Here is a 57,671-nt window from a genome sequence, read left to right on the forward strand (position 1 = left end):
TGTCATTCCGGACTTTGTGCGGCAGTTGCGTTCGGTTGTCGGTGGGCAGGCGGCGACCAGTGTGCATGTCGGTGCAACCAGCCAGGACGTGATCGACACCAGCCTCATGCTGCGTCTAAAAGCGACAGCTGAAATCATCATGGCACGTCTGTCATCCTGTGTGTCTGGCCTGCAAAATATCGCCTTGCGTGACGGGTCGAACCCGCTGATGGGCTATACGCGCATGCAGGCGGCTATTTCCATGACGGTTGCTGATCGGGTCGCCAGTTGGAGGCAACCTCTGGTCCGTCACCACGAGAAGCTTGCCGTTATGACGCCGCGTGGCTTTGCGCTTCAATTCGGTGGTGCTGTCGGGACCCTCGATAAGTTTGGTGACAAAGGCGCTGCCGTCCGCGCCGAGCTTGCCAGACGTCTGGGCCTCGTCGATACGGCACAATGGCAGAGCCAGCGGGATTCCATCGTTGAGTTTGGGCATTGTATGGCTCTGATCACCGGTTCGCTTGGTAAGTTCGGACAGGACGTCGCTCTTCTAGCCGAAATGGGAAAAGAAATTCGCCTTGCCGGCGGTGGCGGATCCTCTGCGATGCCGCATAAACAAAATCCGGTGGTGGCTGAGACACTCGTGACGATTGCTCGTTTCAACGCGGTGCAAATGTCTGCCCTGCATCAGTCCATGGTGCATGAGCAGGAACGTTCAGGGGCGGCCTGGATGCTGGAATGGCTCGTTCTGCCACAAATGGTGATCGCGACCGGCAGCGCACTTTTGCTGGCTGAACGTCTGATAGAGCAGATCGAACATCTGGGCACCTGATATATTAGCGAAGATTTTTTTAGGAACTATTGCTTCCGGGCTACGTTCAATTGGCAAGAGAGCCGTCGTTTCAAGCGCACATGATTGTGCCGAAGGCCATCAGGATTTTTTCGTTTTCCGATGGCATTGAGACGGCAGCCGAGCTTCCCACCCACTCGGTGCTCTCCTTATCCCCGAACTCCCGACCGAAGGAGAAACAGATGGAAAAGACCGAAACACGCAAGCTTGCGGAAGAATATATGCTCCTCGGTGGCACGCGACGGGTCATGATTGACGACAACAAGACCTTTGTCCGTCAATATGAAAACGAGCCTGAGGAGGCGGAGCACTTCTGGCAAAACCGCATTGCGGTTCTCGAGCAGGCCCGCAGGGATGACGTGGAATTCTTTCTACCGTCCATCAATTCCGACGAAGCCGATTGAGCTTCATCAAACCCAAATTATATCCAAAGGAGAAGGCCATGACGGCTATCAACGCTGCAAAGATCGTGATTCTGGCAACAGATGGTTACGAGCGCTCCGAACTGCGTGTTCCCTATGAACAGCTCAAGCAAAAGGGCGCGGATGTCAAAATCGCGTCCATCGCGGAAGGCCAGATCAAGAGCTGGGATGACAAGAACTGGGGCGACAGCATCGAGGTCGATCTTCTCGCCAAATCTGTCCGCATCGAAGACTTCGATGCTCTCGTTCTGCCGGGCGGCCAGATCAACCCCGACATCCTGAGAGCGAACGAAGATGCGATGCGGGTCGTGCGTGACTTCGTCAAGTCCGGCAAGGTCGTCGCCGCCATCTGCCATGCGCCTTGGCTGCTGGTCGAAGCTGACGCCGTTAAGGGTCGTCACGTGACATCCTACGGCTCCATCAAGACAGACATCAAGAATGCTGGTGGTATCTGGAAGGACGAGGAAGTCGTAACGGATAAGGGGATCGTCACATCCCGTTCGCCTGACGACCTTGATGCTTTCGTTGCCAAGATTGTCGAAGAAATCGGAGAGGGCCGTCACGAACGACGTGCCGCATAAGAAGTGACCTCGCAATACAGCAAGGGCTGCCATCACAATGGCGGCCCTTTTTTTGTATGCTGGTCAAAAACGCCCGATGTGCTGGATATGGCTGGCGTTTGCGCTTAAAGAGAGTGAATGGTTGTTGTTTGCGGGCCTGTCGAGCACGTCTCTTGGCCCGGATTGTCCGATACAGGACGCGCCTATCGGAAACGTCGCCGGATTAATGTGCAGTTTCCAGAGCCGAGCTCTCATTTTTGCACGGCCTCAGTTTTCGGCGACGTCCCATAATACGGTCAGAATCGCTGCAATTTCAGAGTTGAAACGATTGAATGGTATCTATCAGAACTTGCTGACCATATTTGACAGCTATGCAAATCCGTATTGACACATTTACGCCTTATTTACGTCATGATTGCGTCCATTTTCGAAGTGTAAAGGCGTTGTTTTTGCGCCAAGATTAATTTTTCTTCATAAAAATCGAGACATTTGTTGTCTTTTTGAGTGTGCGTCGCCGCAATTTTATTGCGGTGCACAAAAGCTTCTTCTTCCTATTTTTTCTTTGTTTTCTCTGTGCGTGACTTCAAAAACCGCTTTTCCCAGAGAAAACTATAAGAAGATCACCAGTGACGTTAAGTGATTAATACATGACGTAACACAGGAAAAATCTATCCCTCCTGCCGAATGGCACTTTTCTTCTTTAAACCGTATAATGCGCTCTTTAACGTCTGCATGTGTGAGGATTTCTGCAGATACATTTCAAGAAGACTAAGGCGGCATGCCTCATAAAAAATTCAAATCCACCCAATTCTCGTCACAGCATTGCTGAATGATCAGTTACGAATTGACGCGCCCAACGGGTACCGACCATCGCAAAACATAAATGGAGTCCTCTCTATGAAGTCCGCGACAAGATCGGCTGTTTCGCCGCTTAGTAGCTCAACAGAATCTGATGTGAGCTTTCCGATCGGAGGAATCGCTAAACGCAGCTTTGACGTTTCGTCAGCACTGCTAGCAATCCTCATCCTCAGCCCGATCTTTCTCATGATCATGGCTTTGGTGAAGTTTTCAGACCGGGGCCCCGCATTTTACGGGCACCGCCGCGTTGGCCATAACGGACGCAGCTTTCATTGCCTGAAGTTCCGTACCATGGTCATGAACGGTGACGAGGTCCTGCGGCAGTATCTTGCCGCAAACCCTGATGCCGAAGAAGAGTGGAAGACCACACGCAAGCTCAAGAACGACCCTCGCGTCACAGCGATCGGGAGCGTGCTGCGTAAGCTCAGCCTTGACGAGTTGCCACAGTTGATCAACATCATCCGTGGTGAAATGAGCGTGGTCGGCCCGCGCCCTGTGGTGGATGAAGAGCTGAACTACTACGAGAACGCAGCCTCCTATTACCTCAGCACTCGCCCAGGCCTCACCGGGCTCTGGCAGATCAGCGGTCGCAACGACGTTTCCTATAAGGAACGCGTCGATTATGACACGCAGTATGTGCGCAACTGGTCGATGATGCAGGATGTTTTCATCATCGCGAAGACAATTCCCGCAGTGTGCATGTCACGCGGCAGCTATTGAACCAAATTCGACTTCCTACGTTTTGCACCAAAACTTATTGCGGCCACTGATGTGTGGCATATGCGGCCAGCCTTCGGGCTGGTCGTATTCCGACTGCGGTGTGCAGTTGTAACCATGGAGTGTAATATGGTTGGCAGTGCCACCGGATTTTCCTGGAATATTGCATGGCGCAAGGTTCCTGCGTTTCTCGTAGCCGCAACGATGCTGGCATCAGCCCCTCTCCACGCTTTTGCTCAGGACAACCAGTACCGTCTCGGGACGGCCGACAAGCTGCGAATTCGCGTTGCGGAGTGGCAACCCGCCGATGGAACGATCCGCAATTGGGAAGTCATCAACGGTGATTATTCCGTTGGCGCATCCGGTTCGCTGTCTCTCCCATTCATTGGTCAGCTGGATGTCTCCGGTAAAACCACGGGTGAGGTGGGCGAAGAGATCGGTGCTCAGTTACAAAGCAAGTTTGCATTGCGCAACCTGCCATCTGCTTCCGTCGAAGTATCCCAATTCCGTCCAGTCTTCCTGGCCGGTGATGTTCAGACACCCGGCGAATATCCTTATGCCCCCAATCTTACCGTTTTGAAGGCTGTCAGTCTTTCCGGCGGTTTGCGTCGTTCCGATGCTGGTCAGCGTTTTGCACGTGACTTCATCAACGCCCGTGGCGATGCTGCGGTTTATGATGACCAGCGCGGCCGCCTTCTGGCAAGGCAGGCCCGGCTTCAGGCGGAAGTGAGGGGCGATAAGGAAATAACCAAGACGCCTGTGCTTGAAAAAATCCTGAATATCGATGCTCTCCTGGAGAGTGAAAATGCTCTGATGAAGTCGCGCAGCGAACGATATACGCTTCAATTGAAGGCTCTGACCGATCTCAGGCAGCTTCTGGAAACGGAAGTTGAGTCCCTTCAAAAGAAATCCGAGACTCAGAATCGTCAGTTGCAACTGGCCAATGAGGACAAGGAGAAGGTAAACCGCCTGAACGAGCAGGGGCTGGCACTTGCCCAGCGGCGTATTTCTGCCGAAGAACGCGCTGCCGAGGTGGAATCGACTCTTCTCGATATCGATACGTCGTCGCTACGCGCCAAGCAGGATATCAACAAGGCCGTGCAGGATGAAATCAACCTGCGCAACGATTGGGTCGCCCAGCGTTCCAAGGAGCTTCAGGACACCGAGGCAGAATTGCAAAAGCTCAACCTGCAGCTCGGCACAAGCCGCGAGTTGATGTCCGAGGCGCTGGCACAGTCGGCAGAGGCCATCCGCTTCGATCCCACTGGCAAGTCCGCAACGATTACTTACGTCATCGTTCGCGAAGAGGACGGTAAACCCAAGGAAATCAAGGCTGACGAAACCACGACAATCCAGCCTGGCGATGTGATAAAGGTGTCATCAGACGTTCTGATGCAGTGAGGTCATCATGCGGATTGCCAAATCGGCCCTGATCGACCCGGACAAGAATAGTGTTTATGGAATGGCAGCGGTTGCGCTGTCATTCTTCATCTTCGCCTATTCCTCCAAGTTCGGCATGGTGTCCGTGCTTGCCTATTACGCCCTGTGGCTTCCACTTGTTATAGTGGATTACCGCCGCGTTCTGGGCAACTATACGCGCTACTTCTGGATTTTCGGCTTCGGTATTCTGACGGTTCTGTCCAGCTTCTGGTCGGAAGCCATGTCCACGACCATGCGGGCATCCATTCAATATATGACGCACATCGTGTGCGCGCTGATTGCCATGCGTGTCATATCGATCACGACGATGACGCGTGGTGCGATGATCGGCATTATTGTCGTTCTGCTGTATTCCATGCTGTTCGGTATTTATCTTTTCGATGCTCTGGATGGCACGTTCAGCTTCGTGGGGGCCTTCTCGTCAAAAAACCAGCTTGGTTTCTATGCATCCCTTGGCGTTATCTTTGCTGCGTGTTCTGTGCTGGTTCTGCGCCAACGGGATATCATATGGCTCGGCATCGCCGGTGTAACGGGGCTTGTTTCCGTCTATTGCCTGCTGGCCTCGCAGTCAGCCACGTCCGTTATCACAACGGCGGCCGTCGTGGCCCTCATCATCGGCTTTCTGCCCATGGGAATGCTCAATCCGGGCAATCGCAAGATGATCTTTCTGGCGCTCGTCGGTGCCGGTGGTCTGCTGGTTGTGGCGTCACTGCAGTTTGGTCTGCTCGATGCTATCCTCGGCATTTTCGGTAAGGATTCGACGCTCACAGGGCGCACCTATTTGTGGCAGCAGGGCATCGAAGCCGCAAAGGCGACCCCCATTTTCGGCGTTGGCTATCAGGGCTTCTGGGTGGTTGGTTTCTATGACGCGGAACGTCTCTGGGATGATTTCTTCATCACCTCGCGCAGCGGCTTTCACTTCCATAATACCTATATCGAAACGGTCGTCGAAAACGGCTTTGTCGGATTGGTGCTGCTGGCCATCGTGCTTTATGGCACGCTATTTGCCCACTTGCGCTCCATTCTGGTAAAAAAGAATGATCCGCAAGGTCTTATCCTGTTTGCCCTGTGCGCCCTTTTCGTCGTTCGATCCTTTGTGGAAATCGACATCATCTTTGCCTACCAGATCGGCTCGTTCCTGCTGTATTACGCGGCTGGAAAGCTGACATTGCCACAGCGGGCGGTAACATCAAATGACAGTGTTCTTTCCCGTGTCGCCATGCGCCCGATCGCCGGGCGCTGAGGGTTTCTACAGGAGCGGTGCTCTCCACTCCCTGCCTTGTCCACACATCAGGAAAGAGTCTTCTTGACTCTTTCCTGAAATAGGAACAAAAAGTGAACAGGTAATATTTAAGCGTAAAATGCTCTTGAAAAGTCTCGTGTTATGCATAAACGCGCCGAACAGCTTGTTGTGGAAGAATTGCGGGAGAGGCTGGAGCGGATCACTCAGGGTCAAGCCCGCCATCACGAAACTCTGCCTTTCGGCGTTCCTTCCATTGATGATCATCTGCCCGGTGGCGGGCTGAAGCTGGGTTGCCTGCATGAAGTCAGCGGCGGCGGCAACGGTGCGATGGATGGTGCCGCATCGGCCTTGTTTTCGGCAGGCATTGCAGCGCGTGTGAAAGGCAAGATCCTATGGTGCGTCACCCGTCCTGATCTTTTCATGCCAGCCTTGACGCAGGCGGGCCTGTCGCAAAACAGGCTGATCATCGTGGAATGTCGCGATGAAAAGGGCGTGCTGGACTGTTTCGAAGAAGGTCTGCGCTGCAACGGTTTCGGCGCTGTGGTGGGGGAGGTGTCGAAACTGCCGATGACCATCTCACGTCGCCTGCAATTGGCGGCGGAAGGGTCGGGTGTCGTCGGTCTTGCCATCCGCCGCTGGCGTCATCCTTCCGGCGTTCTCGAATTCGGACAGCCGACGGCTGCGGTCACGCGGTGGCGCGTCTCCGTGCGTCCTTCCACGCCGTTGCCTGTGCAGGGAGTGGGAAGGGCGCGCTGGTTTCTGGAGCTTTTGCGGTGTCGTGGTGGCGAATGTAGCAATTTTGAAGTGGAAGCCTGTGATGCAAAGGGTCGTCTCGCTCTACCTGCCGACATGGTCGACAGACCGATACCGCAGAGCACTTGGCAAACAGGCGCCACCGGTTGACCGCCCGGTGGTGATGATTGCCAGACAAGGAAGTCGCCGTGTCATCGCAGCGCAGGATGTGGCAGCATCTGTACTGGGCCTGCGGCTCGGAATGCCCGTCAGCAAGGCTCAAGCCATCATTCCCGGCCTCATCGTCGAGGAGTTGCAGGCGGCGGACGATGCAAAAGCGCTGCGCGATCTCGCTTTCTGGTTCCTGCGCATCTATGCACCCATCGTTGCGCCCGATCCGCCAGACGGTTTGGTGCTGGATACGACGGGCGCAGATCATTTGCATGGCAATGAGCTGTTAATGCTGAGCGGCATGATCAACCGGTTGCACGGGCTCGGGTTTACCGCACACGCCGCGATTGCCGATAGCTGGGGTGCAGCACACGCGCTTGCCCGCTTCGGAAAAGAGCCTCTCACCATCGTGCCGCAACATGCGTCGGCTGCAGTCCTTGGCCCTCTGCCCTTGGCCGCTCTGCGGCTTGAGCCACGCATGCTATCTGACCTGAAAGTGCTTGGGTTTCATACCATCGCAGACCTCATGGCTGCGGCTCGGGCGCCGCTGACCCTTCGCTTCGGTCCTGAAATCGGGCGCAGGCTGGACCAGGCCCATGGTCTGTTGTCGGAACCGATAGAGCCGATCCGTATCCCCGAACTGGTCGAGGCCTTTCGCTTTTTCGCTGAACCTATTTCTGCTGCCGATACCATTGCGCGTTACACCGAAAAGCTCGTTCGCCAGCTTTGTCTCGGGCTGGAAAAGCGCGGTCTTGGCGCGCGCCGGGTTGATCTGGTGCTGCACCGGGTCGATAGCGGTATTCAGGCGATCCGAGCTGGAACCTCCAGGCCGGTACGCGATGTCAAGCAACTGAGCCGCTTTTTGACGGATCGGATTGATACCATCAACCCCGGCTTCGGCATCGAGAAAATGATCCTGACTGCCAGCCACGCGGAAGCACTCGTGCCGGGGCAGGCTCGCTCCACCCTGCTAGACGAGGCAAAAGCCGATATCGGTGAAACGGTCGATGTGCTCATCAACCGTGGTCACAAGGTCTATCGTTACAGTGCCGTCGCCAGCGATGTGCCCGAACGCTCCGTCGAGATGGTGGCTGCACAGTCTGCCGACGATACGCTCGGCTGGCCGGACCACTGGCCCCGTCCGGTCCGCCTGCTTGCGCGGCCAGAGCCGATCCTGACCATGGCACTGCTGCCGGACCATCCCCCCAAAAGTTTCACCTGGCGCGGCATACGTCGTCTGGTGAAACGGGCTGATGGGCCGGAACGCGTCTTCGGCGAATGGTGGAAACGTGACCGCGAACAGGCGGCTGTCCGGGATTACTTCACCGTTGAAGATGAGAGCGGCGAGCGCTTCTGGATTTTCCGCTCCGGTGATGGCGAACACGCCAATACGGGTTCCCAAGGCTGGTTTCTCCATGGAATATTCGGATGAGCGCCCGCTATGCAGAGCTTCAGGTCACGTCGCATTTTTCGTTTCTGCGCGGTGTGAGCTCGTGCGAGGATCTGTTTGCGCAAGCCAAGGCTCTTGGCATCGAGGCTCTCGGCATCGTGGATCGCAACAGCCTGACGGGTATCCCCCGCGCCCATCGGGCTGCAGAAAAAACGGGGGTCCGGCTCGTCGTCGGGTGTAGACTTGATCTGGCAGATGATATTTCGGTGCTGGTATACCCCACAAATCGTGCCGCCTATGCTCGCCTTTGTCGTCTGCTGACCTTTGGTAAGAAAGACCCCGCCAATAAAAGTTGTGACCTCAAATGGCGTGATTTGGTCGCCTATGGTGAGGGCTTGCTGGTTATCCTGTTGCCAGACCGTTTAGATGAAACCCTTTCCATTCGGTTGCGGCGCTTGAAAGCGGATTTCGGTGATCGCGCCTATGTGGCCATGACCCTTCGCCGTCGTCCGAACGATCATATCAGGCTCTACGATCTCTCGCACATGGCGGAGCGGATAGGCGTTGCTACCGTCGTTACCAATGATGTGCTCTTTCACGAACCGGAACGGCGCATGTTGCAGGACGTCGTCACCTGCATTCGCCACAATTGCACGATCGACGATGCCGGCTTCCGGCGCGAACGGCATGCCGACCGATATCTGAAGCCACCACAGGAAATGCATCGGCTGTTTTCGGCCTATCCCGGTGCTCTGAAACGCACGCTGGAGATTATGCGGCGGTGCGAATTTTCGCTCAAGGAGCTGAAGTACCAATATCCTCAAGAGAACATCCTGCCCGGATTGAGTGCGCAGGAAGCTCTTGAGAAATACGTATGGGACGAGGTTCCGGGGAAATATCCAGAAGGCGTGCCTGAGAAGGTCGAAAATACCCTCAGACATGAGTTGAGGATCATCGCCAGAAAGCGATATGCGCCCTATTTTCTTACCGTCAATGCCATCGTTCGTCAGGCACGGAAAATGGAAATTCTTTGCCAGGGGCGCGGTTCTGCAGCCAATTCCGCCGTCTGTTTCGTACTCGGTATAACCGCCATCGATCCCAAGGAAAGCGACCTTCTCTTCGAACGGTTCGTTTCCGAGGACAGGGACGAGCCGCCCGACATTGATGTGGATTTCGAACATCAAAGACGCGAAGAGATCATCCAGTGGATTTATGGCCATTACGGTCATGACAAGGCGGCCCTGTGTTCCGTGATCAGTTGTTATCGCGGAAAGGGTGCCATTCGCGATGTGGGCAAAGTGCTTGGGCTGCCGGAAGACCTGACGAAGCTCATGTCCTCGCAAATCTGGTGGTGGACGCAGGATGCGGGTGAAAAGGAAGCCAAAGACCTCAACATCAACTTGAACGACCACCGCGTGAAGCTGGCCTTCGATCTCGCCCGACAACTTATCGGTACGCCGCGCCATCACAGCCAGCATCCGGGTGGCTTCGTGCTGACCCATGACCGGTTGGACGAACTTGTCCCCATTTTGCCTGCCGCCATGCATGACCGGCGCATTATCGAATGGGACAAGGACGATATCGAGGTTGTGGATTTCATGAAGATGGATTGCCTCGCGCTCGGCATGCTCTCCTGTATGCGCCGTGCATTCGACATGCTGACGGATCGTAAAGGCGAAAAATTCGAGCTGACGAGTATAAAAAATAACGACAGACCGACTTACGAAATGATCTGCAGGGCCGATACGATCGGCACGTTCCAGATCGAAAGTCGCGCCCAGATGTCGATGCTGCCAAGGCTGCGGCCGCAGGAACTGTACGACCTCGTCATTCAGGTGGCTATTGTTCGTCCCGGCCCCATTCAAGGCAATATGGTCCATCCCTATCTCAAGCGGCGTGCGGAAAAGGCGCAAGGAAAGACAATCGAATACGAGCATCCGATGCTCAAGAAAGTCCTTCACAAGACGCTGGGTGTCCCACTCTTTCAAGAACATGCCATGCGGCTCGCCATCGACTGTGCCGGTTTTACGCCGAATGAAGCTGACCAGTTGAGGCGGGCAATGGCGACATTCAAGAATGTTGGAACGATTGCCAATTTCGAAAGCAAACTGATTGGTGGGCTGATCGCCAACGGCTTTGCGCCGGAATTCGCAGAGCGGCTTTTCGCACAAATCAAGGGCTTCGGCAGTTACGGTTTCCCCGAAAGCCATGCCGCCTCCTTCGCGTTGATCGCCTATGCTTCCGCATGGGTGAAGTGCCACCACCCCGATATTTTCTGTACGGCACTTCTGAACTCCCAACCCATGGGCTTTTATGCTCCGGCCCAACTGGTCCGCGATGCGCAAAATCATGGTGTTGTTGTGCGCCCCGTCTGCATCAACACCAGCCGTTGGGATTGTACGCTGGAAGAGGAAGTCGGGCCGCAGCGAAAGGCCGTTCGCCTTGGCATGTGCTTGGTCAAGGGGCTGTCCAACAAGCGTGCAGGCGATATCATTGCGTGCCGTGAGGACCGCCCATTTGTATCCATTGATGATCTGTGGCGAAGGGCCGGTGTTCCGGTTGATGCTCTGGTCGCGCTTGCCGAAGCCGATGCCTTCTTGCCGTCGCTTGGGCTTTCTCGACGTCAAGCTCTCTGGGCCATCAAGGCCCTGCGCGATGAGCCGTTGCCTTTGTTTGCGTCGGCTGCCATGCGCCAGAACAGCGTCATCGCTGAGTTGGACGAGCCAGACGTTGTCCTGCGGCCCATGACGGCAGGCGGCGAGGTGGTGCAGGATTACGGCCATGTCGGACTGACCTTGCGTCAGCACCCCATGTCGTTTCTGCGTGATGATCTTTCCCGGCGGCGAATGATCACCTGTGCTCAGGCCGTTGCTGCAAAAGATGGCCGCTGGCTGGAAGCCGCTGGGCTTGTTCTGGTGCGTCAGCGGCCGGGTTCGGCCAAGGGTGTTGTCTTCATGACGCTGGAGGATGAAACGGGCATCGCCAATGCTGTCGTCTGGGTCAAAACCTTCGAAAAATATCGGCGTGTCATTCTATCGGCAGGAATGGTCGGGATTTACGGGAAAATCCAACGCGAAGGTGAGGTTGTGCATCTCGTCGCTCATCGCATCACTGATCTTTCAGATGTGTTGAAAAGCGTCGGCGAAAGGGAAGGGCCGTTTCCGTTACCGCATGGCCGAGGCGATGAATTTCATCATGGCATTCCACCTGAAGATCGACGTGGCCTGCCGAAGCGATCGGATATGCAGGACGATGGAGGGGATCAAATCATCGTCAGGGGCCGCAATTTTCATTGAGGTCTACGGCCATATCCCTGCGTGTTACTCGGCGATCGCTTTTTTGATCCGGTCCTTGCCCACCAGTATGACCTGCCCCATTGCCTTGATGGCAGCACCTTCATCCCGTGCCGCGATGGCATGCACGATGCGCAGATGGTTGGAAGCAATTTCCGAAATCGTCTCGGGCGATGATGCGGGCGAGGAGAGCTGGAAGGAGATGGCCAGTGCCGCCTCGATCAGGCCGCTGGCAGAGCGCATGAACGGGTTGCCGGAAATGCGCGCCACCGCCAGGTGAAATTCCAGATCGACCTTGGCGATGGTTTCGGGTGTGTGGTTCGCATTGTCGAACCGGGCGGCAATGGCATAGAGAGAAACAATGTCCTCGCTCGACGCATGGCGCGCGGCGGCTGCTGCGGCTGCGGGCTCCAGCGCCAGCCGGATGTCGGCGAGATGGTTGATGAATTCGGGGTCCAGACCCGCATCGCACCGCCAGCCCAGAACGTCGGGATCGAAGAAATTCCAGCTGGATTTTTCCAGAACGCGGGTGCCGACCTTGGCTTTGGGCTCCACCAAGCGCTTGGCAGCCAGCGTCTTCATCGTCTCGCGCAGCACGGTGCGGGAGACACCGAACCGCAGGGAAAGTTCGGCATCATTCGGCAGAAGAGAATTTTCAGGGATGCGTCCCGATACGATGGCGCTGCCGAGTTCAGCCACGACATGCGCATGGCTGCTGCGCCGCTTTCGTCCGGTAATCGTCGTTTCCAGCAGCCCCAATAAAATGCCTCCGTGGCTATCCTTATGCCGGATGCGCTCCAGCCAGCCTTCTGTTTGAATACCAGATGATTGTGCGTTGCAACACGATGAATATGAACAGCAGTATGCCGATGACGATTTTCGTCCACCAGGACGACAAGGTACCATCAAAAACGATGTAGGTCTGGATCAGCCCCTGTATCAAAAGACCAACCAAGGTTCCCGCCACAAGGCCTGTGCCACCCGTCAGCAAGGTGCCTCCGATGACGACGGCTGCGATGGCATCAAGCTCCATGCCAACCGTCGCCAGCGAATAACCCGACGATGTATAGAGTGTGTAGACAATACCAGCCAGGCCGGACAGAAAGCCCGAGAGCGCGTAGATGCCGATGATCGTCTTGCCGATGGGAACGCCCATCAGCTCCGCCGATTGCTGATTGCCACCCAGCGCGTAGACATTTGCGCCGAACCGCGTCCGGCTGGCGACGATGCCGCCCAGAACAAACACGATCAGCATCACCATGGCCAGTGCCGTCAGCCGCCCGCCGCCGGGCACGCGGAAGTAAAAGCCCTGGATGGCATCGATGACCGGATGCGAGATCGGCACGGATTGCGTCGATATCAGATAGGCGGCACCCCGCGCCAGAAACATGCCTGCCAGGGTTACCACGAATGGCGGTATCGACAGGAAACGGATCATCGCGCCCATCAGGCAGCCGAACACAGTGGAGATGACGAGCACGGCTGCAAAAGCCACCAGCGGATGAACGTTATAGGTTCCAACCAGTACCGCCACGAACACGCTGGCAAAGGCGATGACCGAACCGATGGAGAGGTCGATGCCACCCGAGAGGATGACGAAGGTCATGCCGACCGCGGCTATACCGAGAAATGCGTTGTCCGTCAGCAGATTGCCGACGACCCGGGTCGAGAACATCGCTGGATACTGAATGACGCAGAGGACATAGGCGACGATGAAGACCGCAAGTGTCGTCAGGAACGGAAGATTGCGGGTGTGAATCATCTCGCCGCTCCCTCATGGTTGACGGCGTGGGACTGCGGGGCTGTATCCGGTGCCTTGCGGGACTTCGTAAAGCCGATCAGCGTTCCGATGGCCGGGGATTGCAGTGTCAGCACGACGATGATGATGCCAGCCTTGATGATGAGGTTGAATTCCGGCGGGAAGCCGGAGACGAGAATGCCGGTGTTGATGGTTTGGATGATCAATGCACCGATGAGTGACGCGGTGATGGAGAAACGTCCGCCATTCAGGGACGTACCGCCGATCACGACGGCCAGAATGGCGTCAAGCTCCAGCCATAAGCCGGCATTGTTGGCATCGGCACCTCGGATGTCGGCGGTGACAATCATGCCGGCAACGGCTGCGCAAAGGCCTGATATGGCATAAACGAAGAACAGCAGAAAACGGGCGCGCACACCGGCAAGAGCTGCGGCGCGGCGGTTGATGCCCGTTGCTTCGATGAGGAAACCCAAGGCCGTCTTGCGCACGAGAGTGCCCACCAGCAAAGCCGTGAGCACCCAGATGATGACAGGCATGGGAATGCCGACAAACGCGCCAACGCCGATGGCGGAAAAGCTGTCATTGTTGAACGTCAGGATGACGCCTTCGGTGATGAGCTGCGCAATGCCGCGCCCGGCGACCATCAGGATCAGTGTCGCGATGATCGGCTGGATGTCTAGAATGGCGACAAGAATTCCGTTCCAGATGCCACAGGCGATCCCGACGGCGAGGGAAACGGCGATAACGACGGGAATGGATTGACCGCTCGTGATCAGTGTTGCCGCAACCGCGCCACAGATGGCGATGACGGCGCCGATCGACAGGTCGATGCCCTTTGTGGCGATGACAAGCGTCATGCCGATGGTCAGTAGGGCCACGGGTGCCGCGCGGACCAGAATGTCGATGATGCTGCCGTAGAGCCTGCCGTTCTGAAAAGAAATATTCAGGAAACCAGGCGAGATGAGCGCGATAGCACCAAGAATGATGATGAGAGCGGCGAGCTGGGGCGCGAGCCGTTTCATGCGGGCGGTGACGCTCTTCATCATGCCGCCTCCGTTCTGGCGGCACTGGCAATGGCTTGCATGATGTTGTCGGCGGTCACGTCGCCCCCTTTGAGTTCGGCAACATGTCTACGGTCAGACAGCACGATGACGCGGTGCGCGACAGCGGTCAGTTCTTCCAGTTCCGAGGATATCACGATGAGCGACATGCCCTGCGAACAGAGCCGCTCGATCATCTTGAGAATTTCCGCATGTGCACCGATATCGATGCCACGTGTGGGTTCATCGAGAATGAGGAGGCGCGGCTCGGTGGCCAACCACCGTGCCAGAATTGCTTTTTGCTGGTTGCCACCGGATAGGAACTTGATCGGTCGCTCACGATCCGCTGGGCGTATGTCGAGAGATTTGATAAAGCCATCCGCCAATGCAGCTTTTTGTTTGTGAGACAGTGGCCGCATCCATCCCTGCCGCGCCTGCAGGGCAAGTGCGATATTATCCGCCACTGAGAAATCACCGATAATGCCATCCGTCTTGCGCTCTTCCGGGCAAAAGCCGAAACCGTTGTCGATTGCCACCTCCGGCGAAGTGATTGCAACTGCTTTGCCATCGATGCTGGCCTGGCCAGCGTCCGGCTTGTCGATGCCGAACAGAAGAAAGGCCGTCTCGGTGCGACCGGACCCGAGAAGTCCTGCAATGCCGACGACTTCGCCCGGGCGGACATCGAGATCGAACGGCTCGACACTGCCGCGCTTGCCGTAGCCCTCAAAACGGATTGGAGCGTCGCCTTTCACCACGGTATCATCGGGCGCCTGACGGTCATGAGTCACGCTCAGTAACTCACGTCCCAGCATCATCGAGATGAGATCACCCCGTGGCAGTTCGGAAATCTGGCGGGTGCCGACAAGCTTGCCGTTGCGCAGAACCGTCACGCGGTCGGCGATATCGTACACCTGATTGAGAAAATGGGTAATGATGACAATACCAAGCCCCTCGGCGCGCAGTTGCCGCAGAACGGTAAACAGCATTTCGACTTCGTGGCTGTCGAGGCTGGCGGTAGGCTCGTCCAGCACCAGAACCTTGCCCGAGAGATCAACGGCGCGCGCGATGGCGATGATCTGGCGGATCGCCACTGAATAGCTGGAGAGCAGGGCATCGACATTGATCGAAAGCCCGTAGCGCGTCAGCAGTTTTCGCGCTCTTTCGCGCATTTCGCGCCGGTCGATCAGGCCGAAGCGGCGGGGTTGTCTGCCCAGAAACAGGTTTTCGGCAACGGTCAGGTTTTCAAGAAGGTTGACTTCCTGATACACGGTGCCAATGCCGAGATCTTGCGCCTCCGTGACCGTTGTCGGCGAAATCTCCGCGCCATCGAGGCGGATCGTGCCCCGGTCGCGATGGTAGACACCGGTCAGAATTTTGATGAGTGTCGATTTCCCCGCACCGTTCTCACCCAGCAAAGCATGCACTTCGCCGCGGTTGAGCGATAGATCGACATTATCGAGCGCCGCGATGCCGAGGAACGATTTTCCTATGGCGCGCGCTTCCAGAAGGGGGCTGGTTTCGGGCATGGTCAGGTCCTGCACGGAATATTGGCGGGTGCGGCGCCTTCGCGTCGCACCCCAAGCTGAAACTGGCTTAGTAGCCCAGTCCCTTCTTCGCTTCGTACACCTTCATCGGATCATCTGACGCCGTATAGAGTTTGGATTCCGTCTGGATCCACTTTGCCGGCTCTTTCTTGTCCTTGAGATACGCTTCGAGCGCATCGAAGGCAGGACCAGCCATGTTGGGCGTCAATTCCACCGTCGCATTGGCTTCACCGGCTGCCATGGCCTTGAAGATATCAGGAACGGCGTCGATGGAGACGACCTTGATATCGGTGCCAGGCTTCAGGCCAGCTTCCTTGATGGCCTGGATCGCGCCGACGGCCATGTCGTCATTGTGGGCGTAGACCGCGCAAATACCCTTGCCGCCGCCTTCAGCCTTGATGAAGCTTTCCATGACTTCCTTGCCCTTGGTGCGGGTAAAGTCGCCTGTCTGCGAACGAACGATCTTGATGTTGGCATGTGATGCAATGCCTTCCTCAAAACCCTTCTTGCGGTTGATGGCAGGCGAGGAACCGGTCGTGCCCTGCAACTCGACGACCTTGCAGTCCTTCGAGCCGACATCCTTGGCCAGCCATTCACCGGCAACCTTGCCTTCATGAACCTGATCGGATGTCACAGCGGTCAGGTAAAGGCTGTCTGGAGCCTCGATCTGGCGGTCGAGAAGGATCACGGGGATTTTCTCTTCCTTGGCTTCCTTCAACACGGCGTCCCAGCCGGTTGCGACCACCGGTGCGATGAAGATCGCATCGACGCCTTGCGCGATGAAGCCGCGGACGGCCTTGATCTGGTTTTCCTGCTTTTGCTGTGCGTCTGCGAATTTCAGCGTCACGCCACGCTTTTCGGCCTGCTGCTTCGTCACCGTCGTTTCAGCGGCACGCCAACCCGATTCAGAGCCGATCTGCGAGAAGCCAACGGTGAGAGATTGTGCTGATACGCCTGATGCAAGACATACGGAAAGGGCGACGGTAACCGCCGCGAGTGCTTTTTTCATCTGTAATCCTCCCAGAGATGAATTCGGCTAAGACAGCCAGATATGAGCATATAGTATTATCTTTGAAAAGTGGCTTTTGAGTATTTTCTTATGTTGAGGTGGTTCTTGAAACTGAGAAAACGGGAATTTATCCTTATTTTGCAATAGAAAATTGGTCAAAAATAATTCTTGTGAGGCTGGCAAGTGGCCCCAGAACTCGTCTTGACAACAAATGCTTCGGCAAATTAGTAATACGAATACCAAAGCGCTGATCGTTGCGATTGACGCAGCAAGTCAATTGTCGCAGATGAGAGCAGGCAAAAGAAGAATTCAGGGCGGAAATTTCGTGACGATCGTCATCGACTGTCTTCAAAAGGTCGAAACATTCCGGTGCTGTCCTCAGATGGACCTGCCTCGCGCTAGAGATCGCCGAGGTCTTTTTCTCTTTTCCTCATCATAAGGTCGTCGCAATCCTGTTGTCGTACCCATTTGCCATTTCCGGCTGGAGATCAAAGTTATGAAAGACCTGACCAACCTACCCACAACGCAGGCAAAGGGCGGAAAGCTGCGTTCTCGCGCATGGTTCGACAATCCTGATAACGCCGACATGACGGCGCTGTATCTGGAGCGCTACATGAATTTCGGCCTCAGCCAGGCGGAATTGCAGTCGGATCGTCCGATCATCGGCATCGCCCAGACGGGATCGGACCTGTCACCGTGTAACCGCCACCACTTGGAACTGGCGCACCGTCTGCGCGAAGGCATCCGCGAAGCGGGTGGTATCGCCATCGAATTTCCGGTTCACCCCATTCAGGAAACCGGCAAGCGCCCGACCGCCGGTCTCGACCGTAACCTCGCCTATCTCGGCCTCGTGGAAGTGCTGTACGGCTATCCGCTCGATGGCGTCGTGCTGACCATCGGCTGCGACAAGACCACGCCTGCCTGTCTTATGGCGGCGGCCACCGTCAACATTCCTGCCATCGCGCTTTCCGTCGGCCCCATGCTGAACGGCTGGTTCCGTGGTGAACGCACCGGTTCCGGTACCATCGTCTGGAAAGCCCGCGAACTGCTGGCCAAGGGCGAAATCGACTATGCCGGTTTCGTCAAGCTGGTTGCTTCCTCGGCTCCGTCCACCGGTTATTGCAACACCATGGGCACGGCAACGACCATGAACTCGCTGGCTGAAGCACTCGGCATGCAACTGCCGGGTTCCGCCGCAATCCCGGCACCTTACCGCGACCGTCAGGAAATTTCCTATCACACCGGTCTGCGCATCGTTGATATGGTCCGCGAAGACCTCAAGCCTTCCGACATCATGACGAAGGATGCCTTCATCAACGCCATCCGCGTCAACTCGGCTATTGGCGGCTCCACCAACGCACCGATCCACCTGAACGGTCTGGCGCGCCACCTCGACATCGAACTGACGGTCGATGACTGGCAGACCTACGGCGAAGAAGTGCCGCTTCTCGTCAACCTTCAGCCTGCCGGTGAATATCTCGGTGAAGACTATTACCATGCAGGCGGTGTTCCCGCTGTGGTCAACCAGTTGATGACACAGGGCCTCATCAAGGAAGACGCGATGACGGTCAATGGCAAGACCATTGGTGATAACTGCCGTGGCGCCATCATCGAAGACGAAAAGGTCATTCGCCCGTTCGATCAGCCGCTTAAGGAACGTGCCGGTTTCCGCGTTCTGCGCGGCAACCTGTTCTCGTCCGCCATCATGAAGACCAGCGTTATCTCGCCGGAGTTCCGCGAGCGTTACCTGTCCAACCCCAACGATCCCGAAGCCTTCGAAGGCAAGGCTGTTGTGTTCGATGGTCCCGAAGATTACCACCACCGCATCGACGATCCATCGCTTGGTATCGATGCCAACACGGTTCTGTTCATGCGCGGTGCCGGTCCCATCGGTTATCCAGGTGCCGCCGAAGTCGTCAACATGCGCGCACCGGATTATCTGCTCAAGCAGGGCGTCACGTCGCTTCCCTGCATCGGTGACGGCCGCCAGTCCGGCACATCGGGCAGCCCGTCCATTCTGAACGCATCTCCGGAAGCTGCCGCAGGCGGCGGTCTCGCGATCCTTCAGACGGGCGACCGGGTGCGTATCGATGTGGGCAAGGGCAAGGCCGATATCCTGATCTCTGCTGAAGAGCTGGCCAAGCGTTACGAGACCCTTGCAGCCGACGGCGGTTACAAGTTCCCCGATCATCAGACCCCATGGCAGGAAATCCAGCGTGGCCTCGTCGGCCAGCTGGAAACCGGCGCGGTTCTGGAAAATGCCGTCAAGTATCAGCGCATTGCCCAGACCAAGGGCGTCCCTCGCGACAACCACTAACATCGCTTTACAATAAAAAACACCGGCTGGTTTCAGCCGGTGTTTTCGTCTCTATCGCGCGGTCATTCTACTCGGCGTGCATCACCGTGATGGTGCCATCGCGGGTGATTTTCACCGCAGATAGCCGCCCCGTCATAAACGCACCGGTATCTACATTCAGACGATTGTCGCAAAGCGACACATTGCGCACAGGTGTATGACCATGCACGGTCATGAAGAGGTTGTCGGCACCCGGAACGGTCTGATCCTTTGGCCGTATCCACAACAGATGCTTGTCGTGCTGCCTTTGTAACGGCACACCGTTCACCACCCCCGCATGGACGAAACACAGACCGGGCACCGCCAGCAGCGATGGCAGCGATGTCATGAAGTCGATATGGCTCTGCGGAATGTGGTCGTGAAGCTGCGCTTTCAGGCTTTTCCTGTCTGCTGGTATCTCCCCGATCCCGTAGGATTTCAGCGTTTCCATTCCGCCGAACTCAAGCCAGAGATGGTCTTCTCGCGGATCTCTCAGAAAATCCAGCATCGTCGCCTCGTGGTTTCCCGCCAGACAAAAGCGCTCGATGTCTCCCGACACCCGCTGCATCAGCTCATGAATGACGTCGGAGGATTTCGGCCCGCGGTCGATGTAGTCTCCCAGCATCACGATCCATTTGGAGCCATGTATTTGCGCGGCATCGCTCAGGATCTTATTCTGCAACGCCTGCAACAGATCAAAGCAGCCGTGAACATCGCCAACGGCATAGATAATGTCTGGCCTGTCATGCGAGAATAATTTTCGGCGCATCTGAGGTATTTCCATCGTCTTCAGACCTTCCTCGCGGTGGGGCGACGCCGCAAATTCATGGAAAAGCTATGAACGATTATGCTTAACGCAGCATTGACGGTGGGCCTGAGCCACACATTGTCCCTAAAATCGTCTCTTTTGCGTGGGTTTTTGGCATGTCCGATAAAAATGACGGGAGGTGTATATGACGCTACAGAACCGGGTCGATCCCTTTGGAGACATCGTCGCTCTTCCGTTGCGCGGGCTTTTTACCGGCAATCGTGGCATCATTCATGACGCCAGAACCAAAACCCTGACGACGAAACGCTGGACCTCTAAAGCGTGGCTGGTGTGCAATTGCGATTACAAGAACGTGCGCCGCGATGTCATGGCGACACGCAGCTGGACCGAACTTTTCTTCTTTGACGAAGCGACAGCTTTGGCAGCCGGTCACCGTCCATGCTTCCAGTGCCGCCGTGATGACGCCGACCTATTCCGAAGCGCTTGGGCAGCGGGGAATGGCGTCTTACCTCCCAGCGCGAAGGACATGGACAGCGTGCTTCATAGGGAGAGGCTCCAGTCCCGCCGCAAACGGTTGAATATGCTGTTATCGCCCCTGGAACATTTGCCGGACGGCGCCATGATTGCCGCAGCGGGAGATGCTTTTCTGATTGTCGGTGGCAAGCCATATCACTGGGATGCGGATGGATACCAGCCGGTGCAGACCTTGCCATTCGTAGACGGGTTGCTCACCCCGCCCTCCACGCTGAACACCCTGCGCGCCGGATACGCACCGCGCCTGCACCCGTCGCTTTCAACGAAACAGGAAACGGTCGCATGATGGATGATCTGTTTTCGGGCCTCGAAGCGGCGGTACCCAAGCGTGTCGAGATGGCAGATGGCGCATGGCTGTTGCGTCATCATGCCTTGGATGTTTCAACGACACTCTTGCGCGCGGTCGACCAGATCTCGTCCGCTGCCCCTTTTCGCCACATGGTCACCCCCGGCGGATTTTCCATGTCGGTCGCCATGACGAATTGTGGGCCCTATGGCTGGGTGACGGACCGCAGAGGATACCGGTATCAAACCACTGATCCCGAGAGCGGACAACCATGGCCAGCCATGCCGCAAAGCTTTCAGTCGCTGGCCGAAAGCGCTGCACGCGAAGCGGGATATCCAGATTTTATCCCCAATGCCTGTCTGATCAACCGCTACGAGCCAGGCGCGAAAATGTCTCTCCACCAGGACAAGGACGAGAGAGATTTCACCAATCCCATCGTTTCGGTCTCTTTGGGCCTGCCCGCCACGTTTCAGTTCGGTGGCATGAACCGCTCGGATCCGGTGCGCAAACATATGCTCAGTCATGGTGATGTCGTCGTCTGGGGCGGTCCGTCGCGCCTGTCCTTCCATGGCATTATGCCGTTGAAGGACGGCATCCACGACGCCGCCGGACGGGCACGTCTCAATCTGACGTTCCGCCATGCGGCTGTGTGACATCCCGTTAACCAGCAGATCCTACGCAACTGTTAACTGTGAATCGGATTAGGCCGCCCGCGAGAGCGCTGATTTACCTGTCGTTTCCGAAATGTAGCTAGCGTCGTTCCACAACACGAGATCGGGAAACGACGATGAATACAGCGCGGCAGCTCAAGACGACCTTCGAGATCGACAGACAGGTGGAATTCACCTCCAAGCTGACGGCTGCGCATGCGCGAATTGAAAAGGCGTTTCTCGAAGGCGGGGCGGTTCTGGTGTCAGTCATGGACATTCTGGGCAGTCTGACGGGAACTCTGGACGGAATGACCAACACGATCGACGGTCAGACAGCCCAGACAACGCTCGATGGTCTAGGCAAAACCATCGATGATCTCGCGCAGTTGCCGAAGACGGAAAAAACACGCCAGGCAGCATTCAATTCCCTGGCAGAAATGTGCTCCTCCACAGGCGGGCACATCGACGATATCCATGAGACAATCCGCTATCTCAAGACCTTCGTGATCACGGTCAAGATCACTGGTGCCGGGCTTGCTGAATTTGCCGGCTTCGCCGATGAAATTCGCGAACGCATCCAGTCGGGTGCAGACGAAGTCAGCCGCTTTGCCAAGAACCTTGAAGCGATGCGGTCTCAGCTCATTAAGGCACGGTCTTATTCATCCGGCACGCTCGCGGATTTTGAATCGACCATTCCGCAAATCATCGCAGGCCTGAACGAAAACTCAGCGCGCATTTCCAAGCAGCAGCAGGAGATGTCCGACATCGCCGCGCAGGTGAAGAAGATAGCCAGCACCATCCAGGGCAAGATCGGCTCGGTACTGTCTTCCCTGCAGATCGGCGATATCACCCGCCAGCGAATCGAACACATTCAACGTATGCTGGATATGCTCGACGATTTCGCGTCTTCGGACGAAGGAAAGCAGCTCGATACTGGTGAATATGCGGTTCTCAAAGAAGCTGTTTTGCAATTGGCTGGCGCACAGATGAATGAGACGGCGGCCGATTTCCATCGCGATTGCACCAAGATATTCAAAAGCATTTCGAGCTTTGCCGATGACGCGGCGCGCATCCTGTCTCTGCGCGATGAACTGGTCGACAAGACCCGCAATGGCGACAAGGACACGCTGGCCCTGATGGAGCAGGGCATTGTTGAAGCCTGCAATCTGGTTGGCCGTGTGCAGGAAAGCAGCGCCGGTGCCGACAATGTCGTTCTGTCCGTGACCAACAGCGCGCAGGAACTGTCACGCGGCATTGAAATTTTGCGATCCATCAAGATCGATATTCACTATATGGCGCTCAACTCCAATCTGCGCTGCTCCAAGCTCGGCGATGCCGGCCGCTCCGTCAATGTTGTCAGCGGTGAAATGCGAGTGTTCGCGGGCAAGCTGGAAACGCCAGCCGACGCCATCGTCGAAGAACTCCAGCGTGTCGAGAGTGCGACCAGCCAACTGGCACAACAGGGCCGAGGCCTTTCGGCTGATCTGGCTCTGCCGCTGAACGAAAGTCTTCACGCTATCCGCCGTGCCAAGACACAGATGGATGCTGGTTTGCAGGCCCTTGCCGACGAAGGTCAGGCCGTTTTCAGCCGCATCAGTTCAGCCGTTGTGACGCTCGATTTCGAAAGCGAGCTGGGTGCCACCTTCAAGGAGTGCTGCCAGATCTCCGCAGAACTGTCGCAAGGCTTTGACGCAAACGTCTCTGCTTTCAGCCATAAGATCGAAACCTTCAGCTCAGGGGTCTACAAGCTCTACACGATGTCTCAGGAGCGTGACATTCACGTCCGCTTCCTGCCCGCGAGTGTCTCGTCGGCCAGGGCAAATGTCTCTTCCATTGCCCGCAACGCAGCTGCAGCAGATGATGACGATCTGTTCGCGGATGCGCTTTTCTAGGAACTGCCAACCGTCAGACTGCGACTGTTGAATATGAGAAATGCGGGAACGAAACGGCCCGCCGTCCATTTTCTACGTGGGAATACAAGAAAACACGGAGGAAATGACCATGATTTCTCAGGATAAAATTCGCGAGCATATGGAAGTGCGTTCCGCCGATGGAAGCCACGTCGGCACTGTCGATCACATGGACGGCACCAGCCGCATCAAGCTGACGAAAACCGATGCCGAAGATGGCAAGCACCACCTGATCCCGCTGGAGTGGGTCGACCATGTGGACGCCCATGTCCATCTCAGCCGATCGGCATCCGATGTGCGCAGCAATTGGGAAACACTCAACTAGAGTGCCAGCGATCCCCAAAAATCATAATGCGGCCCTTAAGGCCGCATTTTTTATGCCTTCATCAGCCCCGGTGCTTCCGCGCCCGTCCGCTCCACATATTCGATGTATCCGCCGCCATATTGGTGGATGCCCTCGGGCGTCAGTTCCAAAACGCGGTTGGACAGGGCCGCGAGGAAATGGCGATCGTGCGAAACGAAGAGCATGGTGCCTTCATATTCGCCGAGCGCCTTGATCAGCATTTCCTTGGTGTCGAGGTCAAGGTGGTTGGTGGGTTCGTCCAGAACGAGGAAATTCGGCGGGTCGAACAGCATCGCCGCCATCACAAGACGTGCCTTTTCTCCACCTGAGAGAACCCGGCATTTTTTCTCGACATCGTCCCCGGAAAAACCGAAGCAGCCTGAGAGCGCGCGCAGCGGAGCTTGGCCGGCTTTCGGGAAGCGCTGTTCCAGCCATTGCAGAATGGTTGCGTCACCATCCAGCAAATCCATGGAGTGCTGGGCGAAATAGCCGAGTTTGACGCTGGCACCGACATTGACGATGCCCGTATCCGGTTTGGCTGTTCCGGCTATCAGTTTGAGAAGGGTGGATTTGCCAGCGCCGTTGACACCCATGATGCACCAGCGCTCCTTGCGGCGGATCATGAAATCCAGGCCCTCATAGATGGTGCGTTTGCCGTAGCTTTTGTGGACTTGTTTAAGCGACACGACATCTTCACCGGAGCGTGGCGGTGCCTGAAAATCAAATGCTACCGTCTGCCTGCGCTTTGGCGGCTCGACACGGTCGATCTTCTCGAGCTTCTTGACGCGGCTTTGTACCTGTGAGGCATGGGATGCGCGTGCCTTGAAGCGCTCGATGAACTTGATTTCCTTGGCAAGCATCGCCTGCTGGCGCTCGAACTGTGCCTGCTGCTGCTTTTCATTCTGGGCACGTTGTTGCTCGTAAAAGCCGTAGTCTCCGGTATAGCTCGTCAATGATCCCGCATCGATCTCGATGATCTTGTTGACGATGCGATTCATGAACTCGCGGTCATGCGAGGTCATCAGCAGCGCGCCGTCATAGGTTTTCAGGAAGGTTTCGAGCCAGATCAGGCTTTCGATATCCAGATGGTTGCTCGGCTCATCGAGCAGCATCACGTCCGGCCGCATCAAGAGAATGCGGGCCAGCGCCACACGCATCTTCCAGCCGCCCGAGAGCTTGCCGACATCGCCGTCCATCATTTCCTGACTGAAACTCAAGCCTGCCAGAACCTCGCGGGCACGGCCATCGAGCGAGTAACCATCCAGCTCTTCATAGCGGGCCTGAACCTCACCGTAACGCTCGATAATCTCGTCCATCTGGTCGAGTTGGTCTGGGTCCACCATGCGGGCTTCCAGTTCACGCAGTTCGGTGGCGACGGCGCTGACGGGACCGGCACCTTCCATGGCCTCGGCAACCGCGCTGCGGCCCGCCATCTCGCCGACATCCTGATTGAAGTAGCCGATGGTGACGTGCTTGTCGGAGGCAACCTGGCCTTCGTCAGGCTGTTCCTGACCGGTGATCATGCGAAACAGCGTCGTCTTGCCTGCACCGTTAGGACCAACCAGCCCGACCTTTTCGCCCCGGTTAAGGGCGGCAGACGCCTCGATGAACAGAATGCGGTGGCTGGCGGATTTGCTGATGTTTTCGATGCGGATCATGAGAGGGTAACCGATAAGCTGGAGGTTTGCGTCCCTATGCCATGCTGGGCCCCCACTGTCACCCGATGAATCGACATGGAAACCTTGTGAAATATTTTGGAATGGATATTCCATATTGCCGGTGGGATAGAACAATGAGGGAGAGATCATGAATGTGAACGCGGCCCCCGCAACGGTCGAAGCTTTTCGCGAGCGATTACTGGAGATAACCGACAGACTGCCGAAGCGTCTGCGTCAATGCGCCGATCACGTCGCAGCGCATGCAGATCGCATCGCGGTGTCCACCGTCGCCGAACTGGCGGATGGCGCAGGTGTCCCGCCATCCGCCATGATGCGTTTCAGCCAGATCATGGGCTTCTCCGGCTTTTCCGAAATGCAGCGCCTGTTTCGCGAGCATTACACCGGCAGCTGGCCGGATTATACGACGCGTCTCAGCAATCTGCGTGATAGTGGTGAAGATGGCAGTGCGCTGCTTTTGGGAGAGTTCGTGGACGCCGGGCGTGCATCGCTCGAAAACGTGCTGAAAACGGTCGATCCGCAGGAATTCGAAACTGCGATCCAGGTGCTGTCGGAAGCAAACACCATCCACATCATCGGCCTGCGACGGTCCTTCGCGGTCGCCAGCTATCTGGCCTATGCGTTCGAGAAAATGGGCGTTCCGGCCATGTTGCACGCATCTGTCGGGCAGCTGCACAATGAGAGTGCCATAAGATATGGTGACGTCGTGCTTGCCATCACCTTCGCGCCCTATTCGGCAGAGACGATGGACCTTGCGTCGTCAAGCCTTGCGCGCCGCGTTCCGGTGGTGGCGATAACCGATACGGCGGTCAGCCCGATGCGCAAGCTGGGCGCGACGATCCTTGCGGTTTCCGAGGTGGATTTCGGTGCCTTCCGGTCGCTTTCAGCCACACTCTGCGTGGCCATAGCGCTCGCTGTCGGCGTGGGCGCGCAAAGGCAAAATTGAATATTTATGTTGAAAATAGAAAAAATGGAATTTATAGTCCAAAAATAGCCTGAAATGGAATGCCTGAAATGGAATGATTTTGGAGTGTCATTCCATATCTAGGTTTCGCCTTACAGCGAGGGAGGACGGTCGTGAAAAAGCTTGATCTCATTACGATTGGCCGTTCGTCGGTCGATCTTTACGGTGCCCAGGTCGGCGGCCGTCTGGAGGATATGTCCTCCTTCAACAAATATATCGGCGGTTCCCCCACAAACATCGCCGCCGGTGGTGCGCGGTTGGGTCTGAAGACCGCCGTTATCACCCGCGTCGGCGACGAACATATGGGCCGCTTCATCCGCGAGCAACTGGTGCGCGAGGGTGTCGACATCCAGGGCGTGAAGACTGACCCGGAACGTTTGACGGCGCTGGTGCTGCTTGGAATTCGCGACCAGTCGCAGTTCCCACTGATTTTCTATCGCGAAAACTGCGCTGACATGGCACTGTGCGAAGACGATATCGATCCTGCCTTCATTGCGGATGCGGCTTGCGTCTGCGCCACCGGCACGCACTTGTCCAATGTGAAAACGGAAGCCGCCGTTCTGAAGGCGCTGCGCATTGCGCGGGAAAGCGGCGCGAAGACAGCGCTCGATATCGATTATCGGCCCAACCTCTGGGGCGTTGCAGGGCATGGCGATGGCGAGAGCCGCTTCGTGGAATCCGAGAAGGTGACAGCCAAACTGCAATCGACGCTGCACCTCTTCGACCTCATCGTCGGAACGGAAGAGGAATTCCACATCGCCGGTGGCTCGACCGATACGCTGGAAGCGCTGAGGGCCGTTCGCAAGGTTTCCGACGCGACACTGGTTTGCAAGCGCGGGCCGATGGGTGCCTCGGTTTTCCCGGCAGATATTCCAGCCAGTCTTGATGACGGCGAATCCGGTGAGGGTTTCCCGATCGAAGTTTTCAACGTGCTGGGTGCTGGCGATGGCTTTATGGCGGGCCTCTTCCGGGGTTGGCTGCGTGGCGAAGACTGGCCGACAACGCTCAAATTTGCCAATGCCTGCGGTGCTTTTGCCGTCTCTCGGCACGGCTGCACGCCCGCTTATCCGAGCTGGGAAGAGCTGCAATATTTCTTCCGCACCGGCATCAAAAACAAGGCGTTGCGCAAGGATGAAGCGCTGGAGCAGGTGCATTGGGCCACCAACCGCAAGGGTGACTGGAGCACCATGCGCGTCTTCGCCTTCGACCACCGCATGCAACTGGAAGCCATGGCGGATGAGGCGGGCGTTGACCACGCCAAGATCGGCGACTTCAAGAAGCTTTGCCTGAAAGCAGCCCTTCAGGTGTCCGGCGGTGAAGCCGGCTATGGCATCCTCTGCGATAGCCGTCTTGGCCGTGAGGCGCTTTACGAAGCAAGCGGCACCAATCTGTGGGTCGGCAGGCCGGTGGAATGGCCGGGCTCTCGCCCGTTGACGCTGGAGCCGGAACTCGGTCTTGATTTCGGCGGCCTTAGCGAGTGGCCCGCCAACAATGTCGTCAAAGTTCTGTGCTTCTATCATCCTGACGATTCCGAAGAGTTGCGCAAAGAACAGGAAGCGACAGTCATACGCCTGTTCCAGGCCGCCCGTCGCAACCGACTGGAGCTACTGCTGGAGATCATTCCGTCCAAGGTGGCACCGGTGGATGACACGACGAATGCAAAAATTATCGACCGTTTCTATGAGATCGGCGTCTATCCCGATTGGTGGAAGCTGGAACCGATGAAAAGCGAAGCGGCGTGGAAAAACGCATGCGAAGCGGTCGAGCGCAAGGACCCTTATGTGCGCGGCATCGTGGTGCTGGGTCTGGACGCGCCTCAGGCCGAGCTTGAGACCAGTTTCCGTCTGGCTGCCGGTTTTGATCTGGTGAAAGGCTTTGCTGTCGGTCGCACGATCTTTGCGGATGCGGGCCGTGCCTGGTTGGCAGGTCAGATAAGCGGCGAGGAGGCCGTGAAGCAAATGGCTGAACGTTATAGCGCTCTGTGCCGCATCTGGGATGAGGCGCGTGCCGCAAAGAACAAGGGAGAGGTCGCGTGACGACAATACGTTTGACGGCAGCGCAGGCGATGGTTCGCTATCTGGCCGCGCAGATGAACGAAGATGGCGAGATCTATATTGCCGGTGTCTGGGCGATTTTCGGCCATGGCAACGTGGCTGGCATAGGAGAGGCGCTCTATGGCATCCGCGATGAACTGCCAACCTATCGCGGCCAGAACGAACAATCCATGGCGCATGCCGCCATCGCTTACGCCAAGCAACTCGGCCGTCGCCGTGCCATGGCGGTCACGTCCTCCATTGGCCCCGGCGCTTTGAACATGGTGACGGCTGCTGCGCTCGCCCATGTCAACCGCCTGCCGGTTCTGTTGATCCCCGGTGATGTCTTTGCCAATCGCGGCCCCGACCCGGTGTTGCAGCAGATCGAGGATTTCGGTGACGGCACCGTGTCCGCCAATGACTGCTTCAAACCCGTCAGCCGGTACTTCGACCGCATCATGCGGCCTGAACAACTTCTCACCGCCTTGCCTCGTGCCATGCGCACCCTGACCGACCCTGCTGATTGTGGTCCGGTGACGCTGGCATTCTGTCAGGACGTGCAGGCGGAAGCCTACGACTATCCGGCAAGCTTCTTTGAGAAAAAAGTCTGGCGTCAACGCCGTCCTGAACCCGATATTGCAGAGTTCGAGGAGGCCGTTGCCGCTTTGAAGGCGGCTAAGAATCCGGTGATCGTTGCTGGCGGTGGCGTGCATTTTTCGGGCGCGACAGAGACGTTGAAAGCTTTTGCTGAGCGTCATTCCATCCCGGTCATTGAAACGCAGGCTGGCAAATCTGCGCTGGCTTGGGACCATGATCTGAACTTCGGCCCGGTTGGTGTTACCGGTGCAGACAGCGCCAATGCCATTGCCGAAAAGGCCGATCTCGTCTTCGGTATCGGTACCCGCTTTCAGGATTTCACCACCGGCTCCTGGGCGCTGTTCAAGAACCCTGAACGCAAGTTGCTGGCGCTGAATGTCCAGCCCTATGACAGCGCAAAGCACAATGCCATCAGCCTGACGGCGGATGCGAAAGTGGGGCTGGAAAAGCTGGCACAAGCTTTGGGAAGTCATCGTTTCACGGCACCTGATGCTGGTCTGAAACAGGGGTGGTTTGCCAAGGCGGATGCCGTGACGGCTGCGCCAACCGACGCCAACAGTCTGCCGACGGACATGCAGGTTATCGGCGCGGTGCAGCGGGCCTCTCGTGACGATACCGTTGTCATGTGTGCGGCTGGAACCATGCCGGGAGAGCTGCACCAGCTGTGGAAGGCCAAGCTGCCACTCTCCTACCACATGGAATACGGCTTTTCTTGCATGGGCTACGAGATTGCCGGTGGCCTCGGCATCAAGATGGCGCAGCCGCATCGTGATGTGATCGTCATGGTGGGTGATGGTTCCTACATGATGATGAATTCGGAACTGGCGACCGCCGTTGCGATGGGTGTGAAGATCACCCTCGTCATCACCGATAACAGAGGCTACGGCTGCATCAACCGGTTGCAGATGGGCACCGGCGGTGCGGAGTTCAACAATCTCTACGCCCACAGCAACCACACAAACCCCATCGCCATCGACTTTACCGCCCACGCTGCCAGCATGGGCGCCGATGCCCACAAGGTGTCATCGATTGCGGAGCTGGAGATAGCGTTGAATGCGGCGCGCGAGGCGACGGTGACAACGGCGATCGTCATCGATACCGACCCTTATCCGACGCCGGATGCCGGTGGTTATTGGTGGGATGTCGCGGTGCCGGAAGTTTCGCAGCGTAAAGAAGTCAACAATGCACGCGCAGCTTATGAAGCCGCGTTGAAGGAAAGACAGTCATCATGATCCTTTACGGCACGAACCCCATTGCGTGGAGCAATGACGACGACCGCACGCTGGGTGCCCATATCAGCCTTGACCAATGCCTGGATGAAACATCGAAAATCGGTTTCGATGGCATCGAGAAGGGCCATAAGTTTCCTCAAGAACCGGATGCTCTGAAATCCGTGCTGGAGCCGCGCAATCTGCGTTTCGTTTCAGGCTGGCATTCGCTGAACCTGCTGACCAACTCCATCGAAGATGAAAAAGTGGCCATGCAGCCTGCGCTCGATCTGCTCAAGGCCATGGGCTCGAAGGTCATTATCGTCTGCGAAACTTCGAACGCCATTCATGGCGACGACGACAAGCCGGTTAATGATCGTCCCAAACTTGCCGATAGCGACTGGAAGGTATTCGGCGAAGGTGTCGAGGCGCTGGCAGCGTTTGCTGCAGAGCAGGGTATCGCACTCGTCTACCACCACCACATGGGCACGATCATCGAAAGCGAAGACGAGATCGACCGTTTGATGGAGCATACCGGCCCGCATACCAAGCTGCTGCTCGACACGGGCCACACGCTGTTTGGCGGCGGGAACCCGGAGCGGCTTGCGAAAAAGCACATGGGCCGGGTTGGCCATATTCACGCGAAGAACGTTCGCCCCGTGATCGCCCAGCAGGTTCGTGACGAAAACCTGTCATTCCTCGAAGGCGTGCGTCGGGGTGTCTTCACCGTTCCGGGTGACGCAGACGGCGGCGTCGACTTTTTACCCGTGCTGAAAATTGCCGCCGAGCATGACTATAGCGGTTGGCTGGTGATCGAGGCCGAGCAGGACCCTGACGTGCGCAACCCGTTTGAGTATCAAAGTCTTGGCCTGAAATCCTTGCGCGCTTTCGCGAGGGACGCTGGACTGGACAAAGCCTGAAACAAGGAGACGACCATGGCCAATCTGCTGTGCAAGCCGACCGGGACAACCGGCAAGGTCCACGACATCACACCTGAAAGTGCCGATTGGGGCTATGTCGGTTTCGGTCTCTACCGGCTGAAACCGGGTGAGGCCGCGACCGAGAAAACCGGCGATACGGAAGTCATTCTGGTGCTGGTCGAAGGCAAAGCGGAGGTCTCATCCGAAGACAAAAACTTCGGCGAACTTGGCGACCGTATGAATGTGTTCGAGCGCAAGCCGCCGCACTGTGTCTATATTCCGGCTGGCTCCTCATGGTCGGTTACTGCGACAACCGATTGCACCATCGGCGTCTGCACGGCACCCGCCAAACCAGGGCGTGAAGCGCAGGTCATCGGCCCCACCGGTATTTCGCTGAGTGAGCGCGGCAAGGGTGCCAACACGCGCTACATCTTCCCGATTGCGATGGAAGACCGCGATGTGGCCGATAGCCTGCTGGTGACAGAGGTCTTCACCCCCTCCGGCCACTGGTCGTCCTACCCGCCGCACAGGCATGACGAGGATAATTTCCCGGACATGACCTACCTGGAAGAAACCTACTATCACCGCCTCAACCCGGCCCAAGGCTTTGGCTTTCAGCGGGTCTTCACCGAAGATGGCTCGCTGGATGAAACCATGGCGGTATCGGATGGCGATGTGGTGCTTGTGCCAAAAGGCCATCACCCTTGCGGTGCGCCCTATGGTTACGAAATGTATTATCTGAACGTCATGGCGGGACCGATGCGCAAATGGCGGTTCGAAAACCATCCGGATCACGATTGGATATTCAAGCGAGATAACGCTTAACACTACGGTTGCGTACTTTTACACGTTCTGAATCCATGTGTCTCCATGATTGGGAGGCCGTGGATGAAGGATGCATCGATCGAGACAATGTTGGAACTGTGGGCATCATCGCTGCGTGAAGTTAAGGCGCGTATGCGTGGATTGTTTACGCGGAGCGCGTTGCGGCATCGGCGAACCTTCTCCTGGCATCGATCACCGGTTCATCCAAGATTTCGAGTGCTTTTCAGCACCAGGCCTCGCCTCATACACACCGCAATGATCAAGCTCATGACAAGAAGGCCCGGGCGATATCGGCCTTCTTGAAGAGGCTCTTAAGTATATCGTATTCACTGTGGATCTACAGGTTGGAGCAGGACAAGGCTTGCCTCATACCCCGCTTGAACGTGTACAAATTCTCAAGCCAATCCCCGGGGGGATGACGCAGTCGGGCTGGGCATCCGTCATATGCTCGCAAAAAACCGGGGGCAGAAAACCGCCCCCGGATCGTTCGTCGCAGCAGACTTATTTCTGCCAGCTCTTGACCAGCTCATCGTAATTGACGGTCATCGGCTTTTCTTTTTCTTCGGCGATCTTCAACTGTGGTGCAAGGTTGCCCTTCGAGGCGGCGTCCTTGTTCCAGTATTCAAGATCGTGTTCTTCAGCCAGTTTCGGTCCAATCTCGCCCTGAACGCCTGCACGTTCCAGACGCTGCATGACCTTTTCCTGTTCGGCGCAGAGCGAGTCCATGGCTTCCTGCGCGGTCTTTGCACCCGACGAGGCGTCACCAACTGCCTGCCACCACAGCTGTGCCAGCTTTGGATAGTCAGGAACATTGGTGCCGGTTGGCGACCACTGAACGCGGGCTGGCGAACGGTAGAACTCGATCAGGCCGCCGAGATCCTTGGCGCGCTTGGTGAAGCTCTCGTGGTTGATCGAGGATTCGCGGATGAGGGTCAGGCCAACATGGCTCTTCTTCACGTCGACGGTCTTCGAGGTCACGAACTGAGCATAAAGCCACGCGGCTTTGGCGCGGTCATCAGGTGTAGACTTCATCAGCGTCCATGAGCCGACGTCCTGATAGCCAAGCTTCATGCCGTCTTTCCAGTAAACGCCATGCGGGGAAGGGGCCATGCGCCATTTCGGCGTACCATCCTCGTTCACCACCGGTAGACCCTTCTTGACCGCGTCAGCGGTGAACGCCGTGTACCAGAAGATCTGCTGCGCGACTTCGCCCTGCGCGGGGACCGGGCCGGATTCGGAGAAGTTCATGCCTTGCGCTGCTGGAGGCGCGTAAGCCTTCAACCAATCGAGGTATTTCTGGATCGCGTAGACCGAGGCAGGTCCGTTGGTGTCACCGCCACGTGCAACGCAGGAGCCGACCGGCTGCGATTTCTCGTTGACCTTGATACCCCATTCATCGACCGGCAGGCCGTTCGGCAAGCCCTTGTCGCCGTTGCCAGCCATGGACAGCCAGGCATCGGTGAAGCGCCAGCCGAGCGACGGGTCTTTCTTGCCGTAATCCATATGGCCATAGACTTTTTTGCCGTTGATTTCACGACCCGTGAAGAAGGCCGCGATGTCTTCATAGGCCGACCAGTTGACGGGAACGCCCAGCTCATAGCCATACTTCGCCTTGAAATCAGCCTTGTTCTTTTCGTCGTTGAACCAGTCATACCGGAACCAGTAGAGGTTCGCGAACTGCTGGTCTGGAAGCTGGTAAAGCTTGCCATCCGGTGCTGTCGTAAATTTGGTGCCGATGAAATCCTTCAGGTCGAGACCGGGATTGGTCACGTCCTTGCCTTCATTGGCCATCCAGTCCGTCAGGTTGCGGGCCTGTTGGTAACGCCAATGGGTGCCGATCAGGTCACTATCGTTGATGTAGGCGTCATAGATGTTTTCGCCAGACTGCATCTGTGTTTGCAGTTTTTCGACCACGTCGCCTTCGCCGATCAGATCGTGCGTCAGCTTGATGCCGGTGATTTCGGTAAAGGCTTTCGCCAGGACCTTGGACTCGTATTCATGCGTCGTCAGCGTTTCCGAGACGACCTTGATATCCATGCCGGCAAAAGGCTTTGCAGCATCGATGAACCATTGCATTTCCTTTTCCTGATCGGCGCGGGAAAGGCTCGAGAGATCACCGATTTCCTTGTCCAGAAAGGTCTTGGCCTCGTTCATTCCGGCGTTTGCCACGCCGGTTATTGCCAGCAGCGCCGCTGCCGTCGTCGTCAAAAGATGCATTCGCATAATAATCCTCCCAAGGTTTTGCGATTGCGTAGATGTATATCCGGGCGGTCCTCCCTCCCGGTATTCCCGTCAGCCAGCCTATACGAAGCGGAACACGCCAATCGCATAGACGACCGAAAGAGCCAGTGCCCACCACAGGCCGGGGCCGACGAGGCCGAGCCAACCGAGGTGGATGAATGCCGAACCCAGCAGCGAAACAAACAGGCGGTCGCCGCGTGTCGTCTCGAACCGGAGAATGCCGATGCGCGGATTGCCGCCAGGCGAGATATATTCCCAAACTGCCATACCGATCAGCAGCAGCAGAATGGTGAGAAAAAACAGCGCCGTTGGCAGCGTCCATGCCATCCAGGAAAAATTCATGATGCTTCTCCTTTCTCAGACGCGGCCGAGGGCAAAGCCCTTGGCGATGTAGTTTCGGACGAAATATATGACCAGCGCGCCGGGAATGATGGTTAGCACACCAGCTGCTGCCAGCACGCCCCAATCCATGCCGGAGGCTGAGACCGTGCGGGTCATGGTGGCGGCGATCGGCTTTGCCGCTGTTGTCGTCAATGTTCTGGCCAGCAGCAATTCGACCCACGAGAACATGAAGCAGAAGAAGGCCGCGACACCGATGCCGCTGGCAATCAGAGGCATGAAGATCTTCACGAAAAAGCGCGGGAAAGAATAGCCGTCGATATAGGCGGTTTCATCGATCTCTTTCGGCACGCCCGACATGAAGCCTTCGAGAATCCACACCGCCAAGGGAACGTTGAACAGGCAGTGGGCAATCGCGACCGCGATATGCGTGTCGATCAAACCGAAAGCGGAATACAGCTGGAAGAACGGTAGGGCGAAGACAGCAGGGGGTGCCATGCGGTTCGTCAAGAGCCAGAAGAACAGGTGCTTGTCGCCAAGGAAGCGATAACGCGAGAAGGCATAAGCGGCGGGCAGAGCGGCGGCAACCGAGATGACCGTGTTCATCACCACATAGATGATGGAGTTGATGTAGCCGTTGTACCAAGCAGGATCGGTGAAGATGATGGTGTAGTTTCGCAGCGTCGGGTTCTGCGGCCACAGCGAGAAAGCACCAAGAATTTCACCGTTCTCCTTGAAGCTCATATTCACCAGCCAATAGATCGGCAGCAGCAAGAACAGGATGTAGATCGTCGGGATGAGGAAGGAGAAGCGGGCGATGGATTTTGAATTGCTCATGATGGTCTCCTTTCTCAAGCCTGTTCGTCGCTGTTGGTCATGACGGTGTAGAAGATCCACGACAAAGCGAGGATAATCAGGAAGTAGATGATCGACATCGCCGCTGCCGGACCCAGATCGAACTGGCCGACGGCCATCTTCACGAGGTCGATGGAGAGGAATGTGGTGGAGTTACCAGGACCGCCGCCGGTCACGACGAAGGGTTCGGTGTAGATCATGAAACTGTCCATGAAGCGCAGCAAAACGGCAATCAACAGCACGCGCTTCATCTTCGGCAACTGAATGTAGCGGAAGACCGACCAGCGCGATGCGCCATCGATACGCGCCGCCTGATAATAGGCATCGGGTATGGAGACCAGACCAGCATAGCACAGCAATACGACAAGGCTCGTCCAGTGCCAGACATCCATGATGATGACGGTGGCCCAGGCATCGACCGGGTCCTGCGTATAATTATAGTCGATGCCAAGCATGGACAGGTAATGGCCGAGAAAGCCGATGTCGACGCGCCCGAAGACCTGCCAGATGGTGCCAACGACGTTCCACGGGATAAGAAGCGGCAGCGCCATCAGCACGAGGCAGACCGGCACGCCAAAGCCTGTCTTCGGCATGTTGAGCGCGATCAGAATGCCAAGCGGAATCTGGATCGCCAGAATGACGAAGGAGAAGATCAGGTTGCGCATCAGCGCATCCCAGAAGCGGGGCGAATGCAGCATCTGCACGAACCAGTCCGTTCCGGCCCAGAAGAACTGGTTGTTGCCGAACGTATCCTGAACCGAGTAGTTGACGACCGTCATCAATGGAATGACGGCGGAAAATGCCACCAGGATCAGAACCGGGATGACCAGAAACCACGCCTTGTTGTTGAACGTTTTTTCCATGGCTCAGACTCCCGTGCCAACGCGCCAGCTATCGGCGTAAATGCCGATGGCTTTCGGATCGAAGGTGACGCGCGGCTCTGAAGGAATATCGCCATCTTCAGGTACCACGACGGTCAGCGGATGTCCGGCAAAGCTGGCGCGGACAATCTTCTGGCGCCCGATATCCTCGACCTTGCTGATGCTCACCGGCATCCCGTCGCGACCCAGCGAGATGAATTCCGGGCGGATGCCGAGTTCGGTTTTTGCGCCGGACGTTACGCTCGGTGCTGCGTCCAGCAAGACATGCTGATCGCCTATTTTCGCCTGTGCGCCATCCAGTGATACCGGCATGAAATTCATGCCGGGCGAACCGATGAAGTAACCGACGAAGGTGTGGCTTGGTCGCTCGAACAATTCAGCGGGCGTGCCGATCTGCACAATCTGGCCGTCATACATGACGACGACCTTGTCGGCGAAGGTCATCGCTTCGGTCTGGTCATGCGTGACATAGACCATGGTGAAACCGAACTGCTTGTGCAGCCGCTTCAACTGAGAGCGCAGCACCCATTTCATATGCGGGTCGATCACCGTCAAAGGTTCATCGAACAGGATGGCGTTGACATCGTCGCGGACGAGGCCTCGGCCCAGCGAAATCTTCTGCTTCTGGTCCGCTGTCAGGCGATTGGCGCGACGCTTTGCCATCGCGCCAAGGTCGATCATCTCAAGGATTTCGTTGACGCGACGATCCACATCCGTCTCTGCTACGCCGCGATTGCGCAGTGGAAAGGCCAGATTGTCGTAGACCGTCATGGTGTCGTAGATCACCGGAAACTGGAACACCTGCGCAATGTTACGCTGCTCCGTCGGCAGGTTCGTCACGTCCTTGCCATCGAACAAAATGCGGCCATCTGATGGATGGATCAGGCCGGAAATGATGTTGAGCAAAGTGGTCTTGCCGCAGCCGGATGGGCCGAGCAGCGCATAGGCACCACCATCGCTCCACTCGTAATCCACCTCCTTCAAAGCATAATCGTTGGCTGCCTTGGCTTTGGCGTTGTAGGCGTGGCGGATATGATCGAGACTGATGCGTGCCATGATCTCTTCTCCTCACGCGGCTGCTTGTTGCGGGGTCGCAAGTGAGCGGCCATTCGCATCGAACGCCATCAGATGGCAGGTATCGAGGTAGACATCGACCTGACGGTCCGGTTCGATATCGAGAATACCGCGCGTCAGCATGACCCAGCGGTTGCCTGCGTAATCCAGATGTACGAAGCTTTCCGAACCGGCGATTTCCGAGATCAGCGTCTTTGCAGCCAGCTTGACCGCGCCGCCATGCGACGGTGACGGATAAAGGTGGTGGGGATGGAACGCCAAAGTCACGGGGCCATCGGCAATGCTCGAAAGATGCGCAGGCACCGGAAACGCTGGCTCGCCGTTGAGCAGAAACGAGCCGCCCGCACGCGTCACGGTGATGATGTTCAGCGGCGGGTCGGCAAACGTCTTGGCCGAGACGAGATCGACCGGGTTTCTGTAGAGCTCGATGGTGCTGCCATATTGGGCGATGTGCCCCTGGTGCATGGTTGCGGTGTTGCCGCCCAAAAGCAGCGCTTCGGATGGCTCGGTCGTTGCGTAGACAAAGATAGCGCCTGATAGCGCGAAGATCTTCGGCAGTTCCTCACGCAACTCTTCGCGCAGCTTGTAATCGAGATTGGCCAAGGGCTCGTCCAACAGAACGAGACTGGCATTCTTCACAATCGCGCGGGCCAGCGCCGTGCGCTGCTGCTGTCCACCGGAGAGGTTCAGCGGCGTACGGTCGAGATAGGGCGTTAGCCGCAGCATGTCGGCAGCGCGGCGCACTTCCCGATCGATCGTTGCCTTGTCCTTTTTGGCGATGCGCATCGGGGAGGCGATGTTTTCGTAAACGGTGAGCGCCGGATAGTTGATGAACTGCTGGTACACCATGGCGACGCTGCGATCCTGTACACGCTTGCCGGTCACGTCAGTGCCATCGAACAGCAATTGCCCCTCGGTCGGTTTGTCCAGACCGGCCATCAGCCGCATCAGCGATGTTTTTCCAGAAAGCGTCGGCCCCAGCAGCACATTCAGCGTGCCCCGCTTGAGGGTCAGATTGGTTGGGTGGATGTGGTAATCACCACCCACCATCTTGGCGATATTGCGCAATTCCAGCATGCTGTCCCGAGGCCTCCCAACCTGCAAGAAATCTGCTTCAAAGTTTCAAACGCTTGCCAAACACGGCACGCATCAAGCGGCGATAGCTGTCGCCATGTAAGTATCCAGCGCGACCACTTCCTCCTTGGAGAAATGTAGCCCCTGCTTTGTTCTGCGCCACAGCACGTCGTCGCTGCTTCTGGCCCATTCCTGCCGTATCAACCACTCGATTTCGCACTCGTAGAGATCGCCACCGAAATGCTGTCCAAGCGCCTCCGTGCTCGCCGCATTTCCCAGGATCGCATTTGCCTTCGTTCCATAGAGACGCACCAGTCTGCGCGCCTGACGCTCGGATAGAAAGCTATATTTTGCGCTGAGCTTTTTGACCTCCGCTTCATAGCCGGTCGCTGCGAAGTCGCCGCCTGGAAGCGAACTCTTGGCCGTCCAAGGCTTGCCCTTTTCGCCAATAGCTTCTGCCACCTTCTCCAACGCGTGTTCCGCCAAGCGACGATAGGTTGTCAGCTTGCCTCCGAACACGTTGAGAAGAGGCGCCTGGCCATCAGCATTTTCAAGCTTCAACACGTAGTCGCGTGTTGCTTCCTGCGCACTGGACGCACCGTCGTCAAACAGCGGGCGCACCGCCGAATAGGTCCAGACGATATCGTCTTTCGTGACCGGCTCGGCAAAGTATTCACTGGCGGCGTTGCACAGATAATCCGTCTCTTCGCCGCTGATTTTCACATCTGCCGGATCGCCCGTATAATCCCGATCAGTTGTGCCGATCAACGTGAAATCCGTCTCGTAGGGGATCGCAAAAATGATGCGGTTGTCGGGGTTCTGGAAAAAATAGGCCCTGACATCGTTGAACTTCTTTTTCACGATGATGTGGCTGCCCTGAACCAGCCGGACGTTGTGAACCTGGTTTTTGCCTGCCGCGTTGGACAAAACATTGTCCACCCAAGGGCCTGATGCGTTGACCAGCATGCGCGACTGAATGGTCTTGACCGTGCCGGTCGCCGTATCCTTTACATCAATATTCCACAATGCGCCTTCGCGGCGAACCGACGTTACCTTGGCGCGGCTCATAATGTCTGCGCCACGGTCGGCAGCATCCCGCGCATTCAGAACGACGAGGCGAGCGTCATCCACCCAGCCATCGGAATACTCAAAGGCTTTGGTGAAGAGTGGCTTCAACGGCTTGCCTGCCGGATCGCGGCGCATGTCGAGGGATTTCGTGGCTGGCAGCAGCTTGCGACCACCCAGATGATCATAGAGGAAAAGACCAAGCCGAATGAGCCAAGCCGGACGGATGCCACCCTTGTGAAACGGCAGAACGAATCGCATCGGCCAGATAATGTGCGGGGCCATGGCCCAGAGAACTTCGCGCTCCATCAGCGCTTCGCGTACAAGGCGGAACTCGTAATGTTCGAGATAGCGAAGACCACCGTGGATGAGCTTGGTTGCGCCTGAAGAGGTGCCCGAGGCAAAGTCGTTCATCTCGGCAAGGGTTACGGAATAGCCGCGACCTGCGGCGTCACGGGCAATGCCGCATCCGTTGATGCCTCCACCGATCACGAAAATATCGCGAACCGCCTGCTCCGTCACGTCAATCTCCCTAGCGCGACTTTTCGCCGCTTATTCTTGGAATTCGAAATTGGGGTGAGTTAAAATGAAAACAAAGTGAATGTCAAACGAATGTTAATCGTTTCAGTTTTCAGGCTTCGACCGTTCGGTTTCCATCAAACGAACGTCGTTTTCCGTGCAGATTGCTTTTATGGATTCAAGAGGACAGTGGTCCGTGATGAAGGTGTGCACCTGCGAGAGATGGCCGATTCTGACCGGTGCTGTACGGTCGAATTTGCTGGAGTCGGACACCAAAATGACATGGCGTGCATTGGCGATAATCGCTTGCGCCACCTTGACCTCGCGAAAGTCGTAATCGAGCAGAGCGCCATCCCTGTCGATAGCCGATACGCCGATTACAGCATAATCCACCTTGAACTGGCGGATGAAGTCCACGGCGGCCTCGCCGACAATGCCGCCATCTGTACCGCGCACAACGCCACCGGCGATCACGACCTCGATACCGGGATATATGCGTAATCTGTTGGCAACATTGATGTTATTGGTGATGACCATCAGCTCTTCATGTTCGACCAATGCCTCGCCGACCGCTTCGGTGGTTGTGCCGATGTTGATGAACAGTGATGATTTATTGGGAATGATTTCGGCTGCTGCGCGTCCTATAGCCTGTTTTTCCGCGGCTGCAATCGAGCGTCGCGCTTCGTATTTCACATTTTCCGTGCTGCTGGGAAAGATCGCGCCGCCATGGATTCGTGTCAGTGCGCGGGCTTCGCAAAGATCGTTCAGATCCTTGCGGATCGTCTGCGCCGTGACTGAAAATCGCGAGGCCAAATCGTCGACGCTGACCTTGCCCTCGGATTTTGCGAGGTCGATGATATCAAGCTGACGTGATGAGAAAAACATGGATGCTTCTACCCGACAATATCTGTGGACTTTCGTTTTATTTCATTTTTTCTGAAAACGAAAGTGTGGGCTGAGACCGGTTTGGAGAAAGGTTTTCCACAACTACCCAGCTCGGGAGAGTTCTAATTTGTCCGCCTGATAAATATTGGGGTTGCGCCTCGGCGGATTTTGTCCTTGTTTGCGCGCTCTCACACTTTATGGGGAAATTAAAAAAATGCAGACTATAAAAACAACAACGCGCGCCGCAATCCTGCTCGGCTCGCTTCTGATTGGCGCCAGTTCAGCTCTTGCAGAAACCGTTCTGCATCGTGGAAATTCCGGGGAGCCACAAACTCTCGATCAGGCGCAGACGTCGATCGATATCGAAGCTTTCATCGTTAAGGATCTTTATGAGGGTCTGACCACCTATAGTGCCGATGGTAAGATCATTCCCGGTACCGCCGAGAGCTGGACCTTGTCTGAGGACGGCACGGTTTACACATTCAAACTGCGCGAAAATGCCAAATGGTCCGACGGTACGCCTGTCACAGCTGGGGACTTCGTGTTCTCCTATCAGCGCGTCGAAGACCCGAAGACGGCGGCGAAATACGCAAACATTCTTTATCCCATCAAGAATGCCGAAAAGATCAACAAGGGCGAAGCCAAGCTTGAAGAGCTCGGTGTGAAGGCCGTGGACGCGAAAACGCTCGAAATCACGCTTGAGCGCGCGACACCTTTCTTCCTCGAACTGCTTGCACACCAGACCGCGCTGCCGGTTTCCAAGGCTAGCGTCGAAAAGAACGGCGCCGATTTCGTCAAGCCTGGCATTATGGTGTCGAACGGTGCCTACACGCTTCAGGCCCATGTGCCCAATGACAGCTTGACAGTCGTCAAGAACCCGAACCACTGGGATGCTGCCAACACCAAGATCGACAAGGTCATCTTCTACCCGATCGACGATCAGGCCGCTTCCGTTCGTCGCTTCGAAGCCAAGGAAATGGACCTTGCCTATAACTTCTCGGCAGATCAGCTAGATCGTCTGCGCAAGTCTTATGGCGATCAGGTCCACGTGTCTCCGACACTTGCAACATACTATTACACCTTCGATACACGCGAAGCACCGTACAACGATGTACGCGTTCGTCGCGCACTTTCCATGGCCGTTGACCGCGACTTCCTCGCCAAGGAAATCTACAGCGGATCGCAGCTTCCGTCCTATTCCATGGTTCCGCCCGGCATGGGCAGCTACGGCGATCCTGCAAAGGCTGATTTCGCCTCCATGTCGCAGCTCGACCGTGAAGACGAAGCCGTGAAACTCATGAAGGAAGCCGGTTACGGTGAGGGCGGCAAGCCGCTGTCCGTCGAAATCCGTTACAACACCAACCCGAACCACGAGCGTGTGGCGACAGCCGTTGCCGATATGTGGAAGACCACATTCGGTGCCAACGTCTCGTTGGTCAACCTCGACGTCGCATCGCACTACGGCTACCTGCAGGAAGGCGGCAAGTTCAACGTGGCACGTGCCGGCTGGGTTGCCGACTACGCGGACGCTGAAAACTTCCTCGCGCTGTCTGTCTCGTCCAACAAGACCTTCAACTATTCGAAGTTCAACAATCCTGAATTCGATGCCCTGATGAAGAAGTCCTATGACGAGAAAGATCCTGCCGCTCGCAACAAGATCCTGCACGAGGCGGAGACCATCCTCATGAAGGAACAGCCGGTTGCGCCGTTCCTGACGCAGGCGGATCTCTGGCTGGTTTCCAACCGCGTCAAGGGCTGGGTGGACAATGCCAACAATGAGCACCTCAGCCGCTTCCTGAGCGTTTCCGAATAAGCAGTGCTGCCACGGTGGTTCTGAAACATGTCGCGCATCACTGCGCGACATGCTTGCGAGAACGGGTTAAAGTCACAGCGGGTGAAATTCCGCTGACCTTCGCCGCCGTGCCATGCCGGAGCCTGAAATATTATGATCTCTTTCGTTCTGCGCCGTTTGGCGAGCGCCGTGCCGACGCTGTTTATCGTCGTCACGATTTCTTTTTTTCTGATGCGGTTTGCGCCCGGCGGCCCGTTCAACCTTGAACGTCCACTGCCCCCGCAAACCATGGAAAACCTGATGAGAACCTATCATCTGGATGAACCATTGTGGCGTCAGTACCTTATCTACATGAAAAACGCCGTGACCGGCGATTTCGGCCCCAGCTATATCTACAAGGACAACACCGTTGCCCAACTGATCGGCAAGGGTCTGCCCTATTCGTTGGAACTCGGTTTCTATGCACTGCTATTGGCGTTGATCGGTGGCGTGCTGGCTGGCACCTTCGCTGCGCTTCGGCAGAACAGCTTTTTCGATTTTTCGCTCATGTCGTTTTCGACCGTCGGCGTGACCGTACCCAACTTCGTCGTCGCACCCGTGCTAACGCTGGTCTTTGCCGTTCTGCTTGGTCTTTTGCCCGCCGGAAGCTGGGGCGATGGTTCGCTGCGCTATCTCCTGTTGCCGATGATTGCGCTGGCGCTGCCGCAGCTTGCCGTTATCGCGCGGCTGACGCGTGGATCGATGATCGAGGCCTTGCGGATGGATCATATTCGCACCGCCAAGGCGTATGGTTTGCCTGCTCGAACCGTCGTGATCGTCCATGCCATGCGCGCGGCAATGCTGCCGGTGGTTTCCTATCTTGCACCTTGCGCTGCGGCACTTCTCACAGGGTCTGCCGTCATCGAAACCATCTTCACCATTCCTGGTGTCGGGCGGTATTTCGTGCTGGGCGCTATCAATCGTGACTATACGCTCGTCATGGGAACGGTCGTTCTCATCGCGCTCTTCGTCATCGTTTTCAATCTGGTGGTCGATATTCTGTACGGCCTTCTTGATCCGAGGGTCAGACATGACTGATATCCCCGGCACATCAGCCGTTTCTCCTTCGGTGAAAAGCCGAAGCCTCTTCCAACTCGCAACCATGCGTTTCCGACGAAACACAGCCGCTATGGCCGGTTCGGTCATGCTGGTGCTGATCACGCTGTTTTCGTTTCTGGGGCCGCATTTCCTCACCCACACCTATGATCAGGTGTTTTCGTCCTACGTCTCGGTACCGCCCAGCCTCGAAGCCCGGCCCGATGCCGATAGTCTTCAGGGTGTGATGGACGGGGTTGCCGGTCGTGCACGCGTTGACCTCAAGGAGTTCGCGGTCGAAGGCCAGAAATTTACGGCGACCGTGACGTCGTCCAGCCAGATCGATCCGCGCACGACGCGTTATTTCGACCGCGCCAACGAATTTGATAACACCAAGGTCGTGGCCACCGAAGACGATGGTCGCACGCTGAAAATCGAAGGCGATGTAAACCGCGAATATTTCTTCTTCGGCACCGATAGCAACGGTCGCGATCTCTTGGTTCGTGTCATGCTGGGCGGTCAGATCTCGATTGCCGTCGGCGTTCTGGCAAGCCTCGTCTCGCTGGGTATTGGAGTCGTTTACGGCGCGACCGCCGGCTATATCGGCGGGCGTGTCGACAATGCGATGATGCGCTTCGTGGAAATTCTCTATTCGCTGCCTTTCGTATTTCTCGTTGTCGTGCTCGTCGTGTTCTTCGGGCGAAGTTTCATTCTGATCTTCCTCGTCATCGGGGCGGTGGAATGGCTGGATATGGCGCGTATCGTGCGCGGGCAGACGCTGGCGTTGAAACGGCGTGAATTCGTTGGAGCGGCGCAAGCATTGGGACTGACGGACTGGCAGATCATCCGCCGCCACATCATCCCCAACACCATCGGACCGGTGGTCGTTTTCGTGACTGTGGTCGTGCCGAAGGTCATTCTTCTGGAAAGTTTCCTCTCCTTCCTGGGCCTTGGTGTACAGGCACCATTGACGAGCTGGGGGGCGCTGATTTCCGAAGGTGCGAGCAATATGCAGTCGGCTCCATGGCTGCTGATATTCCCGGCGACCTTCTTCGTGCTGACGCTGTTTTCTCTGAACTTTGTGGGCGACGGTCTGCGTGACGCGCTCGATCCTAGGGATCGCTGACATGAATACGACATCTGACAACATCCTGACCGTGCGCGGTCTCAAGGTCGATTTCACCACGCCAGATGGTGATGTGAACGCCGTTAAGGGTATCGATCTCGACGTGAAAGCGGGAGAGACACTGGCCGTCGTGGGTGAATCCGGCTCCGGCAAAAGCCAGACGATGATGGGGATCATGGGTCTGCTGGCTGCCAATGGTCGTGTTCAGGGCTCTGCGAAATACCGGGGACGCGAACTCGTCGCGTTGCCTGTGGATGAGCTGAACAATATCAGGGGCGCGAAGATCACGATGATCTTTCAGGAGCCAATGACGTCGCTCGACCCGCTCTACAAGATCGGCAAGCAGATCGCCGAGCCGATCATTCACCATCGCGGAGCCAGCAAAGCCGAAGCACGGGCACGCGTTTTGGAACTGCTGACGCTCGTCGGTATTCCTGATCCGAACAGGCGGATCGATAGCTACCCGCACGAGTTGTCGGGTGGTCAGCGCCAGCGCGTGATGATCGCCATGGCGCTGGCCAACGAGCCGGACCTTCTGATCGCAGACGAACCGACCACTGCTCTTGATGTCACCATTCAGGCGCAAATCCTCGACTTGCTGAAATCGCTTCAGCAGCGTTTCGGCATGGCGGTGGTGCTCATCACGCACGATCTGGGTGTCGTCCGTCACTTCGCCGACCGGGTTGCGGTTATGCGGCGTGGCGAAATCGTCGAGACGGGATCGACCGAGGATATTTTCGAGCGTCCGCAGGCCGATTATACCAAGATGCTTCTGGATGCCGAACCCAGTGGTCACAAGCCACCGGTCGGCGCGGATGCGCCGATTGTCTTGTCCGGTCAGAATGTGACGGTTGACTACGAGATACCTGGCGGTCTTTTTGCCAGGGCCAGTGCGTTTCGAGCGGTCGAGGGTGTCACCGTCAATCTGCGCCAGGGGCAGACGATCGGTATCGTTGGTGAGTCCGGTTCGGGAAAATCGACGCTGGGCCGCGCACTGCTGCGCCTGACGCCCTCCACGGGGCGGTTGTTCTTTGGCAAGACTGAAATTTCCGGTCTCGACAGAAAGGCCATGCGGCCGATGCGGCGTCAGCTTCAGCTGGTGTTTCAGGACCCGTACGGTTCGCTTTCTCCACGCCAGACTGTGGGTGAAATCATCACCGAAGGTCTGTATGTCCATGCCCCGGAACTCAGCCGCGCCCAGCGTGACAAGCGAGCCGTCGAAGCTTTGACGGAAGTGGGGCTCGATCCAGCGGCCCGCAACCGTTATCCGCATGAGTTCTCAGGCGGCCAGCGCCAGCGCATTGCCATCGCGCGCGCCATCATCCTCAAGCCGGATGTGGTTATTCTCGATGAACCGACCTCCGCGCTTGACCGATCGGTGCAAGGACAGGTGATTGACCTGTTGCGTGATCTGCAAACGGCGCATGGCCTGTCCTATATCTTCATCAGTCACGACTTGTCGGTGATCAAGGCAATCGCGGACTACGTCATTGTCATGAAGGATGGAAGGATCGTCGAGGAGGGAGAGACCGATGACGTCTTCAACAACCCGACTGCCGATTATACCAGGACTCTGATCCAGTCAGCCTTTACGGCCGATGCTGCATAAACCCTATCCCGGCCTCGTTGCCGGGATTTTTCTTGGCGTTTGCAGGGAACAAGCAATCCAGCTGCACGTTATTACCCCTGAAAATTCATATGTGCCCCGATCAGGGCACGCAGGAGGGAATATGTTCAAGGTATTGCAGATTACGGGTCTTGCCGTTGTCATGGCAGCGTCTGGTATTGCGATGACGGCTCCAGCCAAAGCTCAGGATATGGAATTGCAGATTGGTCGTGACGGCATCCGTCCTGTCATCCGCGACCGCGATATGGATCGCCGTGGTCCGCCACGTGACCGCGACCGCGGTTGCAGTGAGCGCGAAGCCCGCGCTGCCGCCCGTGCATCCGGTCTTCGCGATCCGGAAATTGTCCGCGTGACACCACGCCGGGTTGTCGTCGAAGGCTTCACGCGTCGCGGCCAGGACACGATCACATTTGCAAACGTTCGCGGTTGCCCCGAAATCTGAGCCATCTGAATTGTCAAAAGTGCGTCTTACTGAAACCCGCCATGTGCGGGTTTCTTTGCGTTCAAGCCATAGACGACAATTTGGATTAGTAATTTCTAAAGTTAGCTGTACTAATAAACATAGCTAGTTGTTCACTATTGAGGATGGGTGCGGTGTTTGCTGTACTTGAATGCGTTGCGTCACAACACGATCAACATACTGTTGCCCTTGCTGCCGTCATCGCTCTTCTAGGGATGTTGTCCTTCTTCCATCTGCTTCTTCGCGCAGATGAAAGTCCCTTGAAACGACGCCCCTACTGGGCATTGGTTGCAGCGGTCGCATCGGGCCTCAGCGTATGGGCGACGCACTTCATCGCCATGCTCGCCTATCAGGGTAGTCTGCCAATCGGTTTCGATCTTCCGTTTACAGCTTTGTCTGCGGTGGTTGCTGTTGCAGGGTTCTGGCTCAGTCTGCAATTTCTGTGGCACAAGACGGGTGCGGCGGTTTTGTCCGGCACGATCATAACGGCGACCGTCGCTACCATGCATTTCATTGGTATGGCCGGAATGCAGGTTGCAGCGACACTTGAATATCGCGTCGTACCGATTCTGGTCGGCACCGCCTTAGCGGCTGCCTTTTTCATCGGGTCCTTTATCTTCTTCAAGCGCCTGCGGGGGTGGAAGCAGATCGCTACCGCCGCTCTTGCATCCATAATCGGTGTGCTTATCCTGCACTTCACCGCGATGTCATCGACCATTCTCGTCCCGGATCCCAGCATCGTCGGGCCACTTGCTGACAGCCTTGATCGCATGTTTTTGATGGCGGCCATCAGCGGCGTCACATTCGTAGCGTTGGCGCTTACCGGTGCTGCCGCATTGGTAGACCGTTATCTGGTCGATTTGAAAGGCCTGGTCGGAGCGACGCTGGATGGCTTGGCGGTTGTCCGGGACGGCCGCATCGTTGAGGTCAACAGTCGCTTTGCCGCGCTTTTCGATACCAGTGAGGCCTCGCTTATTGGTGAAAACGCCGATGACCTGATGCATGCCGATGATGGTATTGCTGCACATCTTCCCCGCGTTTCAGCGATCGAGGCCGTCCCGAACAGGGGTGACAGGTCTCGGACGTTTGAGCTTGCCGTTCGAACGATCGAATATCGAGGCCGTCCCTGCGAGGTCATGGCAGTTCGTGACCTGACCGAGAAACGCCGTGCTTTGCGGGAGATCGAGTATCTGGCTCGGCACGATGTTTTGACCTCTCTCGCCAACCGCAAACTGTTCCAGGAGAGGTTGAGCAACCATATCGCCATCGCACAGACCGATGACGAATTCGCGCTTCTGTCTCTCGATCTCGATCGGTTCAAAGCCGTCAACGACCTTTTCGGACACGCCGAAGGCGACCGTGTTCTCAAGGACGTCGCGCGGATATTGCAGCAGACCGCGCGGCCTGGTGATCTGGTGTCCAGGCTGGGGGGAGACGAGTTCGTCATACTGACGACATTCGGCACGACAGCCGAAGATGCACGCGAACTCGGTGAGCATATTCTGGCGACGTTTCGGCAGGAGATGGACTACGTCAGCGATCCAACCGCTGTCGGCATAACGATTGGCATCGCCACCTTTCCGGGAAATGGCAATGACATCGAAACGTTGATGCACGCAGCGGATCTCGCTCTCTACCGTGCCAAGATCAATGGTCGCGGCATCATCGCTTTTTACGATCCGGCGATGGATCAGGAAACCAAGGAAAAGCGGCGGCTGGAGTCCGATCTTCGCCAAGCCATCAGCCGCAATGAACTCGAACTTCTGTATCAACCGGTTCACTCTGTGGAGAACGGCGAGGTTGCCGGCTATGAAGCGTTGGTGCGGTGGCGGCACCCCACGCGCGGGATGGTCCCTCCGGATGTCTTCATCCCTATTGCAGAAGAAAGCGGCATCATCATTGCGCTGGGAGAGTGGATATTGCGGGAGGCCTGCTCAACAGCTGTTCGCTGGAAGCCGCATATCAAACTGGCGGTGAATGTATCTCCTGTGCAGTTTTCGCTTGCCAACCTTTCCTACACCATCTGCTCGGTCTTGAAGGAAACCGGCTTGGCGCCTTCACGTCTTGAACTGGAGATGACGGAGGCTGCGCTTTTGAAAGACAGGGCAGTGACGCTGGCGACCATGCGACAATTGAAGGCACTGGGCGTCACGATCGTGATGGATGACTTTGGGACAGGTTATTCCTCGCTCAGCAATCTGCGCAGTTTCCCGTTTGACAAGATCAAGATCGACCGGAGCTTCATTGCAGCCATGAAGCATGACGAAAATGCCCACTCGATCGTGCGCGCCATCATCGGCCTGGGCCGCAGCCTCGACCTTCCGGTCACGGCTGAAGGGATCGAGACAGACAGCCAGTACCGAATGGTCGTCGATGAAGGATGCACGCAGGCGCAGGGCTATCTTTTCGGACGGCCGGGAAGAGTACCGTCTCGCAACAAGCAGGTGGAAAAAGCGGAGGTCAATTAGACGGCGGCGACCTCTTGCTCCCCGCGCTCCTTCGGCTAAAAAAGGTGGCGACACGAGCTAAAAATTTACGTTTTGTGAATCATTCATAGCGTCCATTTTCCGCGCTAAAGCATGACGTTACGGAACTGGTTGCCAATTGGCCACACAGGGTGATTCACATACTATTCCTTTTTCAATTTTCAGCTTCAAAGTTGTTGCGACTTAACCTCTTGGTGCTATTCCTGCGTGTAAGCGATTCTTTCATGGGGATATGGGATGAAGAAGGTTGTTTCGGTTCTTCTGTTGGCTTTGCTGAGCAGTTGTGCAAAGCCGTCGGATGGGCCGACCGCAGGCAATATTCGGTCTGCAAAACTTCCCCAGACCAATGAGCGAATTCGTGTCGTAGAGCTTGCCAATGCTCCTGCTGCATCCGTTTCTCCGTCGCTTGTCGAAAGCGCTTCAGGCCCGGGTCTGGCTGGGCTTCGCAACACAGGCTACAATGCCCAGCGTCTGCGTCGCGGCGATGTCATCGACATCACAGTGCTGGATACCGGCGAAGATGGGCTGTTCTCATCCACCCAGAGCAAGACACTCAATCTCGGACGCTTCACGGTTGACCAGAGTGGCAATGTCAACCTGCCTTTCGTGGGCAAAAAACGCGTTGTTGATTCCACACCCGAAGGGCTTCAGTCTCAGGTCGTGTCAGGACTCAAGGGTTCGGCAGTCAATCCACAGGCTGTCGTCACCGTGGTCGATAAGCCGACGAGTGCCGTCATGTTGAGCGGTGCGGTAAAGACGCCCGGCAAGATCGCGTTGACCGCCCGCCAGGAGCGTGTGCTCGACGTCATCAACCAGGCCGGTGGGCCAGCGGTTGCACCAAGTGCGGCGACTGTGACCGTTGTGCGTGGCACGCAACGTGCGAGCGCATCCTTGGATCGCATCACGCGGGAAGACCGCCAGAACATTCGCGTATCGCCTGACGACCAGATCATGATCGATGGCGAGGCGTCCAGCATCACAGCTCTGGGTGCTTTCAAGAGCGCTGGAGAATTCCAGTTCGAAACCGGAAAGCTGACCCTGGCCCAGGCCGTTGGCCGAGCCGGTGGCCTGCTGGACGATCGTGCGGATGCGCGTAACGTCTACGTCTTCCGCAATGAAATCGTTCAGTCGCCATCGACCGCTGTTGCTGGATCAAAGGGACCTGCGGCTGTCGCAACGAGCATCAGGCCGGTGATTTATCACGTCAACATGCGAGACGCGTCCAGCATCGTTCTCATGCAGATGTTCCAGATGCAGAAGGGCGATGTCCTCTATGCCAGCAACGCACCTCTCGTCGACACGGCGAAGCTGCTGACGGTCTTCCAGAAGAGTGCCGCGACAGCGGCCGCACCGCAGCCTGGCTCATCCAACTGAGTTTCGCCTGACAGAAAGCCTTGCATCGGCAAACCGCTCATTGGTTATGATTAAGAAGGCTCAATGCGTCCTCGGCATTCTGAGGGCGTTTATTAGCCTCTTCTCGCGTGCAGGTGTCTCCAAATCGAGAAATCACCAACGCGTCTTCAGCGCGCAGACCTGTCATCAGGCGTGAAGCCAGCCGTCCGACGGCATAGATATCCTGAACCGGGTGGGCCGCCGCTCCTGCGAGTTGTTCTGGGGCTGAAAACTCCGGTGAACCTGCAATGGCAATTCCAAGATCGCGATGCCGCTCTCCGGTTCGCAGCGTGATGCCGAAATCTCCAAGCCTCGCTTTCGCCAGGTTCTCTTCGGGCATCACGATATTGCCTGCGGTGACATCGCAGTGGACGTAGCCTGCGTCGTGCAGGAACGATAGCGCCTGCAATATCATCTGAAGAAGGCCCAGTATTTCCTCTGGTTGGAGGTTCCGGGTCTTCAAAAGCGAGGCGAGAGAAACGGGCGCCCAAGGTTGCAACAAGCCGGGGCGACCATCTCCCAGCCGCAGGAGCGCGGAGGTTTCCTGCACGGCAGGATGGCGCAGACCAAGGCCGATTTTAGCTTCCCGCCGTAGTCTCTGGGCGAGGAACTGGTCATCTCGCTTTCCAACCGGCATCGTTTTGATTGCGAAATAATCGCCCAGATCGCGTTGTGTGACCCGCAATATCTGTGTCGTCCCGCTTTCATATGAAACGGCGTCGACCGCAAAACTTCCCTCGATGAATACGGCACTTTGTTCAGATAGACGTTCCGTTCTGCGATCAAGGGCGTCGCGAACGCGGTCGGTCATATCTTGTGGAGCGTGTGATGCACGGATCGCTGTCAGAAGTTGCGAAAAACGCTCTGAAACATCACGATCGTTATCCGCGTCGTTCAAGCCGGTCTCCGATGACGATGGCACTGATGTTTTCACGCACGTTCTCGATCAATGCTTCCTGCATCAAGGCATTCGCGCAGTCGTTGATCGGCGTGTCGTGCAGGATTTCGGCGACCACGCGTTCCTTGAGTGCCTGCATCAGCGGATAACTGCACAATAGGAGCCTGTCATTTGTTCCGAATTCCTCACTGGCGTTGCTGGGTCGGAACTGTTGCGCGTGACCAACGCATTGGGAAAGCTGCTTTTTCATGCCAACGATGACATGATCGCGTGAGAGGAGATGCATCGTCCCGTCGCGCAACAGGTAGGCCCGGGTGTCACCAGACCAGAGAACGGTGAGCGTTCGGCCGACAATGGACGCGACAACGACACTTGCCAAAGGTCTCGTTGTTTCCGCCGAAATCTGACGGGACAGGAGCAGACTGTTGACCGTACCGAGTTTGCCCTTGATGTCCTGTGCTACGCTGTCTGGATGGTCGCTATCTGCAACATCGGTCAGCGCGTTCGTCGTCAGTCTCGCTGCTTCCACGGCGGGGTTGCCGTCCCCGATGCCGTCGGCAATGGCAAATAATGTTGGAGATTTGGAGACGAAAAGGGCGTCGGCATTGACGCTGAGCCGCGTTCCTGGATGTGTCGCATAGCTATAGACAATGTTTGGTGAAGGTGCGTGTTTTGGCTTCGGCTCCTGTGCCACTGCACCTTTCGGGACGATGGTGGGTCGTTGGCTCTTTGGGGACAGATCGGTTTCTGTTTTGGCCGCAGATGTGTTTTCCTCCGGTGCCGATGTCCTGAACAGCCGGACAAAGTCTGTCGTGGCCGGCCTGCCGTCAATCTTGATGCCACGGGGCCTGCGGCTTTCGTGGTCGATGTGCCACCAGAGGCTGGTGGGCTGACCGGATGTAGGGGCGGGGAGAGTATCGTCATCCTCACGCGGTTTCGGCATGCGCAGGCGCTTCACGGACATCGTGAATCGGGACATGTCGAAATCCGACGTCAGGGAGGTTTCCGCAAGTGCTTCGGCGGCCATGAACCACGTCTCGTCAAGATAGAGCGCCTTTGGGTGGTCTTTGAAATCTCCAAGTTGTGCCAGAATGACAAGTGGATATTTACGGCCCACACGGTCTCTGCTCGGCATGAGCACGCCGGTATAGGCGTGGCGGCCCCAGACGCCGCGCTCTATGATGAAGCGGATGGGTGGGAATGTGGAAAATACCGCGGTCCAGCGATCGACAAAAACATCGGCGCAGGCATGCATGCCAGAGCGTAGCCAGCCATCGATCGCGCTGATCAACTCGCGGTCCAGCCCTTCGGAGATAAAATCACCATGACTGGGAATTTTTCCGAAAAAGCCGATCCGATCTGTCTCGACCGCGGCTTTGACGGGTTTTGCAACCGGCTTGGCCATCAGCCCGGCAAAGCAGTTTCGGAATGCGTCTGTTTAGTGACTTTCATTGTGTCCTCCATTGTATTTTTTGATCCCGTTTCTAGAACTGGACTGGGCAAGAGAAATTGGCGAGTGCATCCAGTTTGAACGGATTGAGCACCGAGCCAAACTGTATGTCGAATTCGGCTGTCTGCCCGGCATTCTCAAAACGGGCTCTCAGCATGTCGCCTGACTGCGTGTCTATCTTCGCGTCGTCAAACAGGCGGAAGGGCGACCAGTCGCCATTCTCCGTCTTGGCCTGCTGCCATCCACCAGGTTGGAAGGCGATGCGCGACAGGTTCGCCGAGTTGCTTGTGGAAGGCCAGGTGATCGATTTGGCCTGGACAGGGCCGTGGTAATAAACCACACGTTCACCCTCGATTTCGAGCATCACTGCGCTCGATGCCTCAGTCAGGGAGACGGGCTTCACGTTGATCGATACGGCAGGGACCTCGCTTCCATTCGGGAAAAACGCCCTGAAAATCTTATCCGCATTCTCGAACTGTGCGATGGCCTCGCTGGACATTCCTTCAGCGCCAAACGTCCCTTTCCAACCCCAAGGGCTCGCTGTCTTGTCGACAAAGGGCTCCATGCGCTGCTTGAAGAACGTCTGAAAGGTGCCGGTTGGCCCGAACAACCGCGTGAAATCTGCCATCGCAACGTCGCGGGTCGACGATCTGTCGAAAGGATAGCGACCGGTGACGATGGATGAGCAGAGTGAGGAACCTTCGGCACCCCAGAGATCGGCTATCTTCGTTCTGGCGGATTTGACGGCAAGAGAGCCGACATCTGCCGCAAGCCCTGCGACCCAGACGTCCAATGGTGCAGGCAACTGTCTGGCCTCCTGGAGGAGATCCTGGTTGGCTTTCGTCAACTGGCTGTCGACGTCAAACACCTTTGCCACTTCGTCCGAGGTGGTTGAAGAGCGTGCCAATTGTTCATGCAGGGCCTTGATGTTTGCCAAAAGCTGTTCGGATGGTGAGCCAGCCTGCTTTCCACCATTTGCCTGATTTGATGCGTCCGTCTGGGCAGGACCTTTGGCGGCGAGCATTTCGCGAAGGCGGGCGTAGGGGTCGGCCGCATCCACGGTGGCTGAAAGGATGGTGGCTGTGGTATCACCATCGTCTGTAGCAGCCAGCGTCGTCAGGCTCGCGCCCGCATTTGGCCTCAGATCCGTGGCCTCGGCGATCGACTTCGCAGCTTCGATGGTGATGTTGCGATCATTGGCCAGGATGCGGGTCGTTTCGACCGCATCGCCCAAGCTCTGGGATGGTTTGATGCGCACGTCGGTCAGAACCTCGTTCCAACGCTTCTCGAAACGATCAAAGTAGATCTGCAAGGCTGATTGCGCCACACTTTCGACAGTGGTGCCGCGAATAGCCTCATCTGAACCGCGCACCCATGCCTCTGATAGTGCGACACGGGACGCATAAGCGACCTGCGGGATGACGACGGCACGATATCCGTTGGCCGTGAACAAACCTTCGATACCATCCAGCAGGGGCGCTTTGCTTTTCCGTTCTATGGCGCGGTCGCCCAATGCTCCAAAGGCACCTGACGGGCTCCATTCAGGCAATGCACGGGATTGCGGCAGACCCGCGAGAATATCGTAGGCGCGTGCGCCGACCGCTTGGTCGCGAATGGTCTGTCGCGCCTTTGCAATCAGGCGGGTATCGAGTTCGATCGGCGCCAAAAGACCTCCGGCCAGTGCGAGTGCATGCTGATGCAGGGCTTCGCGTGCGGCGGCGCGACCATCTCCCGGGTAGAGCGACGCAAACATATCTTGCGACTGTACATCGAGAAAATCACGGTCAAGCGTGCCGAGTCCACCCAACATGCCGTAGAGCTTGAGAGAGTTGAAGGTTCCGGTGACGTCGTTTTGATCGTCCAGCTGCTTTTGAAGCTGCACGATCATGCGTGGCAGAAGCAGCGCGTTCAGCGCACGCTGATAGGCATCGCGTTGACGCCCGGCGATCTTCTCTTCCTGATCGAGCCCGAACCCGACTTTCCAGACGCGACCGTCCGAGAAACCGGAATTCACGTCACGCAAATTGTCGAGTGCCGGAAGAATGCGGAGGAAATCCGCATCCGACACGTCGCGGACGTTGATTCCCTGAACGAGCTGTTGATACGCGTTGAGTTTGCGGTCGGCTTCCGCCAGCGCCTGCGTATTGGAAAAATAAGTGAAAATCCAACCTGTGAAAACAATTGCGACCACGGCGACCGACAGACCGTAAGCGACGCGCCGGACCAGCAGCTGTCTGCCTGACAGACGCTTGTCGCGCATGACCAAGGCCGCTTCAGGAAAGATTACCTCTTTGAACAGTCGTGCGAGGAAGTAGCTGCGGCGAGCACGCGGCGCGGACGCGCCTGCCTCTTCCTGGGTTCCCGAGGCGAGATAAACGCCGCGCATCAGGGGTGCTTCGACCAGAGGAGAGCTGGCGCACAGCTCCGTCAGCGCTTCATGTAGCCTGTCTTTCAGTTTGGCGAGTTCTGCGGGGAAGCGGAAAATGCGGCCACGGATTTCCGCATTCTGCTCCTGTTGCAGACGCTCAATCAGCATGGCATCGACGCGCTGTTGAAGGAGCTCGAATTCTTCGAGAAACCGTTGCGGCAGTTCCTGCGACGTGTAGCTCTCGTCCAGTTTGAACGTTGTTCCCCAAACCTGATGACGATCCGTCTTGTTGAAGCCATCGAAAAACTCAACGAAACCATCTAGAAGATCTGCCTTGGTCAGAACGACATAGACCGGAACGCGCGCACGAAGATACTCATCCAGTTCCGACATGCGTTGACGAATGGAGCGAAGCTCCTGACGTTGTTCCGCAGGGTCGCGGCTGAGCAGATCAGGGATGGACAAGGTCACCAGTGCGCCGTTGATCGGCTGGGAACGCCTGTAACGAAGCAACAGGTTGAGAAAGCCCTCCCAACCAGCCTTGGATGCGCCGTCCAAGTCATCCTGAGTGGTGTAGCGACCGGCAGTGTCGATCAGGATCGCCTCATCGGTGAACCACCAGTTACAATTCCGTGTTCCGCCAACGCCTTTGACCGCATTTTCACCCAATGCATCGCCCAAAGGAAATTGTAGTCCGGAATTGGTCAGTGCCGTTGTCTTGCCCGAACCGGGCGCCCCGAAGATGACGTACCAAGGCAGGTCGTAAATGTAGCCGAACCGCTTCTTGGTGATGCGCCGCAGCAGTGCGAGCGCTTCCTTCAGGCGTGTCTGGATTTCTCCAATTTCCGCCTGTCGGTTGGCGAGCGCCTCTTGCTCGAGGCTAGCGACAAGCTCCTTGTCCTGTTTTCGCGCCTTGTAGAGCGAGATGCCGATATAAATGACCCAGACCAGCAGGATGACGCAGATGGCGATGATGCGCGCCTGCGTCGTTCCGAAGGGTTTGAACGATCCGAACGCGACCAGATAACCGTAGAACCAGATGACGACGCACAGGGCGACCGCCCAGATGAGCGAAACGAAGCGGCGGCCGACAAGGGCTGCATAGCTATCGACATAAGACCGGATCGTATAAAAATAACTCAGCGGATTCATTGCTGGGTTTCTCCTGCTGGCTGTCCGGTTGTCGTTGTGATTGTTGGAGACAGTATGCCGGCCTCGCTAAGTTTTTCGTCAGGGTTGGTCAGAACCATGATTTCCGTTCGGCGGTTTTTCTCGCGGCCGTCAGGCGTACTGTTATCCGCGATCGGGTCGCTGTCTGCACGGCCTTCCGTCAGGATTGCATCCTCGCCCGCAAATGTGGAGAGGATGTCACCAACCGCTTTGGCACGCGCTTCGGAAAGATGCCAGTTGGATGGAAACTGGACGGTCTTGATCGGTACATTGTCGGTGTAACCAATGACCACCGCGCGGAAGTTTTCAGCCGCAAGTGCACCGCCGATACGCTGGATCAGATCCCGAAACTGCGGGCTGACATCGGCGCTACCAACTTCAAACAGGCCGGAGTTGTTGATGCGTACGCGCAGACGTCCATTGACGTTGGCGAGTGTGACCAGATTTCTTTGAACTTCAGGCTGGAGAAACGCCAGGAGATTATCCAGTCGTGTGGGCTCCGGTGGCTTTGCCGGTGGGGTAACCTCGACGACCGGAGGCTTTTCTTCCGCTTGGACAGGCGGCGCTTCAGGCGGCGGCGCCGCAATCAGCACACTCGGCGTCTCGTTGGGTGGCAGCGATGCCAGGCGCTCAAAGGTCGCGTCCGAGGCGTTGTTCAACGTCAGCGTAAAGAACAGGTATCCAAAAGCGAAAGCCAGTGCGATCAAGGATAGGAGCGTCCAGAGAGCTGCCATGGTACGAAGCGGCGTGTGCCGTGCTTCTACACCTTTCCAATGGGGAGACAGTTCACGCTCGAACACGCCATATTGGCCGATCAAAGTCTTGTAGAGGCTGTCGC

45 protein-coding genes and 1 pseudogene (2 of these 46 running past the window's edge) are annotated in these 57,671 nt (G+C 56.8%); 27 read left to right on the forward strand and 19 right to left on the reverse strand.

Annotated elements, in window-relative coordinates:
* The 9 genes from RMR21_RS20475 to RMR21_RS20515 form a co-directional block, all read left to right on the forward strand.
* Nucleotides 1–811: the 3' portion of a 3-carboxy-cis,cis-muconate cycloisomerase gene (locus tag RMR21_RS20475; RefSeq protein WP_498671253.1), read on the forward strand. 242 nt of this gene lie to the left of the window's left edge; only the last 811 of its 1,053 coding nucleotides appear in the window; its start codon lies beyond the left edge, outside the window; it ends in the stop codon at nt 809–811.
* A gap of 200 nt (nt 812–1,011) precedes the next feature.
* Nucleotides 1,012–1,233 (forward strand): hypothetical protein, encoded by a 222-nt coding sequence (locus tag RMR21_RS20480; RefSeq protein WP_498671254.1) that lies wholly within the window; start codon nt 1,012–1,014, stop codon nt 1,231–1,233.
* 38 nt (nt 1,234–1,271) lie between these two features.
* A complete protein-coding gene (locus tag RMR21_RS20485) occupies nt 1,272–1,832 on the forward strand; it encodes a DJ-1/PfpI/YhbO family deglycase/protease (protein WP_498671255.1) in 561 nt (186 codons plus the stop codon).
* Nucleotides 1,833–2,708: 876 nt separating this feature from the next.
* Nucleotides 2,709–3,389 carry a sugar transferase gene (locus RMR21_RS20490; protein ID WP_174155127.1) on the forward strand — a complete coding sequence of 227 codons (681 nt, stop codon included), beginning with the start codon at nt 2,709–2,711 and terminating at the stop codon, nt 3,387–3,389.
* A gap of 201 nt (nt 3,390–3,590) precedes the next feature.
* Nucleotides 3,591–4,787 (forward strand): polysaccharide biosynthesis/export family protein, encoded by a 1,197-nt coding sequence (locus RMR21_RS20495; RefSeq protein WP_498671855.1) that lies wholly within the window; start codon nt 3,591–3,593, stop codon nt 4,785–4,787.
* Nucleotides 4,788–4,794: 7 nt separating this feature from the next.
* Nucleotides 4,795–6,069 carry an O-antigen ligase family protein gene (locus RMR21_RS20500; RefSeq protein WP_498671256.1) on the forward strand — a complete coding sequence of 425 codons (1,275 nt, stop codon included), beginning with the start codon at nt 4,795–4,797 and terminating at the stop codon, nt 6,067–6,069.
* Between the two features lie 141 nt (nt 6,070–6,210).
* The gene (locus RMR21_RS20505; protein ID WP_498671257.1) at nt 6,211–6,972 is read left to right on the forward strand and encodes an ImuA family protein; all 762 of its coding nucleotides are present in this window, start codon (nt 6,211–6,213) and stop codon (nt 6,970–6,972) included.
* Nucleotides 6,887–8,404, forward strand: a complete 1,518-nt coding sequence (locus RMR21_RS20510; protein ID WP_498671258.1) for a Y-family DNA polymerase — start codon at nt 6,887–6,889, stop codon at nt 8,402–8,404. Before RMR21_RS20505 ends, RMR21_RS20510 begins: the two co-directional genes overlap by 86 nt.
* The gene (locus RMR21_RS20515; protein ID WP_498671259.1) at nt 8,401–11,658 is read left to right on the forward strand and encodes an error-prone DNA polymerase; all 3,258 of its coding nucleotides are present in this window, start codon (nt 8,401–8,403) and stop codon (nt 11,656–11,658) included. The genes RMR21_RS20510 and RMR21_RS20515 overlap by 4 nt, the downstream gene beginning before the upstream one ends.
* 24 nt (nt 11,659–11,682) lie before the next feature.
* Here RMR21_RS20515 and RMR21_RS20520 read toward each other — a convergent pair whose 3' ends face one another.
* The 5 genes from RMR21_RS20520 to ytfQ form a co-directional block, all read right to left on the reverse strand.
* A complete protein-coding gene (locus tag RMR21_RS20520) occupies nt 11,683–12,414 on the reverse strand; it encodes a FadR/GntR family transcriptional regulator (protein WP_174155116.1) in 732 nt (243 codons plus the stop codon).
* Nucleotides 12,415–12,436: 22 nt separating this feature from the next.
* Nucleotides 12,437–13,417, reverse strand: coding sequence for a galactofuranose ABC transporter, permease protein YjfF (yjfF, locus tag RMR21_RS20525; protein ID WP_498671260.1), 981 nt, complete (start codon nt 13,415–13,417; stop codon nt 12,437–12,439).
* On the reverse strand, nt 13,414–14,457 hold the full coding sequence (locus tag RMR21_RS20530; protein ID WP_498671857.1) for an ABC transporter permease: 1,044 nt from the start codon (nt 14,455–14,457) through the stop codon (nt 13,414–13,416). Before RMR21_RS20530 ends, yjfF begins: the two co-directional genes overlap by 4 nt.
* The gene (locus RMR21_RS20535; RefSeq protein WP_498671261.1) at nt 14,457–15,980 is read right to left on the reverse strand and encodes a sugar ABC transporter ATP-binding protein; all 1,524 of its coding nucleotides are present in this window, start codon (nt 15,978–15,980) and stop codon (nt 14,457–14,459) included. Before RMR21_RS20535 ends, RMR21_RS20530 begins: the two co-directional genes overlap by 1 nt.
* Before the next feature lie 67 nt (nt 15,981–16,047).
* A complete protein-coding gene (gene ytfQ, locus RMR21_RS20540; protein ID WP_498671262.1) occupies nt 16,048–17,007 on the reverse strand; it encodes a galactofuranose ABC transporter, galactofuranose-binding protein YtfQ in 960 nt (319 codons plus the stop codon).
* Between the two features lie 496 nt (nt 17,008–17,503).
* On the opposite strand from ytfQ, the gene RMR21_RS20545 reads away from it, so the two are divergent.
* Nucleotides 17,504–19,324, forward strand: coding sequence for an IlvD/Edd family dehydratase (locus RMR21_RS20545; protein ID WP_498671263.1), 1,821 nt, complete (start codon nt 17,504–17,506; stop codon nt 19,322–19,324).
* Between the two features lie 67 nt (nt 19,325–19,391).
* On the opposite strand, the gene RMR21_RS20550 is transcribed toward RMR21_RS20545, so the two are convergent.
* A complete protein-coding gene (locus RMR21_RS20550) occupies nt 19,392–20,111 on the reverse strand; it encodes a metallophosphoesterase (protein ID WP_498671264.1) in 720 nt (239 codons plus the stop codon).
* A gap of 184 nt (nt 20,112–20,295) precedes the next feature.
* On the opposite strand from RMR21_RS20550, the gene RMR21_RS20555 reads away from it, so the two are divergent.
* The 4 genes from RMR21_RS20555 to RMR21_RS20570 all read left to right on the forward strand — a co-directional run bounded on the left by RMR21_RS20555 (nt 20,296) and on the right by RMR21_RS20570 (nt 23,816).
* A complete protein-coding gene (locus RMR21_RS20555; RefSeq protein WP_498671265.1) occupies nt 20,296–20,931 on the forward strand; it encodes a hypothetical protein in 636 nt (211 codons plus the stop codon).
* Nucleotides 20,931–21,584: a DNA oxidative demethylase AlkB gene (gene alkB, locus RMR21_RS20560; protein WP_498671859.1), complete on the forward strand. Its 654-nt coding sequence runs from the start codon at nt 20,931–20,933 to the stop codon at nt 21,582–21,584. The genes RMR21_RS20555 and alkB overlap by 1 nt, the downstream gene beginning before the upstream one ends.
* A gap of 134 nt (nt 21,585–21,718) precedes the next feature.
* Complete coding sequence (locus RMR21_RS20565; protein ID WP_498671266.1) at nt 21,719–23,473, forward strand: chemotaxis protein; 1,755 nt, start codon at nt 21,719–21,721, stop codon at nt 23,471–23,473.
* A gap of 109 nt (nt 23,474–23,582) precedes the next feature.
* Nucleotides 23,583–23,816, forward strand: coding sequence for a DUF2171 domain-containing protein (locus tag RMR21_RS20570; protein ID WP_498671267.1), 234 nt, complete (start codon nt 23,583–23,585; stop codon nt 23,814–23,816).
* Nucleotides 23,817–23,866: 50 nt separating this feature from the next.
* On the opposite strand, the gene RMR21_RS20575 is transcribed toward RMR21_RS20570, so the two are convergent.
* Nucleotides 23,867–25,492: an ABC-F family ATP-binding cassette domain-containing protein gene (locus RMR21_RS20575; RefSeq protein WP_498671268.1), complete on the reverse strand. Its 1,626-nt coding sequence runs from the start codon at nt 25,490–25,492 to the stop codon at nt 23,867–23,869.
* 148 nt (nt 25,493–25,640) lie between these two features.
* Between RMR21_RS20575 and RMR21_RS20580 the strand changes: the two genes are divergently transcribed.
* The 6 genes and pseudogenes from RMR21_RS20580 to RMR21_RS20605 form a co-directional block, all read left to right on the forward strand.
* Nucleotides 25,641–26,456: a MurR/RpiR family transcriptional regulator gene (locus RMR21_RS20580; protein ID WP_498671269.1), complete on the forward strand. Its 816-nt coding sequence runs from the start codon at nt 25,641–25,643 to the stop codon at nt 26,454–26,456.
* A gap of 131 nt (nt 26,457–26,587) precedes the next feature.
* Nucleotides 26,588–28,510 carry a bifunctional 5-dehydro-2-deoxygluconokinase/5-dehydro-2-deoxyphosphogluconate aldolase gene (locus RMR21_RS20585; RefSeq protein WP_498671270.1) on the forward strand — a complete coding sequence of 641 codons (1,923 nt, stop codon included), beginning with the start codon at nt 26,588–26,590 and terminating at the stop codon, nt 28,508–28,510.
* Entirely contained in the window at nt 28,507–30,336 is a 1,830-nt protein-coding gene (gene iolD / locus RMR21_RS20590; RefSeq protein WP_498671271.1) for a 3D-(3,5/4)-trihydroxycyclohexane-1,2-dione acylhydrolase (decyclizing), read from the forward strand. The genes RMR21_RS20585 and iolD overlap by 4 nt, the downstream gene beginning before the upstream one ends.
* Nucleotides 30,333–31,232: a myo-inosose-2 dehydratase gene (gene iolE / locus RMR21_RS20595; protein ID WP_498671272.1), complete on the forward strand. Its 900-nt coding sequence runs from the start codon at nt 30,333–30,335 to the stop codon at nt 31,230–31,232. Before iolD ends, iolE begins: the two co-directional genes overlap by 4 nt.
* A gap of 15 nt (nt 31,233–31,247) precedes the next feature.
* The gene (iolB, locus tag RMR21_RS20600) at nt 31,248–32,057 is read left to right on the forward strand and encodes a 5-deoxy-glucuronate isomerase (RefSeq protein ID WP_498671273.1); all 810 of its coding nucleotides are present in this window, start codon (nt 31,248–31,250) and stop codon (nt 32,055–32,057) included.
* Nucleotides 32,058–32,102: 45 nt separating this feature from the next.
* A pseudogene (locus RMR21_RS20605) lies at nt 32,103–32,266 on the forward strand (IS701 family transposase); the annotation flags it as partial.
* Between the two features lie 292 nt (nt 32,267–32,558).
* Here the strand turns inward: RMR21_RS20605 and RMR21_RS20610 are convergent.
* The 8 genes from RMR21_RS20610 to RMR21_RS20645 form a co-directional block, all read right to left on the reverse strand.
* Nucleotides 32,559–34,280: an ABC transporter substrate-binding protein gene (locus RMR21_RS20610; RefSeq protein ID WP_498671274.1), complete on the reverse strand. Its 1,722-nt coding sequence runs from the start codon at nt 34,278–34,280 to the stop codon at nt 32,559–32,561.
* A gap of 78 nt (nt 34,281–34,358) precedes the next feature.
* Nucleotides 34,359–34,640 (reverse strand): DUF2160 domain-containing protein, encoded by a 282-nt coding sequence (locus RMR21_RS20615; protein WP_498671275.1) that lies wholly within the window; start codon nt 34,638–34,640, stop codon nt 34,359–34,361.
* 15 nt (nt 34,641–34,655) lie between these two features.
* Entirely contained in the window at nt 34,656–35,474 is an 819-nt protein-coding gene (locus tag RMR21_RS20620) for a carbohydrate ABC transporter permease (RefSeq protein WP_178111639.1), read from the reverse strand.
* 14 nt (nt 35,475–35,488) lie between these two features.
* Nucleotides 35,489–36,355, reverse strand: a complete 867-nt coding sequence (locus RMR21_RS20625; RefSeq protein WP_112501503.1) for a carbohydrate ABC transporter permease — start codon at nt 36,353–36,355, stop codon at nt 35,489–35,491.
* A gap of 3 nt (nt 36,356–36,358) precedes the next feature.
* Nucleotides 36,359–37,429, reverse strand: a complete 1,071-nt coding sequence (locus RMR21_RS20630) for an ABC transporter ATP-binding protein (protein ID WP_498671276.1) — start codon at nt 37,427–37,429, stop codon at nt 36,359–36,361.
* Between the two features lie 12 nt (nt 37,430–37,441).
* Nucleotides 37,442–38,524 (reverse strand): ABC transporter ATP-binding protein, encoded by a 1,083-nt coding sequence (locus RMR21_RS20635; protein ID WP_498671277.1) that lies wholly within the window; start codon nt 38,522–38,524, stop codon nt 37,442–37,444.
* A 72-nt stretch (nt 38,525–38,596) separates the two neighbouring features.
* On the reverse strand, nt 38,597–40,108 hold the full coding sequence (gene glpD / locus RMR21_RS20640; protein WP_498671278.1) for a glycerol-3-phosphate dehydrogenase: 1,512 nt from the start codon (nt 40,106–40,108) through the stop codon (nt 38,597–38,599).
* A gap of 102 nt (nt 40,109–40,210) precedes the next feature.
* Entirely contained in the window at nt 40,211–40,990 is a 780-nt protein-coding gene (locus RMR21_RS20645; protein WP_498671279.1) for a DeoR/GlpR family DNA-binding transcription regulator, read from the reverse strand.
* Between the two features lie 214 nt (nt 40,991–41,204).
* On the opposite strand from RMR21_RS20645, the gene RMR21_RS20650 reads away from it, so the two are divergent.
* The 7 genes from RMR21_RS20650 to RMR21_RS20680 all read left to right on the forward strand — a co-directional run bounded on the left by RMR21_RS20650 (nt 41,205) and on the right by RMR21_RS20680 (nt 50,929).
* Nucleotides 41,205–42,803: a peptide ABC transporter substrate-binding protein gene (locus RMR21_RS20650; protein ID WP_498671280.1), complete on the forward strand. Its 1,599-nt coding sequence runs from the start codon at nt 41,205–41,207 to the stop codon at nt 42,801–42,803.
* Nucleotides 42,804–42,935: 132 nt separating this feature from the next.
* On the forward strand, nt 42,936–43,859 hold the full coding sequence (gene oppB, locus RMR21_RS20655) for an oligopeptide ABC transporter permease OppB (RefSeq protein ID WP_174155069.1): 924 nt from the start codon (nt 42,936–42,938) through the stop codon (nt 43,857–43,859).
* Nucleotides 43,852–44,982 carry an ABC transporter permease gene (locus RMR21_RS20660; protein ID WP_498671281.1) on the forward strand — a complete coding sequence of 377 codons (1,131 nt, stop codon included), beginning with the start codon at nt 43,852–43,854 and terminating at the stop codon, nt 44,980–44,982. The genes oppB and RMR21_RS20660 overlap by 8 nt, the downstream gene beginning before the upstream one ends.
* A gap of 1 nt (nt 44,983) precedes the next feature.
* On the forward strand, nt 44,984–46,591 hold the full coding sequence (locus RMR21_RS20665; RefSeq protein WP_498671282.1) for an ABC transporter ATP-binding protein: 1,608 nt from the start codon (nt 44,984–44,986) through the stop codon (nt 46,589–46,591).
* A gap of 121 nt (nt 46,592–46,712) precedes the next feature.
* The gene (locus tag RMR21_RS20670) at nt 46,713–47,051 is read left to right on the forward strand and encodes a hypothetical protein (protein ID WP_498671283.1); all 339 of its coding nucleotides are present in this window, start codon (nt 46,713–46,715) and stop codon (nt 47,049–47,051) included.
* 152 nt (nt 47,052–47,203) lie between these two features.
* Nucleotides 47,204–49,537 (forward strand): bifunctional diguanylate cyclase/phosphodiesterase, encoded by a 2,334-nt coding sequence (locus tag RMR21_RS20675; RefSeq protein WP_498671284.1) that lies wholly within the window; start codon nt 47,204–47,206, stop codon nt 49,535–49,537.
* 255 nt (nt 49,538–49,792) lie between these two features.
* Complete coding sequence (locus RMR21_RS20680) at nt 49,793–50,929, forward strand: polysaccharide biosynthesis/export family protein (RefSeq protein WP_498671285.1); 1,137 nt, start codon at nt 49,793–49,795, stop codon at nt 50,927–50,929.
* Nucleotides 50,930–50,966: 37 nt separating this feature from the next.
* On the opposite strand, the gene RMR21_RS20685 is transcribed toward RMR21_RS20680, so the two are convergent.
* The 4 genes from RMR21_RS20685 to tssL form a co-directional block, all read right to left on the reverse strand.
* Entirely contained in the window at nt 50,967–51,845 is an 879-nt protein-coding gene (locus RMR21_RS20685; protein ID WP_498671286.1) for a protein kinase domain-containing protein, read from the reverse strand.
* Complete coding sequence (gene tagF / locus RMR21_RS20690; protein ID WP_498671287.1) at nt 51,829–53,250, reverse strand: type VI secretion system-associated protein TagF; 1,422 nt, start codon at nt 53,248–53,250, stop codon at nt 51,829–51,831. Before tagF ends, RMR21_RS20685 begins: the two co-directional genes overlap by 17 nt.
* A 79-nt stretch (nt 53,251–53,329) precedes the next feature.
* Nucleotides 53,330–56,815 (reverse strand): type VI secretion system membrane subunit TssM, encoded by a 3,486-nt coding sequence (gene tssM / locus RMR21_RS20695; RefSeq protein WP_498671288.1) that lies wholly within the window; start codon nt 56,813–56,815, stop codon nt 53,330–53,332.
* Nucleotides 56,812–57,671, reverse strand: the 3' portion of a protein-coding gene (gene tssL / locus RMR21_RS20700) for a type VI secretion system protein TssL, long form (protein WP_498671289.1). Its footprint extends 652 nt past the window's final position; only the last 860 of its 1,512 coding nucleotides appear in the window; its start codon lies beyond the right edge, outside the window; the stop codon is at nt 56,812–56,814. Before tssL ends, tssM begins: the two co-directional genes overlap by 4 nt.

The sequence above is a fragment of the Agrobacterium sp. rho-8.1 genome (assembly GCF_033957725.1).
GTDB lineage: Bacteria > Pseudomonadota > Alphaproteobacteria > Rhizobiales > Rhizobiaceae > Agrobacterium.

What these genes read in the sequence shown, in the direction of transcription:
- RMR21_RS20480 (WP_498671254.1), top strand. Translation starts at nt 1,012, where the DNA reads ATGGAAAAGACCGAAACACGCAAGCTTGCGGAAGAATATATGCTCCTC.
- RMR21_RS20485 (WP_498671255.1), top strand. Translation starts at nt 1,272, where the DNA reads ATGACGGCTATCAACGCTGCAAAGATCGTGATTCTGGCAACAGATGGT.
- RMR21_RS20490 (WP_174155127.1), top strand. Translation starts at nt 2,709, where the DNA reads ATGAAGTCCGCGACAAGATCGGCTGTTTCGCCGCTTAGTAGCTCAACA.
- RMR21_RS20495 (WP_498671855.1), top strand. Translation starts at nt 3,591, where the DNA reads ATGCTGGCATCAGCCCCTCTCCACGCTTTTGCTCAGGACAACCAGTAC.
- RMR21_RS20500 (WP_498671256.1), top strand. Translation starts at nt 4,795, where the DNA reads ATGCGGATTGCCAAATCGGCCCTGATCGACCCGGACAAGAATAGTGTT.
- RMR21_RS20505 (WP_498671257.1), top strand. Translation starts at nt 6,211, where the DNA reads ATGCATAAACGCGCCGAACAGCTTGTTGTGGAAGAATTGCGGGAGAGG.
- RMR21_RS20510 (WP_498671258.1), top strand. Translation starts at nt 6,887, where the DNA reads ATGCAAAGGGTCGTCTCGCTCTACCTGCCGACATGGTCGACAGACCGA.
- RMR21_RS20515 (WP_498671259.1), top strand. Translation starts at nt 8,401, where the DNA reads ATGAGCGCCCGCTATGCAGAGCTTCAGGTCACGTCGCATTTTTCGTTT.
- yjfF (WP_498671260.1), bottom strand. Translation starts at nt 13,417, where the DNA reads ATGATTCACACCCGCAATCTTCCGTTCCTGACGACACTTGCGGTCTTC.
- RMR21_RS20530 (WP_498671857.1), bottom strand. Translation starts at nt 14,457, where the DNA reads ATGAAGAGCGTCACCGCCCGCATGAAACGGCTCGCGCCCCAGCTCGCC.
- RMR21_RS20535 (WP_498671261.1), bottom strand. Translation starts at nt 15,980, where the DNA reads ATGCCCGAAACCAGCCCCCTTCTGGAAGCGCGCGCCATAGGAAAATCG.
- ytfQ (WP_498671262.1), bottom strand. Translation starts at nt 17,007, where the DNA reads ATGAAAAAAGCACTCGCGGCGGTTACCGTCGCCCTTTCCGTATGTCTT.
- RMR21_RS20545 (WP_498671263.1), top strand. Translation starts at nt 17,504, where the DNA reads ATGAAAGACCTGACCAACCTACCCACAACGCAGGCAAAGGGCGGAAAG.
- RMR21_RS20550 (WP_498671264.1), bottom strand. Translation starts at nt 20,111, where the DNA reads ATGCGCCGAAAATTATTCTCGCATGACAGGCCAGACATTATCTATGCC.
- RMR21_RS20555 (WP_498671265.1), top strand. Translation starts at nt 20,296, where the DNA reads ATGACGCTACAGAACCGGGTCGATCCCTTTGGAGACATCGTCGCTCTT.
- alkB (WP_498671859.1), top strand. Translation starts at nt 20,931, where the DNA reads ATGGATGATCTGTTTTCGGGCCTCGAAGCGGCGGTACCCAAGCGTGTC.
- RMR21_RS20565 (WP_498671266.1), top strand. Translation starts at nt 21,719, where the DNA reads ATGAATACAGCGCGGCAGCTCAAGACGACCTTCGAGATCGACAGACAG.
- RMR21_RS20570 (WP_498671267.1), top strand. Translation starts at nt 23,583, where the DNA reads ATGATTTCTCAGGATAAAATTCGCGAGCATATGGAAGTGCGTTCCGCC.
- RMR21_RS20575 (WP_498671268.1), bottom strand. Translation starts at nt 25,492, where the DNA reads ATGATCCGCATCGAAAACATCAGCAAATCCGCCAGCCACCGCATTCTG.
- RMR21_RS20580 (WP_498671269.1), top strand. Translation starts at nt 25,641, where the DNA reads ATGAATGTGAACGCGGCCCCCGCAACGGTCGAAGCTTTTCGCGAGCGA.
- iolE (WP_498671272.1), top strand. Translation starts at nt 30,333, where the DNA reads ATGATCCTTTACGGCACGAACCCCATTGCGTGGAGCAATGACGACGAC.
- iolB (WP_498671273.1), top strand. Translation starts at nt 31,248, where the DNA reads ATGGCCAATCTGCTGTGCAAGCCGACCGGGACAACCGGCAAGGTCCAC.
- RMR21_RS20610 (WP_498671274.1), bottom strand. Translation starts at nt 34,280, where the DNA reads ATGCGAATGCATCTTTTGACGACGACGGCAGCGGCGCTGCTGGCAATA.
- RMR21_RS20615 (WP_498671275.1), bottom strand. Translation starts at nt 34,640, where the DNA reads ATGAATTTTTCCTGGATGGCATGGACGCTGCCAACGGCGCTGTTTTTT.
- RMR21_RS20620 (WP_178111639.1), bottom strand. Translation starts at nt 35,474, where the DNA reads ATGAGCAATTCAAAATCCATCGCCCGCTTCTCCTTCCTCATCCCGACG.
- RMR21_RS20625 (WP_112501503.1), bottom strand. Translation starts at nt 36,355, where the DNA reads ATGGAAAAAACGTTCAACAACAAGGCGTGGTTTCTGGTCATCCCGGTT.
- RMR21_RS20630 (WP_498671276.1), bottom strand. Translation starts at nt 37,429, where the DNA reads ATGGCACGCATCAGTCTCGATCATATCCGCCACGCCTACAACGCCAAA.
- RMR21_RS20635 (WP_498671277.1), bottom strand. Translation starts at nt 38,524, where the DNA reads ATGCTGGAATTGCGCAATATCGCCAAGATGGTGGGTGGTGATTACCAC.
- RMR21_RS20645 (WP_498671279.1), bottom strand. Translation starts at nt 40,990, where the DNA reads ATGTTTTTCTCATCACGTCAGCTTGATATCATCGACCTCGCAAAATCC.
- RMR21_RS20650 (WP_498671280.1), top strand. Translation starts at nt 41,205, where the DNA reads ATGCAGACTATAAAAACAACAACGCGCGCCGCAATCCTGCTCGGCTCG.
- oppB (WP_174155069.1), top strand. Translation starts at nt 42,936, where the DNA reads ATGATCTCTTTCGTTCTGCGCCGTTTGGCGAGCGCCGTGCCGACGCTG.
- RMR21_RS20660 (WP_498671281.1), top strand. Translation starts at nt 43,852, where the DNA reads ATGACTGATATCCCCGGCACATCAGCCGTTTCTCCTTCGGTGAAAAGC.
- RMR21_RS20665 (WP_498671282.1), top strand. Translation starts at nt 44,984, where the DNA reads ATGAATACGACATCTGACAACATCCTGACCGTGCGCGGTCTCAAGGTC.
- RMR21_RS20670 (WP_498671283.1), top strand. Translation starts at nt 46,713, where the DNA reads ATGTTCAAGGTATTGCAGATTACGGGTCTTGCCGTTGTCATGGCAGCG.
- RMR21_RS20680 (WP_498671285.1), top strand. Translation starts at nt 49,793, where the DNA reads ATGAAGAAGGTTGTTTCGGTTCTTCTGTTGGCTTTGCTGAGCAGTTGT.
- tagF (WP_498671287.1), bottom strand. Translation starts at nt 53,250, where the DNA reads ATGGCCAAGCCGGTTGCAAAACCCGTCAAAGCCGCGGTCGAGACAGAT.
- tssM (WP_498671288.1), bottom strand. Translation starts at nt 56,815, where the DNA reads ATGAATCCGCTGAGTTATTTTTATACGATCCGGTCTTATGTCGATAGC.